Source organism: Oleiharenicola lentus, from assembly GCF_004118375.1.
Lineage (GTDB): Bacteria > Verrucomicrobiota > Verrucomicrobiia > Opitutales > Opitutaceae > Lacunisphaera > Lacunisphaera lenta.
Genome location: NZ_SDHX01000001.1, coordinates 1,893,429 through 1,948,455, shown reverse-complemented (window position 1 = coordinate 1,948,455; position 55,027 = coordinate 1,893,429). Strand labels below are relative to the sequence as shown.

59 protein-coding genes (2 of these 59 only partly in view) are annotated in these 55,027 nt (G+C 63.7%); 41 read left to right on the top strand and 18 right to left on the bottom strand.

Annotated features, from left to right (window positions below):
• On the bottom strand, positions 1-107 hold the 5' end (the start) of the coding sequence (locus ESB00_RS08190; RefSeq protein ID WP_129047217.1) for an integron integrase. 1,414 nt of this gene lie to the left of the window's left edge; the window shows 107 of its 1,521 coding nt (coding positions 1-107); the start codon lies at positions 105-107; the stop codon falls past the left edge of the window.
• 281 nt (positions 108-388) lie between these two features.
• Here ESB00_RS08190 and ESB00_RS08185 point away from each other — a divergent pair, with 281 nt between their 5' ends.
• The 7 genes from ESB00_RS08185 (at position 389) to ESB00_RS08155 (ending at position 4,315) form a co-directional block, all read left to right on the top strand.
• Positions 389-688: a hypothetical protein gene (locus ESB00_RS08185; protein ID WP_218938705.1), complete on the top strand. Its 300-nt coding sequence runs from the start codon at positions 389-391 to the stop codon at positions 686-688.
• 79 nt (positions 689-767) lie between these two features.
• On the top strand, positions 768-1,253 hold the full coding sequence (locus ESB00_RS08180; RefSeq protein WP_129047215.1) for a hypothetical protein: 486 nt from the start codon (positions 768-770) through the stop codon (positions 1,251-1,253).
• Positions 1,254-1,364: 111 nt separating this feature from the next.
• Positions 1,365-1,742, top strand: a complete 378-nt coding sequence (locus ESB00_RS08175; protein WP_129047214.1) for a hypothetical protein — start codon at positions 1,365-1,367, stop codon at positions 1,740-1,742.
• Positions 1,743-1,754: 12 nt separating this feature from the next.
• On the top strand, positions 1,755-2,288 hold the full coding sequence (locus ESB00_RS08170) for a hypothetical protein (protein ID WP_129047213.1): 534 nt from the start codon (positions 1,755-1,757) through the stop codon (positions 2,286-2,288).
• A complete protein-coding gene (locus ESB00_RS08165; RefSeq protein ID WP_129047212.1) occupies positions 2,281-2,670 on the top strand; it encodes a hypothetical protein in 390 nt (129 codons plus the stop codon). Before ESB00_RS08170 ends, ESB00_RS08165 begins: the two co-directional genes overlap by 8 nt.
• A gap of 77 nt (positions 2,671-2,747) precedes the next feature.
• Positions 2,748-3,296: a hypothetical protein gene (locus tag ESB00_RS08160; protein ID WP_129047211.1), complete on the top strand. Its 549-nt coding sequence runs from the start codon at positions 2,748-2,750 to the stop codon at positions 3,294-3,296.
• 80 nt (positions 3,297-3,376) lie between these two features.
• A complete protein-coding gene (locus tag ESB00_RS08155) occupies positions 3,377-4,315 on the top strand; it encodes a transposase (RefSeq protein WP_129047210.1) in 939 nt (312 codons plus the stop codon).
• A gap of 34 nt (positions 4,316-4,349) precedes the next feature.
• On the opposite strand, the gene ESB00_RS08150 is transcribed toward ESB00_RS08155, so the two are convergent.
• The 5 genes from ESB00_RS08150 to ESB00_RS08130 form a co-directional block, all read right to left on the bottom strand.
• On the bottom strand, positions 4,350-6,182 hold the full coding sequence (locus ESB00_RS08150) for a type II secretion system protein GspD (protein WP_129047209.1): 1,833 nt from the start codon (positions 6,180-6,182) through the stop codon (positions 4,350-4,352).
• Between the two features lie 8 nt (positions 6,183-6,190).
• On the bottom strand, positions 6,191-7,081 hold the full coding sequence (locus ESB00_RS08145; protein ID WP_129047208.1) for a hypothetical protein: 891 nt from the start codon (positions 7,079-7,081) through the stop codon (positions 6,191-6,193).
• Positions 7,081-7,887 (bottom strand): Amuc_1100 family pilus-like protein, encoded by an 807-nt coding sequence (locus ESB00_RS08140; RefSeq protein WP_129047207.1) that lies wholly within the window; start codon positions 7,885-7,887, stop codon positions 7,081-7,083. Before ESB00_RS08140 ends, ESB00_RS08145 begins: the two co-directional genes overlap by 1 nt.
• 32 nt (positions 7,888-7,919) lie before the next feature.
• On the bottom strand, positions 7,920-9,425 hold the full coding sequence (locus ESB00_RS08135; protein ID WP_129047206.1) for a type IV pilus biogenesis protein PilM: 1,506 nt from the start codon (positions 9,423-9,425) through the stop codon (positions 7,920-7,922).
• Positions 9,426-9,601: 176 nt separating this feature from the next.
• Entirely contained in the window at positions 9,602-10,627 is a 1,026-nt protein-coding gene (locus ESB00_RS08130) for a tetratricopeptide repeat protein (protein WP_129047205.1), read from the bottom strand.
• Between the two features lie 21 nt (positions 10,628-10,648).
• Between ESB00_RS08130 and ESB00_RS08125 the strand changes: the two genes are divergently transcribed.
• From ESB00_RS08125 to ESB00_RS08095, 7 genes are all read left to right on the top strand, one after another.
• On the top strand, positions 10,649-11,152 hold the full coding sequence (locus ESB00_RS08125) for an NUDIX hydrolase (protein WP_129047204.1): 504 nt from the start codon (positions 10,649-10,651) through the stop codon (positions 11,150-11,152).
• Between the two features lie 110 nt (positions 11,153-11,262).
• Complete coding sequence (gene pdhA / locus ESB00_RS08120) at positions 11,263-12,357, top strand: pyruvate dehydrogenase (acetyl-transferring) E1 component subunit alpha (protein WP_246026433.1); 1,095 nt, start codon at positions 11,263-11,265, stop codon at positions 12,355-12,357.
• A 50-nt stretch (positions 12,358-12,407) separates the two neighbouring features.
• Positions 12,408-13,385, top strand: coding sequence for an alpha-ketoacid dehydrogenase subunit beta (locus ESB00_RS08115; protein WP_129047203.1), 978 nt, complete (start codon positions 12,408-12,410; stop codon positions 13,383-13,385).
• A gap of 48 nt (positions 13,386-13,433) precedes the next feature.
• The gene (locus tag ESB00_RS08110; protein WP_129047202.1) at positions 13,434-14,747 is read left to right on the top strand and encodes a pyruvate dehydrogenase complex dihydrolipoamide acetyltransferase; all 1,314 of its coding nucleotides are present in this window, start codon (positions 13,434-13,436) and stop codon (positions 14,745-14,747) included.
• A gap of 225 nt (positions 14,748-14,972) precedes the next feature.
• The gene (locus ESB00_RS08105; RefSeq protein WP_129047201.1) at positions 14,973-15,272 is read left to right on the top strand and encodes a hypothetical protein; all 300 of its coding nucleotides are present in this window, start codon (positions 14,973-14,975) and stop codon (positions 15,270-15,272) included.
• An 89-nt stretch (positions 15,273-15,361) separates the two neighbouring features.
• Positions 15,362-15,571 carry a hypothetical protein gene (locus ESB00_RS08100; protein WP_129047200.1) on the top strand — a complete coding sequence of 70 codons (210 nt, stop codon included), beginning with the start codon at positions 15,362-15,364 and terminating at the stop codon, positions 15,569-15,571.
• 24 nt (positions 15,572-15,595) lie between these two features.
• Positions 15,596-16,120, top strand: coding sequence for a GNAT family N-acetyltransferase (locus tag ESB00_RS08095; protein WP_129047199.1), 525 nt, complete (start codon positions 15,596-15,598; stop codon positions 16,118-16,120).
• Here ESB00_RS08095 and ESB00_RS08090 read toward each other — a convergent pair.
• The gene (locus ESB00_RS08090) at positions 16,089-17,192 is read right to left on the bottom strand and encodes a nucleoside hydrolase (protein WP_129047198.1); all 1,104 of its coding nucleotides are present in this window, start codon (positions 17,190-17,192) and stop codon (positions 16,089-16,091) included. The two genes, ESB00_RS08095 and ESB00_RS08090, sit on opposite strands and share 32 nt — an antisense overlap.
• 202 nt (positions 17,193-17,394) lie before the next feature.
• On the opposite strand from ESB00_RS08090, the gene ESB00_RS08085 reads away from it, so the two are divergent.
• From ESB00_RS08085 to ESB00_RS08075, 3 genes are read left to right on the top strand one after another with little or no spacing between them, the layout of a single operon-like run.
• Complete coding sequence (locus ESB00_RS08085; protein WP_218938704.1) at positions 17,395-18,651, top strand: MFS transporter; 1,257 nt, start codon at positions 17,395-17,397, stop codon at positions 18,649-18,651.
• 11 nt (positions 18,652-18,662) lie between these two features.
• Positions 18,663-19,448, top strand: a complete 786-nt coding sequence (locus ESB00_RS08080) for a 6-phosphogluconolactonase (RefSeq protein ID WP_129047196.1) — start codon at positions 18,663-18,665, stop codon at positions 19,446-19,448.
• The gene (locus ESB00_RS08075; RefSeq protein WP_129047195.1) at positions 19,448-20,410 is read left to right on the top strand and encodes an N-acetylglucosamine-6-phosphate deacetylase; all 963 of its coding nucleotides are present in this window, start codon (positions 19,448-19,450) and stop codon (positions 20,408-20,410) included. Before ESB00_RS08080 ends, ESB00_RS08075 begins: the two co-directional genes overlap by 1 nt.
• Before the next feature lie 48 nt (positions 20,411-20,458).
• Here the strand turns inward: ESB00_RS08075 and ESB00_RS19975 are convergent, their stop codons facing one another.
• Both ESB00_RS19975 and ESB00_RS08060 read right to left on the bottom strand, forming a co-directional pair.
• The gene (locus tag ESB00_RS19975) at positions 20,459-23,830 is read right to left on the bottom strand and encodes a UTP--glucose-1-phosphate uridylyltransferase (protein WP_246026432.1); all 3,372 of its coding nucleotides are present in this window, start codon (positions 23,828-23,830) and stop codon (positions 20,459-20,461) included.
• Positions 23,827-24,117 (bottom strand): septum formation initiator family protein, encoded by a 291-nt coding sequence (locus ESB00_RS08060; RefSeq protein ID WP_129047194.1) that lies wholly within the window; start codon positions 24,115-24,117, stop codon positions 23,827-23,829. The genes ESB00_RS19975 and ESB00_RS08060 overlap by 4 nt, the downstream gene beginning before the upstream one ends.
• 145 nt (positions 24,118-24,262) lie before the next feature.
• Here ESB00_RS08060 and ESB00_RS08055 point away from each other — a divergent pair, with 145 nt between their 5' ends.
• A complete protein-coding gene (locus tag ESB00_RS08055) occupies positions 24,263-25,048 on the top strand; it encodes an ExeA family protein (RefSeq protein ID WP_246026431.1) in 786 nt (261 codons plus the stop codon).
• Between the two features lie 2 nt (positions 25,049-25,050).
• Complete coding sequence (locus ESB00_RS08050) at positions 25,051-25,848, top strand: hypothetical protein (protein ID WP_129047192.1); 798 nt, start codon at positions 25,051-25,053, stop codon at positions 25,846-25,848.
• A gap of 21 nt (positions 25,849-25,869) precedes the next feature.
• On the opposite strand, the gene ESB00_RS08045 is transcribed toward ESB00_RS08050, so the two are convergent.
• Positions 25,870-27,288 carry an exopolysaccharide biosynthesis polyprenyl glycosylphosphotransferase gene (locus ESB00_RS08045; RefSeq protein WP_129047191.1) on the bottom strand — a complete coding sequence of 473 codons (1,419 nt, stop codon included), beginning with the start codon at positions 27,286-27,288 and terminating at the stop codon, positions 25,870-25,872.
• Positions 27,289-27,420: 132 nt separating this feature from the next.
• Here ESB00_RS08045 and ESB00_RS08040 point away from each other — a divergent pair, with 132 nt between their 5' ends.
• The 8 genes from ESB00_RS08040 to ESB00_RS08005 all read left to right on the top strand — a co-directional run bounded on the left by ESB00_RS08040 (position 27,421) and on the right by ESB00_RS08005 (position 35,531).
• Positions 27,421-28,902 (top strand): efflux RND transporter periplasmic adaptor subunit, encoded by a 1,482-nt coding sequence (locus tag ESB00_RS08040; protein WP_129047190.1) that lies wholly within the window; start codon positions 27,421-27,423, stop codon positions 28,900-28,902.
• A gap of 4 nt (positions 28,903-28,906) precedes the next feature.
• Positions 28,907-29,668: an ABC transporter ATP-binding protein gene (locus ESB00_RS08035; RefSeq protein ID WP_129047189.1), complete on the top strand. Its 762-nt coding sequence runs from the start codon at positions 28,907-28,909 to the stop codon at positions 29,666-29,668.
• A gap of 1 nt (position 29,669) precedes the next feature.
• A complete protein-coding gene (locus ESB00_RS08030) occupies positions 29,670-30,878 on the top strand; it encodes an ABC transporter permease (RefSeq protein ID WP_129047188.1) in 1,209 nt (402 codons plus the stop codon).
• A 283-nt stretch (positions 30,879-31,161) separates the two neighbouring features.
• Positions 31,162-31,422, top strand: coding sequence for a hypothetical protein (locus tag ESB00_RS08025; protein WP_129047187.1), 261 nt, complete (start codon positions 31,162-31,164; stop codon positions 31,420-31,422).
• 54 nt (positions 31,423-31,476) lie between these two features.
• The gene (locus ESB00_RS08020; protein WP_129047186.1) at positions 31,477-32,844 is read left to right on the top strand and encodes a sigma-54-dependent transcriptional regulator; all 1,368 of its coding nucleotides are present in this window, start codon (positions 31,477-31,479) and stop codon (positions 32,842-32,844) included.
• A 93-nt stretch (positions 32,845-32,937) separates the two neighbouring features.
• Positions 32,938-34,290, top strand: coding sequence for a sensor histidine kinase (locus ESB00_RS08015; RefSeq protein WP_129047185.1), 1,353 nt, complete (start codon positions 32,938-32,940; stop codon positions 34,288-34,290).
• An 80-nt stretch (positions 34,291-34,370) separates the two neighbouring features.
• Positions 34,371-34,877 (top strand): energy transducer TonB, encoded by a 507-nt coding sequence (locus tag ESB00_RS08010; RefSeq protein ID WP_129047184.1) that lies wholly within the window; start codon positions 34,371-34,373, stop codon positions 34,875-34,877.
• Positions 34,878-35,036: 159 nt separating this feature from the next.
• Complete coding sequence (locus tag ESB00_RS08005) at positions 35,037-35,531, top strand: energy transducer TonB (RefSeq protein WP_164976096.1); 495 nt, start codon at positions 35,037-35,039, stop codon at positions 35,529-35,531.
• Positions 35,532-35,588: 57 nt separating this feature from the next.
• On the opposite strand, the gene ESB00_RS08000 is transcribed toward ESB00_RS08005, so the two are convergent.
• On the bottom strand, positions 35,589-36,029 hold the full coding sequence (locus tag ESB00_RS08000; RefSeq protein ID WP_164976095.1) for a VanZ family protein: 441 nt from the start codon (positions 36,027-36,029) through the stop codon (positions 35,589-35,591).
• A gap of 307 nt (positions 36,030-36,336) precedes the next feature.
• On the opposite strand from ESB00_RS08000, the gene ESB00_RS07995 reads away from it, so the two are divergent.
• The 3 genes from ESB00_RS07995 (at position 36,337) to ESB00_RS07985 (ending at position 39,960) form a co-directional block, all read left to right on the top strand.
• Positions 36,337-38,292: a TonB-dependent receptor gene (locus ESB00_RS07995; protein ID WP_164976094.1), complete on the top strand. Its 1,956-nt coding sequence runs from the start codon at positions 36,337-36,339 to the stop codon at positions 38,290-38,292.
• A 166-nt stretch (positions 38,293-38,458) separates the two neighbouring features.
• A complete protein-coding gene (locus tag ESB00_RS07990; protein ID WP_129047180.1) occupies positions 38,459-39,229 on the top strand; it encodes an AMP nucleosidase in 771 nt (256 codons plus the stop codon).
• A 38-nt stretch (positions 39,230-39,267) separates the two neighbouring features.
• Complete coding sequence (locus ESB00_RS07985) at positions 39,268-39,960, top strand: MBL fold metallo-hydrolase (protein ID WP_129047179.1); 693 nt, start codon at positions 39,268-39,270, stop codon at positions 39,958-39,960.
• Between the two features lie 86 nt (positions 39,961-40,046).
• On the opposite strand, the gene ESB00_RS07980 is transcribed toward ESB00_RS07985, so the two are convergent.
• The 3 genes from ESB00_RS07980 to ESB00_RS07970 form a co-directional block, all read right to left on the bottom strand.
• On the bottom strand, positions 40,047-40,859 hold the full coding sequence (locus ESB00_RS07980; RefSeq protein WP_129047178.1) for a VPDSG-CTERM sorting domain-containing protein: 813 nt from the start codon (positions 40,857-40,859) through the stop codon (positions 40,047-40,049).
• A 237-nt stretch (positions 40,860-41,096) separates the two neighbouring features.
• A complete protein-coding gene (locus tag ESB00_RS07975) occupies positions 41,097-41,993 on the bottom strand; it encodes a hypothetical protein (RefSeq protein ID WP_129047177.1) in 897 nt (298 codons plus the stop codon).
• Positions 41,990-42,874, bottom strand: coding sequence for an SCO family protein (locus tag ESB00_RS07970; RefSeq protein ID WP_164976093.1), 885 nt, complete (start codon positions 42,872-42,874; stop codon positions 41,990-41,992). Before ESB00_RS07970 ends, ESB00_RS07975 begins: the two co-directional genes overlap by 4 nt.
• A gap of 131 nt (positions 42,875-43,005) precedes the next feature.
• On the opposite strand from ESB00_RS07970, the gene ESB00_RS07965 reads away from it, so the two are divergent.
• The 5 genes from ESB00_RS07965 to ESB00_RS07945 all read left to right on the top strand — a co-directional run bounded on the left by ESB00_RS07965 (position 43,006) and on the right by ESB00_RS07945 (position 46,497).
• Positions 43,006-43,968 carry a COX15/CtaA family protein gene (locus ESB00_RS07965; RefSeq protein ID WP_129047175.1) on the top strand — a complete coding sequence of 321 codons (963 nt, stop codon included), beginning with the start codon at positions 43,006-43,008 and terminating at the stop codon, positions 43,966-43,968.
• Positions 43,965-44,921 carry a heme o synthase gene (gene cyoE, locus ESB00_RS07960; protein ID WP_129047174.1) on the top strand — a complete coding sequence of 319 codons (957 nt, stop codon included), beginning with the start codon at positions 43,965-43,967 and terminating at the stop codon, positions 44,919-44,921. Before ESB00_RS07965 ends, cyoE begins: the two co-directional genes overlap by 4 nt.
• Positions 44,922-44,924: 3 nt before the next feature.
• On the top strand, positions 44,925-45,365 hold the full coding sequence (locus ESB00_RS07955; protein ID WP_129047173.1) for a DUF420 domain-containing protein: 441 nt from the start codon (positions 44,925-44,927) through the stop codon (positions 45,363-45,365).
• 65 nt (positions 45,366-45,430) lie between these two features.
• Entirely contained in the window at positions 45,431-45,667 is a 237-nt protein-coding gene (locus tag ESB00_RS07950; RefSeq protein ID WP_246026430.1) for a hypothetical protein, read from the top strand.
• 92 nt (positions 45,668-45,759) lie between these two features.
• On the top strand, positions 45,760-46,497 hold the full coding sequence (locus tag ESB00_RS07945; RefSeq protein WP_218938703.1) for an ABC transporter ATP-binding protein: 738 nt from the start codon (positions 45,760-45,762) through the stop codon (positions 46,495-46,497).
• 59 nt (positions 46,498-46,556) lie between these two features.
• On the opposite strand, the gene ESB00_RS07940 is transcribed toward ESB00_RS07945, so the two are convergent.
• From ESB00_RS07940 to metK, 3 genes are all read right to left on the bottom strand, one after another.
• Positions 46,557-46,919: a cupin domain-containing protein gene (locus ESB00_RS07940; protein WP_129047170.1), complete on the bottom strand. Its 363-nt coding sequence runs from the start codon at positions 46,917-46,919 to the stop codon at positions 46,557-46,559.
• 123 nt (positions 46,920-47,042) lie between these two features.
• The gene (gene ahcY / locus ESB00_RS07935; RefSeq protein WP_129047169.1) at positions 47,043-48,473 is read right to left on the bottom strand and encodes an adenosylhomocysteinase; all 1,431 of its coding nucleotides are present in this window, start codon (positions 48,471-48,473) and stop codon (positions 47,043-47,045) included.
• Positions 48,474-48,491: 18 nt separating this feature from the next.
• Complete coding sequence (gene metK / locus ESB00_RS07930) at positions 48,492-49,667, bottom strand: methionine adenosyltransferase (protein ID WP_129047168.1); 1,176 nt, start codon at positions 49,665-49,667, stop codon at positions 48,492-48,494.
• Between the two features lie 140 nt (positions 49,668-49,807).
• Between metK and ESB00_RS07925 the strand changes: the two genes are divergently transcribed.
• The 6 genes from ESB00_RS07925 to ESB00_RS07900 all read left to right on the top strand — a co-directional run bounded on the left by ESB00_RS07925 (position 49,808) and on the right by ESB00_RS07900 (position 54,375).
• Complete coding sequence (locus ESB00_RS07925) at positions 49,808-50,959, top strand: hybrid sensor histidine kinase/response regulator (protein ID WP_129047167.1); 1,152 nt, start codon at positions 49,808-49,810, stop codon at positions 50,957-50,959.
• A complete protein-coding gene (locus tag ESB00_RS07920; protein ID WP_129047166.1) occupies positions 50,956-51,363 on the top strand; it encodes a response regulator transcription factor in 408 nt (135 codons plus the stop codon). Before ESB00_RS07925 ends, ESB00_RS07920 begins: the two co-directional genes overlap by 4 nt.
• Positions 51,360-51,548, top strand: a complete 189-nt coding sequence (locus tag ESB00_RS07915) for a hypothetical protein (RefSeq protein WP_129047165.1) — start codon at positions 51,360-51,362, stop codon at positions 51,546-51,548. The genes ESB00_RS07920 and ESB00_RS07915 overlap by 4 nt, the downstream gene beginning before the upstream one ends.
• The gene (locus ESB00_RS07910; RefSeq protein ID WP_246026429.1) at positions 51,526-53,250 is read left to right on the top strand and encodes a GspE/PulE family protein; all 1,725 of its coding nucleotides are present in this window, start codon (positions 51,526-51,528) and stop codon (positions 53,248-53,250) included. Before ESB00_RS07915 ends, ESB00_RS07910 begins: the two co-directional genes overlap by 23 nt.
• 11 nt (positions 53,251-53,261) lie before the next feature.
• Positions 53,262-53,606 carry an Hpt domain-containing protein gene (locus ESB00_RS07905; protein ID WP_164976092.1) on the top strand — a complete coding sequence of 115 codons (345 nt, stop codon included), beginning with the start codon at positions 53,262-53,264 and terminating at the stop codon, positions 53,604-53,606.
• A gap of 124 nt (positions 53,607-53,730) precedes the next feature.
• A complete protein-coding gene (locus tag ESB00_RS07900) occupies positions 53,731-54,375 on the top strand; it encodes a DUF1573 domain-containing protein (RefSeq protein WP_129047163.1) in 645 nt (214 codons plus the stop codon).
• Between the two features lie 7 nt (positions 54,376-54,382).
• Here ESB00_RS07900 and ESB00_RS07895 read toward each other — a convergent pair whose 3' ends face one another.
• Positions 54,383-55,027 carry the 3' portion of a GumC family protein gene (locus tag ESB00_RS07895; protein WP_129047162.1) on the bottom strand. 1,509 nt of this gene lie beyond the right edge of the window, so the window shows 645 of its 2,154 coding nt (coding positions 1,510-2,154); its start codon lies beyond the right edge, outside the window; the stop codon is at positions 54,383-54,385.

Sequence of the window (55,027 nt, the reverse complement as noted above, 5' to 3'; positions counted from 1 at the left end):
AGATAGCTCAGGATTTCCCGCCGAAACGCCTCCCGGAGTTCCGGGCTCAGCTCGGCGCGCGCGAGCTCCGTTTTCCATTGGGGGAAACTGACGGGCTGAAGATCCATGCGGATAGTGACAAATCGGCCCGTTGTCGGACACCCACCAAGTCTTTTCCCCAAGCGTTTTCAACGTGGAAATGACTTGCGCGGCAAAATCAGGAATTGCCCAAGAATGATTTAGGCAATTCTCTCCGGCTCATGAGCACCTGCGTGCAAAGACTCGTTTTCGAGTCCCAATAACACTGATCGGCGGAAGAATTATGGCTACTCCAGCTCCTTACGAAGATTGGCGCACAGAGCCGGTTGACCGCGCAGAAGATGCTGCGTCGAATTTCGGTTTCCATCTCATGATGCACTGCCGCGCGGAAGCCCTGAAGAAAGTGGCGTCCAGCTCCGCACCCGCGACGAAGGCTGAGCTTGATGCAGTTGTCGCTGATGCGGTCGATACAGCGCTCCACAATGTCGCGGACCTTCTGGAGGGATTTTGGATCACGCATGCCGGCGCAAAGCACCGAACTGAGTTTGCGCTCGCTGTCCGCGTGAAAGACGAAGAAGGGAAGATCATTGAGCGAATCGACGTCTCCCCATGCCTGGTCGACCTTCCCATCGGCTATTGGAGTTGGAAGGACAATTTCGAAGGATCATGAAGAAGGCCGATCCAGTCGGCACAGACAACGACCGGGCTGCGCCCGGTCGTGTCTGACCTCAAACGATCGGCAAACAAAGATGATCTCCGCGCTCCAGGGCCTTTGGCGAAAGCATGGTGCCAAAACGGAAGCAAAACCAACCGGCTCCGCCTATTTTGACGGCACCTCGGTCGTCATTGTGAAGTCACGTTGCTGGATTCAAGGTCCACTCTATATCGAAGATGAGCCGCACCGAATCTTTGCCGCATCGGAAAAGAAGCAGATACAAGATTTTCTAGTTCAGATTCTCACTTCGCCTGTGGAGATTGATCGCAACCCGAAGCCCAGCATCGATCCGGACGCACATAAGAAGATGCTGAAAGTGAGAAGCCAGAAAGAGGGGATCACACGTTACCAGCACGTTGGCCTTCGGGTTGATGACGGTGTCTTGCAGGTCACACCGTCGCAGCGCGATTTGAAGACGAAGAGCTGGTTGTATTCAGATCTTGTCCTGAAGGAGGAGAGTTGGCACGAGCCAGACCGAGCTACCGACCTGCTTTTCGAAGCATTCACCGCATGCAAATGAAACCAGAGCCGATCCAGCTCATCACAGACAACTCCGGGGAGCTGACGCTCCCCTCCGTGTCTGACTGAAGACGTTAGGCGAAGAAAGATCATGAAGGCGGGCATCAAACTCATGGCCGACTACCACTGCTGGCCGCTTTGGCACCATGGCAGCAGCAAGGTCGGCAATATCGATCCAAGGTCACTTGGTCTTTCCACAGCGCTTCAGACCCGGCTCAAGCATTGGGCCGAAGAATATGATTCGCATTTAGATCTGAGTGATCCAGCAGCCGTGAGCTGGACCCCAGAAGAAGAAACCGCATTTGATCGCGAAGGACGGAGATTGTGCACTGCGCTCGCTAACGAAGTTGGCTCAGGCTTCGACGTTTGCTTTTTCGATCAAAAGACCGCTCGCTGTATCCCAGTGCTCGAGCTCTACACTGGCTCCCAAGAGCCTAACCAAGTGGCACAGACAACTCCGGGGCTGCGCCCCTCCGTGTCTGACCTTTAACGTTCGGCAAAGATGAAGCATTCGCTTTCGCTGTTATTCATCGCTGGCTTCTTGAGCATGTCCGCTGCCGATCCCCAGATTCCGCCCCAGTTTCCCCGGGTCCGAGGCGTTTATCAGATGACCGACACTTGGTCCGTCACTCTTCCGTCGGAGTTTGCGAAGCGTATTGAAGAAGGTGACTTGGTGCTCTGGCGGAAGGGTCTGACTTGCTGGATCGTGGTCTATGACCTCAAGGATGGTGAGACTCCCAAACAGAGGCTCGATTGGTTGAAGGGTGACGCATCAAAAGATGCCGTCGAGCGTTGGGAATCGGTGGATGCCATGCCACTGCGTTATGCCTATTTACTCCACGAGAAGGAAGAAGCTGGAGAGCGCTGGGCGCTCTACACCTTCACCGTGGGTGATCGCAGTCACGTGATGATGGCGATCTACTTCGACAAGAAAGATGATCTTGCTGAAGCACGCGCGATTGGAATGAGCATCGCTCAGCAAAACTTGCCGAACCAGCCGGCACAGCCAACTCGGGGCAAAGCCCCTCGTGGCTGACCTCAAACGATCGGCGGAAGACATGAGCATCTTTTCTCGAATATTCGGATCCAAGGAAGAGCCTACAAAGCCCAGCGAGCATGCAGTGATTGTTCGCGTGCCCATCTCCGGCGCCAACGGCACAGAAGAAGAAATTCAGCGTCTTATGGACGTCGAAAGTGAGCTAGAGACTGCCATCGTTGAAGCAGGCGCGGGAGAGTTCGATGGGAATGAGTTCGGCGAAGGCGAATACGTGTATTACATGTATGGCTCCGACGCCGACCGCCTCTTCGCCTCAGTCGAGCGCCTTCTCCGCGATCATGATCTGGTGAAGAGAGGTGTCGCCGAGGTTCGCTATGGCGGACCAGGAGCTAAATCCCGCAAAGTCACTCTCAGCCCATGAAGAGGCCGATCCAGAGCACTACAGACAACTCCGGGGCTTCGCCCCTCCGTGTCTGATTGCGGACGATCGCCGGAAGAATGAAATCGCTTCGCACATTTCTCGCCGCCCTGTTTGGCATCGGCACCGCAGTTGCGCAGCAACCCCAAGCACCAGCCAAGTCGCCTGCGGAGATGATGAAGGAAATGCGGCTGCAATGGCTCACGAAGAAGCCGCCGACCGCATCGGAAGATAAGAAGGAAGAGATAGCCGCGGTTGTGATGGATTGGCCGCTGGACGAAGCGACGGTCACCGTCTTGGCTTCGTCAGGCGGTGATGCCAGCATCTATACCACTGGCACTTTCGGCATCCTGGGCGGCATCGGGCACGAGAATGTTCGGAAGGCTGCCATAGCCTTTGTCGAGTGCGCCCGAAAGCATCGGGCGTTAGCCTCCCCCACGACCGACTTTTCCTATCCTGATCGTCAGACCGTCAGGTTTTTCTTCGTCAGCATCGATGGAGTGAAGAGCGTTTCCTTCAGAGCAGCGCAGGTCGAGAAGACCGGCACCGACGCCTACGACCTCTACTCGCACGGTCAGATAGTCCTGACCGAGCTGCGTCAGATCACGCAGCAACAGCGTGGACATTGATATGAAGAAAAACGATCCAAAGGGGTCATGCTTTACCTTTTACCTCTTGACGTGAGCGAACAGGGTGATTCACTTATGGCATGGCGCGCAAGCTGCGGTTGGAATTTCCGGGGGCGATCTACCATGTGATCAACCGGGGAAATTACCGGGCGTTTGTGTTCAAGACCGAGGGTGCGCGGCAGGCGTTCGAGGCCTGCGTGTTGGAGGCCTGTGCCCGGTATGGGTGGCTGCTCCATGCCTACGTGATCATGGGCAATCACTACCATCTCGCGGTGGAAACTCCGCAGGGCAACCTGGTGGCGGGAATGCAGTGGCTGCAGTCCACCTTTGCCAACCGGTTCAACCGGCTGCGCGGCGAGCGCGGGCACCTGTTCCAAGGGCGCTACAAGGCGTTGATGGTGGAGGAGGGCGAGGGGCTGGGCCTGCTTTGCCATTATATCCATCTCAATCCCGTCCGGGCCGGGCTGACGACCCTTGCGAAGCTGCATGACTATCGGTCCTCCTCCTACTGGCATCTGACCCGGCCAAAACAGCGGCCGGAATGCCTGCAGTGCCAGACCGCACTTTCCGAGGCAGGCCAACTGGCCGACACTCCGGCCGGCTGGCGGGCCTACGCCGACTATCTGGCTTGGCAGCTGGCAGAGGGCCCGGCCGGCAAATCCAAGGCGTATGTCTCGATGAGCCGGGGCTGGGCGCTGGGAGGCAAGGAGTTCAAGCAGGCACTGCTCCAGGATCAGGCCGTGGCTGCCGAATCCCGGGCGTGGGAGAGCCATGGCGTGCAGGAGGTTCGCGAGGCCCGCTGGCAGGCCGCGCTGGACACGCTGCTGAAGGCTCTGCCCCCTGCGGAAAGAACCAACACCCGCAAATCGGCGCCATGGAAGGTGAAGGTGGCTTGGCGTTTGAAGGAAACCACCGATGTGACCAACGGTTGGCTGGCCGAGCGACTGGACATGGGCTCCGGTTTCTATGTCAGCAAACATGTGGGTCTGGCCAAGAATAAGGTAAAAGGTAAAGCATGACCCCTTTTCTTGAGGCTCCTTAAGCAAAAACCGTTCAAGGTCCGCTCCGCAGGCGGTCGGGCGCGGCCGGCGGGGCACCGGTTTTCGCGGGGAGCTCTGCGTTTTCCTCAAGGGCGCCTGCCGCCACCGCCCGACCGGTGCGCGCGCCGCCGGGGGTGACGAGGTTGGCGGTGACGAAGATCAACAGGTTTCGCTTCTGGGTGCTTTCACCCTTGGTGCGGAACAACCGGCCGATGATCGGCACGCTGCCGAGAATGGGGACCTTGTCGTTCACCTTCTTCACGTCTTCACGGGTGAGCCCGCCCATGATCAGCGTGGCGCCGTCCCAGAGCGTCACCCGCGTCGTGACTTCGCGCACAGCAAAGATCGGCTGATAAAAACCCGGCGGGACCGTGACCGTTGTGCCGCCCGAGATCGCCACGCTCGGTCCGCCGTATTCGACGAAACCCTCGAACTCCGTTACCTTGGGATTCAGGTCGAGGCTGATGCTGCGGTTGTCCTCCTCCACGGTGGGCGTCACGCGCAGCTCGACGCCGATGTTGCGCGTCGTGAACTCCTGCGGCGTGCCCGAGGTGATCGACACACCCGCCGAGCCGCCGCCCGAGATGCTGCCGGTGCCGACCTGGGACTGGATCTGCCCATAGCTCTGCGGATAGCGCATCTCCTGCGCGACGGTGATCGTGGCCTGGTTGCCCGAGAGCACGGTCAGCCGCGGCGCACTGAGCAGCTCCGTGCCGCTTTTCTGCGCGAGCGCCCGCACGATCGCATTCACGTCGAACTCCCCGATGCTGCCGGTGATGCTGGCCAGCGGCGTGGTGCCGGTCCCGAGCATCACGCCCCCGGGCAGCGAGGGCGCGGGCGTGGGCAGATTGAGGCCACCCGCCGGCTGGCCGTCGCCGGAAATCGAAATTTGCTGCGACGAGGTCGCGTTGCGAAACGCCTCGGCCAGGGACCGGGTGACGCCGCCGGCCGTCGTGTAGCGCGCTTCCGTGCCGTTCAGCGGCGCAGCCTTGGTCGCCAGGCTCCATTGCACGCCCAATTCCTCCAACGCGCCTTGCTGCACTTCCATGAACTTCGCCTCGATCTCGACCTGTCGCACGTCGCGGTATCGGGCCAGGATATTGGCGAGCCGCTGCAGGTTTCGCACCGTCTGGGTGACGATGATCTGCGAGCCGTCGAAGGCCAGCGTGCTGCCCGGCGTGCCGTCGAAGTCCACGCCGGCCAGCTGCAGGAAGGTGCGGATCGCGCGCCCCTCCGTCTCGACATCCTGCGCCGGAGCGGCGGCCGGCGAGTTGTGCAGCGCGGCCCGGCCCGTCAGGCGTAGCACGGTGGAACGGGAGACCGGGTGGAAACGCGTTTCCAGCTCCGCCACGCGCCCCGCAGGACGCAGCACCACGGCATCCGGCAGAACCTCATAGTCGCAGCCCGCCGCCCCCACGACGAAATCCAGCACGCGTTTCAGGGAAATGTCGCGCAGGGTGAGACTGATCTTGGGGTTGGCGTTGGCGGGATCCAGCAGGACGATGTTCACGCCCTTGGCGCTGCCGGTGGTTTGATCATACTCCGCGGATATCAGGCTGAGCGTCGTCGCCACGCGGCTGAGTTCCATCGCGCTGAAATTGACGCTGGGCAGCACGATGGCCTCCAGCTTTTGCTGTAGCGGAGAGCGGGAGTTGCTCCCGGCGGCCTCCTCCGACACTAACGTCCCGGGTCCCGGCAGTTGCCACGCTGCGTCCACGGCCTGGAGCAGCTGGCCGCCAGCGCGGCTGCGCTCATCCGCGCCCGGTTCCTCCGGCGGCTGGGCAGACAGCAGCACAAGGCAGCAACTGAGGAGCGACGGTATTTTCCAGCAGGGGGATGGGCTCATGGTAAAATTCAATCCTGGCGGACCGCCACCCGGGCGCTTTCCTCCCCGGCCGGAGGTGCCGGTGGCTGGGCGGATGACGACGCGAGTCGCAGCACGTGCAAGCGGGATGGCTCATCACGCGCGGAGGTGCTCAGCCACACCTCGGCCGGATCGAGGCGGATACGGGTTAAAAGATGCACCCGCGCCTCGGTGAAGAAGCGGTCCCCTTCCCCGCCCGACCAAAGGCCATGATCGCCTTCCGCCAGGCGGATCGTCGCGCGCAATTTGTCCGTCAATCGCGGGCCATGGGTATCCAGCGAAATTCTCTCCCCGGTTGCGATATCCTCCAGCCGGGCGACCGCGATCCGCTCAAGCACGGGACCGGCCTCGTTTTCGCGCACGACTACAGGCGCAAGGTCGAACGCGAGCAATCTTAGCCCCAGGCCCGGGACCGGCTCACCGACCCGTACGAGCATCGTTTCCGAGCTAACCGCATCAACGAACGCCACCGTGTAGGCGCCCGGGCTTCCCACATAACCGGTCAGTTGCAGGCGATAAGGCTCTCGCTCCACTGCCACCAGTTTCGGGCCTCCGGGCAAGTCCGCCGAAGTCGCTTCCCTCCGCTCATCGGCCAGCATGGTCTGCTCGGGCGACTGCATCGACGGCGGCGTGAACAGATCAGCCGGCCGGACTTGGCCGTTGCGACTGCCGGCAGGCGCGTCCCAGGTCGGCACCGTTGCGACCAGGCTGACGACGGCGCGCATACTCGGCAACTCCTGCATCGTGGGCCGGACCAGGGGCGACGCCAGGGAGTCCATGAGTTTAAGGCTCTCCGCCCGGCTCCAAACCAAGCCGGTCGCCAGCAGAAGCCCGGCCGCCCCGAGCAGCCACTTGTCGTAATGGATGCGCAGCGGATGCATCAGCGTTCGAGACTTGGGCCGGAGGCTACTCGGGGGAATTCCACCAGAAGGGAAAATCTCGACCCAGCACCGCTGGCCTGATCCGCCTGCGCCGGCTCCAGCTCCACGCTCCGCACCAAGGCCGGTCGCGGGGCCACGGCCAGCGCGCGCATGAACTCCCGCAGCACGGACGTTGTGCCGCTGAATTCCAGTCGGAAGGAATCGCTGTCGATCATACCCGCTTGCCGCACCAAGAGCCCGGGAGCTGGAACATGAAAGTCACCCGCTCCCTCCGTCGCCCGCGGAGCGCCCGCCGCCGCGGGGTCCTCGCGCCGGATGGCCAGGAGCTTTTCCGGCTGCGCCGCAAACAATGCGCCGAGCAGCTCCTCAGTCAGGATCTGCTGCCGGCGCACGGTCGGCAGCAAGGCGACCGCGGGCCCTTCTTTCGCATGGCGGGAGAAACCAAAAGTTTCCCCGGCACCCACTTTCACCCCCGCTGCTGCCGCCTCCCGTGCCAGTTTTTGCCAGGTATCCTGAAGTGAGAAATAGCTTTCCACCGGACGCTCCGGACCAGGGCCCGACTTCGCTTCCTCGGGGGCGATCGCAAACTCGGCCTGCAAGCTGACGAGCATCGCACGCGCCGCCTGAATTTCCCCGGCCAGTATCCGCACGTTTTCCGCGTTTACCGCCGGTATCTGCCCCGCCAAGACCGCCTGCTCCTGTTGTTTCCCTTTCAGCCGGAGCAGTGACCGTTGCGCCTGTTGTCGTGCCACCTGGAGGAGCCACAATTCCACCCCGAACCCGGCCACCACCGTGGCGATCAGCAAGCCCGGGATCAGCCGCCTGACTTGGTCGGACTTCAAAGCGGCTCCTCCGGGTTGGGCACCAGCACCAGTTGGAACGCCAGCGAATCGGTTTGGGTGGCATCAAAGCGCTCCGAGGCGACGCGGCTCAAGAACGGGGATCGTTCGATGCTCTGCAAAAGCGCCTTGGCCCGCTCCGCCCAACCGTTCCCCGCCAACGACTCCACCTGGGGCATCGGCAGCATGCGCCCGGAAATCTCCAGCTGCGGCAGTTCACCCGTCGCGCCCGCCCGCACCTCCAGCCGGTCAATCCACACTCCTTCAAGCGCACCCAGCCTTTGCTGCCAGTCAGCGAACATCCGAAGCCAGCTGGTGCGGCGCTGCCGCAGTTCCTGCCAATGGACGATCCGGCGCCTGAGCTCCGCGCATTCCGCGAGGCCACGACGCATCGCCGTCTCGTGCTGGCGCATCGGAGCGACGATCTGCTCGATCTCCGCCGACCTGGCCTCGGCCGCCCGGGTTGCCTCCCGGAATTGCAGGAACGGAACGACCGGCGCGCCCAGCAGCACCAGCGCGGCGGCCGTGAGCCAGGGTTTTCGTCCGCGCCGGCGCTGCCTGGTGCGCAGGTGGGCCGGCAGGAGATTCATCGTCGGATGCCCTTTCAACAGCCGCCCGGCGGCCGCGCCCGCCAGCTCCGGCCATGCCGCATTGGCGTCATGCGTCGGTGCGAGTCCGGTGAGCGGGGGCAAAGCCTGCACCGGCAGATTCAGCTTGGCGGCGAACAGGGATGGATCAGCCGCGTGGTGAATCCACTCCCCGGCCAACTGCATGCCAGTCGGATTACCCAGACCGCTTTGGGCCCGCAGATGAAGGACCGAGCGGGCGACCTCCTGGACCAGCTGCGTCGTGTTTGCCGCCCGGTCGTGGTCCGTCGCCATGAGCCAGCTGCGCAGGGCAAAGCCTTCGGTGTTCACCAGCAGGAGCGTGGCGGCACGGCTCTCGCCATGGAGCACAAGCTCCGGCTCCGGTTTGAAAGCATGGGCGAGCCGGCTGCGCGCGAGCAGCGCGAGCGGAAACGGAACCACCTGCTCCAGCCGGAATCCCGCGGCCGCGACCGCCTCGCACCAGGGCATCAGCGCCGCGTTGCGGACCGCGGCCAGCATCAGTTGCTGCGTGGCGCCGTCCTCGCCGGCGAGCGTGGTGTCCCACGTCACCTCGCTGAGCGAACAGGGCAGTTTTTGCGCCGCCTCAAACTCCACGAGCTTCGCCCGCTTGCGCGCATCCACCCGCGGCAGGCGCAGGTGCTTGACCAGGGTCACATGCGGCGGGAGCAGGAGGATCAGCGGCGCTTCCGCCGCTGCGCCCAGGCGCAACGAGGACAATGCCGCAACCCACTCGGCCGTCGGTGAAGCGGCATCTTCTCCACTGCTCCGCGGCAACGCCACCGAGTTAAACTGCAGGCACTCCAGCGACGTCCCCTTCCGGCGAAACACGCCGAGACTGGCACGGTCGGCGTCGCAAAAAAGGACACTCGCCTGGGGAAATGAGAAAGCGGGCAGCACGTTTGAGCTGGCCCGCTGCACCGGTTTTGATGGCTGCGCTTCCCACCGGCGTCACGAGAAAACGCCCGACTAAAACAGCCAGAATTTAGGTGGTTTGACCGATGTCGCGGCTGACCCGACCGCACGCCCTTGCACCTGCGGGCCCGCACCCGCGGTGCACCGGGAGCGCAGACCTCTCACTTGGCGGGTGCCGGCTTGGCTGCGAACTCGGGATTCGACGTCTGCAACCGCGCCAGCGCGGCGGCAGCTTGCGGCAGACCCAGCTCCGCCGCCTTTCGGTAATTTTCCTTCGCCGCCACGAGATCACGGTTCACGGCGATGCCGTGTTCGAGCATGAATCCGCGCACCATCCACGCCTCGACGCCGCGCAGTCCCGACAGCAACAGGCTCCAGCGGACGGTTTCCTCCGGCTCCTCCGGCGCCGCTCGCTTTTTCGCCTCCACCATCGCCAAGGCGAGCGCGGCCCCGAGATCCCCTTTGCGCGCTTCATTCTGCCACCAGGGCAGCGCTTGTGCGGGGTTGTCCGTCACCGCCTGGGTGACGGCCTCGATGCGGCCGAGCACAAATTTCGCCGGTTCATCCCCCAGAGCGGCGGCTTGGCGATACCAGTGCAAGGCCAGCGCCCAATCGCGCGCCACGCCCTGACCGCGGGCATAAAGCTCCGCCACCGCGCGCGCCGCGGCGGGCTGACCGGCGGTCGCGGCCTGCACATACCAGCGCAGCGCCGCCAGCGGATCTCCGGACATGCCGGGATGATCGCGGTAGAGATCGCCCAGTGTCTGCATGGCCTGGGTGTTGCCTTGGTCGGCCGCACGCAGGAGCCATTTCGCCGCGTCCTCGCGCGCCTCCGGCGTGTCGCTCGTCGCCTGCAAGCGGCCGAGCGCGGCCTGTGCCTCGACGTGACCCGTCTCAGCAGCGCGGCGAAACCACTTCTCCGCTTCGGCCTGGCTCCGGTCGAGGCCGTCGCCTTCCCGGTATTGCAGGCCGAGCAGATACTGCGCCTCGGCATCGCCCTTCTCGGCCGCGGTGCGGAGCAACTGGGTGTTGGCCCACCGCATCGGCCGGGCGCCAAACAGCGTCGGCGCGACGATCCCCAACAACAGCGCATAGAGCATCAGGCGCATGCGGTCTGACTGCCGCGCGGCTGCCGGCGCGTCAAAGCCCATTCCCGGGCGAAGATTTGTTTGCGACTGCTTTTCCATGATCCAAGTTGCGGACCTGCGATGACAACCGTCCTGCCTTACAAGATCAGCGTCCTCGTCTTCATCGAGAACCACGCCGGCGAACAGCTCCTGATGTTGCGCGCCAAGCAGCCCAACCTCGGCATCTGGTCGCCCATCGGCGGCAAGCTCGAGATGGCCACCGGCGAATCCCCGCTCCAATGCGCCGTCCGCGAGACCCACGAGGAAACGGGTCTGAGCGTGCGCGAGGAGGACCTGCATCTTTTCGCCATGATTGCGGAGAAAGCCTACCAAGGACAGACGCACTGGCTGATGTTTCTGTTCCGCTGCAAGCGCCCCATCGACCGGCTGCCGCCCGACATTTCCGAAGGCCGCTTCGGCTTCCACTCCCGCGAAGCCATCAAGCACCTGGAGATCCCCGAAACCGACGCCGCGGCGCTCTGGCCGATCTTCGACCGCTACCGTGACGGATTTGTCTCATTGCGAGCGGATTGCTCGGTTTCGCCCCTCCAAATCACCATCGAGCAGGTCGTTCCGGAGAAGTAACCTGCTGTGGCAACTGCGCCACTGCCAAAAGTTTCGCTTGTCATCGCCCGGCTTTGCCTAAAAGACGGAATCCTTCGTCCTGATATTGTTTTAAACTCAAAACATTTCCTGTGAGCAAGAAAGCCCCCTCCACCAAAAAAGCCGAAGATCCCGGCTACAACGCCCGCACGGCGCCCATCAACGCCAAGCTCGGGAACGACGAACTGATCGCGCTCTACCGCGACATGGTGCGCATCCGCCGCTTCGAGGAGTGCTGCCTGCGTTGCTACCAGAAGGGCGGCAAGATCGGCGGCTTCCTTCACCTCTACATCGGCCAGGAGTCCATCGCCGTCGGCTGCGTCTCGGTCATGGGCGACGACGATCACATCATCACCGCCTATCGCGACCATGGCCACGGCCTCGCCGTCGGCATGGGCATGAACGAGATGATGGCCGAGAACTACGGCAAATACACCGGCTGCTCCAAGGGTAAGGGCGGCTCGATGCACTACTTCGACCCCTCCCGCCGTTTCTGGGGCGGCCACGGCATCGTCGGCGGCCAGATCCCGCTCGGCACCGGCATCGCCTACGCCCTCAAATACCTGGGTCGCAAGGGCGCCTGCATGGCGTTCATGGGCGACGGCGCCGTCAACCAGGGCGCGGTCCACGAATCCTACAACCTCGCGGCGCTCTGGCAGCTGCCGGTAATCTTCATCGTCGAGAACAACGGTTACTCGATGGGCACCTCGCAGGAGCGTTCTTCCGCCGGCCCGAGCCTCGCGCAACGCGCCGAGGGTTACGGCATGAACTGGGAGATCGTCGAGAACGGTCACGATGTGCTCGAGGTCCGCGACCGCGTCGCCGCCGCCCTCAAGCTCGCCCACGAGAAGTCCCTGCCGAGCGTCCTCGAGATCCGCACCTACCGCTACCGCGGCCACTCCGTCGCCGACCCGGACAACACCTACCGCGACAAGAAGGAGATCGAGGAATACAAGGCCACCAAGGACCCGCTCATGGTGTTCCAGAACGCCCTGCTCAAGGAGAAGGTCCTCACCGAGGAGATCGTCGCCTCGATCGACGAGTCCGCCCGCGCCGAGGCCGAGACCTCCGCGCAGTTCGCCGAGGCCAGCCCCTACCCGACCGTCGAGGACATCCAGAAGGACGTCTATTGGGAGGCCGACAATCCCGCCGACCGCAAATCCCAGGGCACGCTCTTCTTCAACTGAGCTCCGCCTCCCCCAGACCCTAGATCCTAAATCCCAGACCTTTTCCAGTCATGCCTCTTCTCACCTACCGCGAAGCTCTCCGCCACGCCATGGCCGAGGAACTCGAACGCGACCCGAATGTTGTCATCATGGGCGAGGAAGTCGCCCAGTTCAACGGCGCCTACAAGGTCACCGAGGGCCTCCTCGCCAAGTTCGGCCCCAAGCGCATCGTGGACACCCCAATCTCCGAGGCCGGCTTCATCGGCATGGGCATCGGCGCCTCGATGCTCGGCCTGCGCCCCGTGATGGAGCTGATGTTCTTCAGCTTCTACTCGGTCGCCTTCGACCAGATCTTCAACAACGCCGCCAACGTCCGCTACATGTCGGGCGGCCTGATCAACTGCCCGATCGTTCTCCGCGGTCCCGCCAACGGCGGCACCAACGTCGGTGCCACGCACTCGCACACGCCCGAGTCCATCGCCGCCTACCACCCCGGCATCAAGGTCGTCGTCCCCTCCACCCCGGCCGACGCCAAGGGCCTGCTCAAGTCCGCCATCCGCGACAACGATCCCGTCATCTTCCTCGAAAACACGATCCTCTACGGCGAGACCGGCGAAGTCCCTGAGGGTGAGCACCTGGTCCCGCTCGGGTCCGCCAAGGTCATGCGCGAAGGCACGGACATTTCCATCATCGGTCACGGCCGCGCCATCCAGATGGCCCTCAAGTCCGCCGACCTCCTGAAGGAAAAGCACGGTATCAACGCCGAGGTCGTGGACCTCCGCTCCATCCGCCCGCTCGACGAGGAAACCATCCTCAACTCCGTCAAGAAGACCAATCGCTGCCTCTACGTCGAGGAAGCCAAGCCCTTCTGCTCCGTCGGCGCCATGGTGGCCTGCCTCATCCAGGAAAAGGCCTTCGACTACCTCGACGCCCCGGTCCTGCGCGTCAACTCCGTGGACGCCCCCGCCATCTACTCCCCGCCGGTCGAGAAGCTCCAGCTCCCGACCCCCGACCGCATCTACCAGGCCGCGCTCAACGTCCTGAAGTAACTTAAACTTCCAACTTAAACTTCAACCGCGCGCGTAGCGCGCTCCCCCATGGCCAACATCATCGATATGCCGAAACTCAGCGACACCATGACGGTGGGCACGCTGGTCAAGTGGCTCAAAAAGGAAGGCGATACCGTCAAGGCCGGCGACATGCTCGCCGAGGTCGAGACCGACAAGGCCACGATGGAGCTCGAGTCGTTCTTCGCCGGCACCCTCGTCAAGATCTTCGCCCCCGCCGGCTCGCAGGTCGCCATCGGCGCCGCCCTCTGCGCCGTCGGGAAAGCCGGTGAGACCGTCGAAGCCCCGGCCGCCAAAACCGCCGCACCCGCCGCTGCTCCGGCTCCGGCCGCCCCCGCGCCGGTCGCCCCGACGCCCGCCCCCGTGCCTGCCCCCGCTCCGGCACAGCCTGCTCCGGTCTCCAGCCACCCGGCTCCGGCCTCCGCTGAAGGCGACGCGCGCCTCAAGATCTCCCCGCTCGCCAAGAAGATCGCCGCCCAACAGAGCGTTGATGCCTCCCGCCTCACCGGCTCCGGCCCGGGCGGCCGCATCGTCAAAGCCGACGTCCTCGCCGCCGCCGCGAATCCCGCGCTGCTCAAGTCCACCGCGGCTCCCACTGTTGCCAAATCTTCAGGTTTCAGTCCTCAGGTTTCAGGTTTCTCCCGCGGCCCGGTGCAGGAAGAGCGCGTCGTTGCCGTGTCGAACATGCGCGCCGTCATCGCCAAGCGCATGGTCGAGTCCACGACGACCATCCCCTACATCTACCTCGACATCGAGATCGACGCCGAGCCGCTGCTCGCCATCCGTAGCCAGCTCAACACCGGCCTTGAGGCCCAGGGCGTGAAGCTCTCCGTGAACGACTTCGTGCTCAAGGCCTCCGCCGAGGCCCTGCGCCGCGTGCCGGCCGTCAACAGCTCCTGGGAAGGCACGCAGATCCGCTACCACGGCGCCGCGCATGTCGCCTTCGCCGTGGCGCTCGAGGACGGCCTCATCACGCCGGTTGTGCGCGACTGTCACCTCAAGAGCGTGTTCCAGATCAGCACCGAGGCCAAGGCGCTCGGCAAGAAGGCCAAGGACAAGAAGCTCCAGCCCGCCGACTACACCGGCGGCACCTTCTGCGTCTCCAACCTCGGCATGATGGGCATCCCGAAATTCACCGCCATCATCAACCCACCCAACTCCGCGATCCTCGCCGTCGGCACCACGGTCACCAAGCCCGTCGTGAAGAACGGCCAGATCGTCGTGGGCCAGACGCTGACCGTGACCCTGAGCGCCGACCACCGCGTCTTCGACGGCGCCGTCGCCGCCCAATACCTCGGCGCCCTCAAGGACATCCTCGAGAAGCCGGCGTTGCTCCTCGTCTAAACATGGAGGCGGGGTGCCCCCACCCCGCATTTCCCCCCAGGCGCGCCACCCGGCGCGCCTTTTTCTTTTGAGGCGGAGCGCGTTGACTTCAACGCGCTGGGCCTGCCGAAGCCGGAACAGAAATTCTGCACCGTTGCCAAGCGGATGCCATTACCCTTCCGTGTCCACCATGAAGCAGGCCACAAAAACCAATGAGGCCGAAAACACTCTTGGGCAAAGAATCTCATGAAAGCGGAAGCGAACTTCCTCCGGCATTTGAATACGCGCGGATATTTCGGCGGAGGAAGCTTTGATCCGCAGCCAGTGTTTGAAGCGGCGCGGCAGCATCTCGACATCGACGTCACCAGCGTCGAAGAGAATGAGCGTTTAACGACCGTGATCAATCGCTTGGTCGACGACGGCATTCTACGCGTCGAGTATTCCCAAGATCCGACTTTACACCCGAAAGACCAGCTGGACCACTGGCGCTTGCTGCTGACCGCGACGGGGCTCGCTGAGATCGATGGCGACGTGAAGCGCGTATGAACGAAAAGAATAGATTCAGGTTTGAGGTGCGACAGAAGTGAAACTGTCGCGGCTCATTTGAAACGATCGCCAGCAATAACCCACCCTCCATGCAACCTGCCCAACCACCTCCCTCGAGTCCAGCCAAGCCCGTCAATTGGGGAATTCTCGGCGCCATGGTGGGCGGGTTCATCGGCATCGTGGCGGACAAGTTCGCCCTCGGCCTGATATTTGGCTTCCTCATCGGACTCATGATCGGCTCCGCCAAACGGAAGACCGCCGCTTCCGACAGCACGCGTCCGCCGGGAGACGAAAAGTAGGACTAGCTGGCTGAGAAAATCGTGGTGTCTCTGTTCCTCCAGTCCACTCGCCTCATCCTCCGCGAGTTCACCCTCGCCGATGCGGCGTTCATCGTGGAGCTGCTCAACGAGCCGGCGTTCATCGAGTTCATCGGCGACAAGGGCGTGCGCGACCTCGCAGGCGCGGAGCACTACCTGCACAATGGTCCGTTGGCCAGCTATGCGAAACACGGCTTCGGTCTCTGGGCGGTGACGCTGAAGGATGGCACACCGGTCGGCATGGCCGGCCTGCTCCAGCGCGACTTCCTGCCCCATCCCGATCTCGGCTACGCCCTGCTCGCCCGTTTCCACGGACAAGGCTACGCCCACGAGGCCGCGACCGCCGTGCTGCGCTACGCCCGCGAAAAATTCGGCCTCACGACCGTGCACGCGCTCACCGCCTTCAAAAATCCCGCCTCCGTCCACCTCCTCGGCAAGCTCGGCTTCGACTTCGTAGACTTCATCCAGCAACCCGGCTACGCGGAACCGAGCCGACTGTTTATTTTGTCCCTGTCGGCCCCGGGCTCGTGAGCCGCTCGACCACCAGGCGCTCCAATCGCGGCACGTCCACGGCGAACACGACCTCGACGTCGCGCTCGCCGAGCCCCGGACCCTGCCCGGCTGGCCAGCTGAGCGTGTTGCCATAGCCGGCTCCGTCGCCGTCAGTGTCCACCCTGACGGCCAGTTTTTCTCGCCGGGTGACCAGGGACGGCTCCAGCCATACGGCGGCGGCGATTTCGTCCCATAGCGGAAAACTTTCGACCCATCTTGCCACGTAGCGCGCGATCGGGGTCTCCGCCGCGGAGACCTGCTTCATCATCTCCGGCGTGAAACGCGTCCGCGTGGACGGATCCACCGGCACCTGCAGGATCCGCCGCCACGGCGCACGAAGCACGAGGCTCGCCGCCTCGGGGTCCCAGCGAAAGTTGAACTCCAGCCGCGGTGTGTGCGCGTATTCAAGCCCGAAGCCGTCGCCCGACGGATGCGGGTTGAAGCTGCCCCCCATGAAGACGAGTTCCTTCGCCCCGGCGGCAAACCTGTCGTCCAGCCGAAGCGCCAAAGCCAGGTTGGTCATCGGCCCCATGGCCAGAATGCTGACCTCGCCGGGAAACGCGCGCACCTGGCGCACGAGGAACGCCGCCGCGGTCTCGTGCGCCGGCTTCAGCGTTGGCTCACCCTCCACCAATGGCGGCACCACCTCCGGTCCGTGCGGCGCGGGCCGGCGCACAAGCACCTCCTTGGACCAGACTTCGGTCCAGGCGCCCTTGTAGAAAAGTTTTCCGTGGCGCGCTTCCCAGCGCTTGGTCGCCTCGGCAGAATTCACGAGCGGGAACGTCGCTCCCGGCACCACGGGAATCTCTGGACGCCCGATCAGCTGCAGCATGCGGAGCGTGTGGGCGACGTTTTCCTTCTGCCAGCCGTCGCCGCTCTCGACCGTGATGCCCAGCACCTCGACGTCGGGCGACTGGAGAACCATCAGGATCGGCTGCAAGTTCGGTCCGCCCGGGCCAAACGCGTCCTGATCGATGATGACCTTGCGCCGCGGTGCCGCGGCTACGAGCAGCGGAAGCAGAAAGCCCAGAAGCCAAAGCCGGTTTCGCATCCGGCGGACACAGCAAAGAGCGTGCCTCGGACAACGGTGAATACCGCGGGCCGCGCCGCCGCGTCCGCCCCGCGATCTGCTCCCTTGGGCGGATGAAATTTCATCCGGAAAAATCGCCGGTCCGTCATTTCGTTGTCGAGGTGCCCGGCAAGTCACCCAACCTCCCTGCACCATTTCCTCGAGTCCCTCCAAAATCCGCGGGTTGCGCTGGTATATCGTGGCACTGCTCGCGCTCGCCTCCGAACTCAACTACCTCGACCGGCAGGCGCTCTCGGTGCTCGCGCAGACGATCCAGGATGAGCTGGGCTTCACGACAATCGAGTATTCCTACATCACGTCGGCCTTCCTCGCGAGTTACACCGTGATGTATCTGGTGAGCGGACGGCTCGTGGACTGGCTGGGCTCACGAAAATCGTTCTCGATCTTCGTCACCGGGTGGTCAATCGCGACGATCCTGCATTTTTTCGCCCGCAGTCCCTTCCATTTTGCCGCCTGCCGTTTCCTGCTGGGCGCGACCGAGCCGGCCAACTTTCCGGCAGGCGTGAAGGCTGTCTCCGAGTGGTTCCCGATGCGCGAACGGGCCCTCGCGGTCGGCCTCTTCAACGCCGGCACCGCCATCGGCGCGGGTCTGGCGGCTCCCGTGGTTTCCGTGATCGCGCTCACCCTCGGCTGGCGCTGGGCCTTTGTCATCACCGGCGGGCTGGGCTTCCTCTGGGTGATCGTGTGGCATTTCGCCTATCGGCTCCCGCCGGAGCACCCGCGTCTGTCGGACGAGGAAAAGACGCTGATTCTCGATGGCCGGGCGGCCGGGGCCCCACCCGTGCCGATGCTGGCGTGGTCAAAAATCCTGCGTATGCGCGCCACCTGGGCCTGCGTGTTTGCCCGCATGCTGACGGACCCGGTCACCTACCTCTTTGTCTTCTGGACACCCAAATACCTCCAGGAGGTCCAGGGCTTCGATCTGAAGGACATCGGCAAGTTCAGCTGGATTCCCTTTGTGGCGCTCGCACTCGGCAACATCGCCGGCGGCCTCGTGCCGAACCGCCTCGTGCGGCTGGGCTGGACCGTCAACCGCGCGCGCATGTCGGTCATGCTGCTGGCCTCGCTCGCCATGCCGGTCCTCTGTTTCTCGATCACGCGCGCCACCGTGCCGGCCATTGCCCTCACCTGCATCAGCCTCGCGATGTTCTGCCATGCCGCCTGGGCCAACATGACCTTGCCCGCCGAGATCCTTCCGAGCAACGCCATCGGTTCGGTGACCGGGCTCGCCGGGGCGCTCGGTGGGGTGATGGGCATCGTCACCCAGACGGCCATCGGCTGGACTGTGCAAAACCTGTCGTTCACGCCGGTTTTTGCGGTGGCCGCCTTCATGCATCTCTCCGCCCTGATCGGCGTCAAATTGCTGATCGGAAAAATCAGCCAGCGTCCGCCCGAAGCCGACGCCCCCACCTCCGCCTGAACTCTCCGCTCATGTCCCACTCCCTCATGCCCCGGACCGAGATCCATCCGACGCGCGTCGCGATGGGCACCGCCTCGGCCCGCCATTTCCTGCATCGCGTTCGCCACGTGCTGGCCACCAAGCCCCTTTGCCGGGTCATCTTCGGCTGCGCCCCTTCGCAGGATGAATTCTTCGCCGGGCTGCTCGCCGAGACCCGCGGCGACCCGGCCCTCTGGTCGCGGGTCGAGGTTTTCCACATGGACGACTACGTCGGCCTGACGGAGGACGCGCCCCAGAGTTTCCGGCACTATCTCCGCCGGCATTTGCTCGATCACGTGGCGGTGGCGAAGTTTCACCTCATCCGCGGCGAGGCGCCGTCGCCCGAGGCCGAAGCTGCCCGCTACGCCGGACTGCTCGGAGCGGCCCCCATTGACGTGATCGGCATGGGCCTGGGTGAAAACGGTCACATCGCTTTCAACGATCCGCCGGTCGCGGATTTTGCCGACTCGGTGCTAGCGAAGGTCGTCGCCATGGATGAGATCTGCCGGCAGCAGCAAGTGAACGATGGCTGTTTCCCTCGCCTTGAGGCCGTGCCCCGACTCGCCATCACGATCACCGTGCCGGTCTTCGCCCGGGCCGGCAGTCTCGTCTGCACCGTGCCCGGACCGCGCAAGGCCCAGGCTGTGCGCGGAGCCCTCACCGCTCCCGTCGGTTCCTCCTGCCCCGGAACGATCCTGCGCGTGCATCCCGACTCCGCACTTTTTCTGGATCGCGACTCGGCGACCTTGCTTGAAACCTCGGCGAAACCCGCCTCCTGATGCCGCCCCGCCGCTCCACCGCCCGGAAAACGCCGCCAAAAAGCAAGGCGGCCCGGGGCTATTTCGACCTGCAGGTGAACGGATTCGCCGGGGTTGATTTCCAACAGCCCGACCTCAGCGCCCGCCAGCTCGCGCAGGCCGTCGCCGCCCTGCACGCCCACGGCACCGACCGAATTCTACTCACGCTCATCACCGACAGCATCGCGCAGCTCTGCATCAAGCTCGCGCGGATTGAGGGTATACTCCGCCGGCACCCGACGCTGGCGCGCACCATTGTGGGTTATCATCTCGAAGGACCCTACCTCCTGCCCGAGCGCGGCTACTGCGGCGCGCACGAGCCGAAGTGGATGCATGCGCCGGACATCGCAGAGTTCGAGCAGCTCTGGGTGGCCTCCGGCGGCCGCATCCGGCTGATGACTCTCGCTCCCGAGTGGCCCGGCTCCCCCGCTTTTATCCGGCAGCTCGTGGCCCGGGGCGTCCGGATTGCGATCGGCCATTCCAACGCCAGCGCGGACGAGATTGATGCCGCGGTGACAGCGGGCCTCAGCCTGTGCACGCATCTCGGCAACGGCGTGCCGCTGCAGCTGGACCGGCACGACAACATCGTGCAGCGCCTGCTCGCCCGCGATGAACTCTACGCCGCCTTCATCCCGGACGGCATCCACCTCCCGCCCCACGTGCTCAGGAATTTCGTCCGCGCCAAACCGCCGGACAAGGTTCTGTTCACCACCGACGCGATGGCTGCTGCGGGGGCCGGGCCGGGCCGCTACCGCATCGCCCATCTGGTCACCGAGGTCGGCGCCGATGGCATCGTGCGGCAACCAGGCGAGACCCGGTATTTTGCCGGTTCGTCGCTCACCATGGACAAAGCGGCGGCAAACGTGGCTGCGATGACCGGATGGACCGCAGCCCAAGCCCGCTCCGCCTGCTCGGCGCGGATCGCGAAATACTTGGGCTGCTGAAGCGGCCGTTCGAAACGCGGGAGATTGGTGGTCTCCCGGAAAACGAAATCAACCCTCGGCACGCTTGCGGGCGTCGGCCTCGATCAGCGCTTTGAGGGCGTCGAGCGTGGCGCGGGTCTTGGCCTTGGCGGCGGGCAGGTCGGCGGCAGACGATACCGGACCGGAGGCGAAGAGGTAGAACTTCATCTTCGGCTCGGTGCCGGAGCCGCGCGCGGCAAACGAGTAGCCGTTGGCCAGCGTGACGATGTAGAGGTCCTGCGAGGGAATCTGCTCGTTGTCGGCGTCGAAGAACTTCTCACGGCCGAAGTCCTGGAAGCGCGTGACCTTCGTATCGCCAAAGGCCGTCGGCGGGCTCGCGCGATATGTATCGAGGATGCGCTTGATCTTCGCGGCGCCGCTCGCGCCCTCGTAGTAGATGTTGATCACGCCCTCGAGGAAGAAGCCGTAGCGCAGGTAGATCTCGTCGAGATATTCCGGCACAGTCAGGCCGCGCGACTTAACCCACGCGCAGACCTCGGCGAACATCAGGCAGGCGGAGTTGCCGTCCTTGTCGCGCAGCGAGTCGTTGGGCAGGTAGCCGTAGCTTTCCTCGGTGCCGAACAGATAGAACGTGCTGTGCTTCTGCAGCAGCGCGGCGCGCTCGCGGAACGGCGTGCCGTCGTAGCTGAAGCCGGGCCCCATGGCTTTGGCCAGCTTCTCCTCGTAGCCGCGCATCTTGGCCGCGATCCACTTGAAGCCGGTGAGCGTGTTGATGACCTTCACGCCGTGGCCCTTGCCGATGGCGTCCTGCAGCGGGGTCGTGACGAAGGTCTTCACGAGGCAGGCGGCCTGCGTGCCCTCCTTTGGAATCCAGCCGAGCTCCTTGTATTTGCCGATGCGGTAGTCGGCGAGCAGCGCGCCGACCTGGTTGCCGGTCAGCAGCTCCATCTTGCCGGCTTTGTTGCGCACGGCCACGCCCACGCGATCGCTGTCGGGATCGGTGGCCATCACCACGTCAATGCCCTCCTTGTCGGCCAGCGCCACGCCCAGCGCGAGCGCCTCGGCGTTCTCGGGGTTGGGCGACTTGACGGTCGGGAACCGGGCGTCGAAGGCCGATTGCTCCTTCACCTCGGTCACATGCACGCCGGCATGAATGAGCGCCGGTACGGTCGAAACGCCACCGACACCGTGGATGTTCGTATAAACGACCTTGAGGTCCGACTTGCGGAGCAGGTCCGCGTCGATCACCGCCTGCGCCGCGACGGCGAGATAGGCGTCGTCGGCCTCGCTGCCGAGGGTGGTGACGCCGGCGAGGTTCTTATCGAGGAACTGCTTGGTCTCGGCGAGCGAGACCTTGTCCACCTCGCTTACGATGCCCTTGTCGTGCGGTGGCGTGACCTGCGCGCCATCCACGAAGTAGGCCTTGAAGCCGTTGTCGTGCGGCGGATTGTGGCTCGCCGTGATGACCACGCCGGTGTGGGCCTTGAAGTGACGGACTGAAAAGCTCAGCTGTGGAGTCGAGCGCGGGCCGTTGAAGATCAGTGCCTCACCGCCGAGTTGGGTCCAGGTCGAGGCCGCCAGCTCGCAGAAGTGACGCGAGAAATGCCGCACGTCGTGGGCGATCACGAGGCGGGGCTTGGCCGCGCTGCCCTGTCCCGCGAGATAGTTCGCGACGTAGCGGTGCAGACCGATAACGGCGCGCAGGAGCGTGAAGTCGTTGAGCAGATTGCTGCCGACGTTGGCGTGTTCGGGCGAGCCCTGACCCGAGAGCGCGCCGGTCTCGGCCGCGGCGGTCTTCACGCCGATGGTGCGGCCGCGCATGCCGCCGGTGCCGAACTCGAGGTAGCGGTAAAAACGGTCGTTCAGCTCGCTCCACTCCCCGCGCGCGATGAGTTCGTGGAGGCTTTGCTCCGCCCAAGCGGGCAGGCCGGCGTCGAGCCAAGCCTTGAGATTATCGGCGGCGGTGCTGAGCAACTGGCCGTTCTTCACGGCGGCGGCGATCTGGTCGGTGGTGGTCATGGGAAGGAAGAGACCTGACGCGATGGCGGGCTTGGGGGCGAGGGCGTTCCAGCGTTGGGCGAAGGTTTCCGGATCGTAACCAAAAAGCGGCGAGATCTCCAGGGTGGCCTTGGGCAGGCCGGTGGCATCGGTCTCGACCACGGCACCGGCGGCTTGGAGCCAGCGGGCCCATTGGCGCATCTGGTCCTCGCGGCAGGTCTTGGGCGAGTCCACGCCCTCGGCATTTTTCACCGGGCTGAAATCGTCGGCGCGCGCCGTCTCGATGACGATGGAGTTCCTCGCAAAGGGCAGCGCGTCGAAGACGAACATTTCGAACTTCACGCCATTGGCCTTCTCGGGCTTCACGGCTTTGCCGGCAGCGTCGATCGTGGCGATCTTCTTGTCGGCGCGGTGGAACGGCAGCGCGACGTCCTCCCCGCCCGCGGCCATCCGGCGCGCGAACTCGCGGTCGATGACGTGGATCGCGATGCTGCCGGCCCCGTAGCGCAGCGCACCGTCGGCGTTGGTCTCCTTCTGCATGCTCATCGGCATGTCGCTGTATTCGACGACGACGATCTTGCCGTCCTGCAGGCAGAAGTGGCCGACCTTTTCCTCGGGGTAGGCCTTGATCACCATCTTGCTCGACATCTCGGAGCCGGCGGCGAGGTGGAAGCCGATGAACTCCGCGTCGATGCAACGCACGAGTGGGTTGTCCACCTGGAAGTAACTGAGCGTGTCCACGCCCTCGGCTTTCATCAGGTCGAGCGCGCCGCTGCGATGGAGCGCGCGCAGCGAACCACCGTGGCCGTCGGGACTGAGCGCGAGCGCGCCGCGGGTCTCGAGCAGGATCTTGCCGTCGTAAGCGACGGCCGGCATGCGGCCCTGGCGGAAGAAATGCACGCGGTTTTTGTCCAGGCCGAAGAACTTGTTCTCGGCGAAGAAACCCTCGGTCTGCGCGTGGTTGGCGTGACTGGTCATGATGAACCAGTGCAGCGGCTTCCCGTAGCGGAGACCGGCGGCCTTGATTTTCTCGGCGAAGACCTGGAAGAGCGACTTCTGCTTCAGCGGCGTGACGGCGAAGGTGCCCTTGGGGCCGTCGTAACCGAGGCGCGTCCCCTGCCCGCCCGCGACCGTGAAGGCCGCCACGCGGCCGGCGCGCAGCGCCTGCTCGCCGAGCGCGCGGGCCCGGGCCCACTGCGCGGCATCGCCGCCGTTGCCCGGCAGGCGCGTGACCGGCGCCGGGGCCAGGCCGGCAAGGTTGGCGCCGCCGCCGCCGGTCTTGAACACGAGCGTGCGGTTCAGGCGCTCAATCTCGGTGAGGTCCACCTCGGCCGCTTGGGCGGCGAGTTCGGCGCGTTCGTGCGCATCGAGCGAATCCCAGAAGGCAAAGACCTGCCCCTGGCCGGCGGCACGGTAGTTGTTGATCAGTTGTTCGTGGCTCATGGTTTCACTTCTTCAAAGCGGAAGACAAATTCCTCGCCCTTGGCGTAGCCCAGCTTCTGGCGGATGAGGAGCTCCACCAGCGCCGGGTCGTTGCGCAGCCGATCGAGGTAGCGCGTCTGGGCGGCCAGCTTGGCCTCGGCCTCGGCCAGCAGGCGCTGCTTCGTCGCGAGGTCGGCCTGCCGGGTCTTCAGCTCGCGCTGCATGCCCACAAAGGCGGTCACCGCCCACAGGGTGATGCCCGCGAAAAGCACGCCGAAGACTCCGTTGATAATTTTGCTGAGATTCACCCGGAATGAGGCGACCAGATAAAGGTGCGCGGCGGAGTTCAGGCAATGCTTTTCAAAGCGCGTTGACGCGCTTTGTGCGTGCTTTTTCCCGTGCGGCTCAAATACTTGCCGGACGATGTATCAAAGCTTCTACGGATTTACGGAGATGCCGTTCCACATCACTCCGGACCCGAAGTTTCTCTACCTCAGTCCCACGCACCTGGAGGCGCTCCAGCACCTGAAATATGGCGTAACCGAGAAAAAAGGCTTCATCGTGCTCATCGGCGAGGTCGGTTGTGGCAAGACCACGCTCTGCCGGAAATTCATGGGCGAGCTGGATCCCGCGCACTACGACACCGCCCTGATCCTCAACCCGCGGGTGAACGAAACCCAGATGCTGCGGGCCATCCTCACCGAGCTGGGCGAACACAACGTCGCCAAGAGCAAGCACGACCTCATCTCGCAGATGAACCAGATCCTGCTCGACCGCATCGCCAAGGGTCGCGAGATCGTGCTTATCATCGACGAGGCGCAGAACCTCTCCTTCGAGGTCTTTGAGCAGGTCCGCCTCCTCTCCAATCTCGAGACCGACAAGCAGAAACTCCTGCAGATCGTCCTCATGGGCCAGACGGAGCTGAAGGAACGTCTCGCCGCCGAGGAGTTGCGCCAGCTCCGCCAGCGCATCCTCGTCCACTACGAGCTCCGGCCCTTCACCCGCGACGAGATGAACCACTACATCCATCACCGCCTGTCCGTCTCCGGCAGCGCCGGCCGGCCGTATTTCACCAAGTGGGCCCTCCGCCACATCCACCGCACCAGCCGGGGAATTCCCCGCATCATCAACAACCTCTGTGACAAAGCCCTCCTCTCGGCGTTCATCCGCGACTCCGACGAGGTCAACTACTGGGACGCCCGTCGCGCCGTGCGCGACATGAACCGTCTCACCGCCTGACCATGAGCCTGATCAACGAAGCGCTCAAGAAAGCGCAAAAACAGCGCACCGGTGAGACTCCCTCATTGAGTGCGATGCCCACCCTCGGGGGTGAGCGTCCGGACAAGATCGCCCACCGCAGCAAATCCTCAGGCGTGGGTGAATTTCTGCTCCCCATGCTCGGCCTCGGCTTCGTGGGGCTCGCCGTCCTCGGAGTCGGCGGCTTCTTCCTCTACCGCAGCCTGAGCCGCGAGAGCGCACCCGCCGCGCAGACCACTGCGGTCAGCCCCCCCGTGGCCACCCCGCCACCGGCACCCGCGCCGACCGCCCCACAGCCCACCCCGCAACCCGCCCTGCCACCCCGGGAGCCCGTGGTGGTGGCAACCGCGCCCCAGCCTGCATCGGCCACGTCCTCTGTCAGCTCGTTCACGGTGCCCAATGTGGCGACACCGGCCCCCACCCAGCCTGAGCCTGCGCAGCCTGTCACTCCGACCGTAACCCTGCCCGCCCCGGCCCCGGTCGTGGCCGCGATCACGCCGCCTTCCGCCCCCGCACCTCAGCCGGTTCAGAGCCAATCCACCACTCCGGCCGCGCCGCCCAAGTTTGAGCCCCGCGCCATCAACCACATCGAAGCGCTGCGCGTCACCGGCATCCGCGTTTCATCCGATCCGCGCGACAGCAAGGTGCTCATGAACGACCGCGTTTATCGCCTCGGCAGCCTCATCGATGCCGAGATGGGCATTCGGCTCGTTGGCATCACCGCGGCCTCTCTCACCTTCGAAGACGATCGCGGCGCCCGTTACACGCGGCTGTTTAACTGAAGAGCGCGCCACGCCCCGGCCTCAATAGGCGGACTTTGGCGGGAAAAACACCTGCCAGAAAGTCTTCAGCGTGATCTGCACGTCCAGCCAGATGGACCAGTGGGCGATGTAGTAGAGATCGAGCCGGATTCGCTCCTGCAACTGTTCGGGTGTCCTGATTTCACCACGGAAGCCTTCGCTTTGGGCCAACCCGGTGATGCCGGGCCGCACCCAGTGTTTCGACCGGTAGGAACGAACCTGCCGCTCGAACTCTGCGTCGAGCACCGGCATGACCGGCCGCGGCCCCACGATGCTCATCTCGCCGGTCAGCACATTCCAGAACTGGGGAAACTCATCCAGGCTATGCCGCCGGAGGAAGCGCGCCAAGGGATAGACCCGGTCGTCGTCCACTGAGGCCTGCCGGCTCTCGGCGGTGGCGTCGGGCGGGGCCAGATGCATCGAACGGAATTTCAGCATGGGAAACTCCGCCCGCCCTTCACCCGAGCGGGCCCGCACATGGAACAATGGTCCCGGCGACTGGAAGCGCTGCACGAGCCACACCACCAGCATCAGCGGCGGCAACACCAGCACGACCACGGGCAGGGCCACGACGATGTCGAACGCGCGTTTCACGGCCCGGTTCAACGGTTCCTCCAGCGGCTCGTCGTGCAGGGTGAAAAAATGATGCCCGCCCTCGTCGGCCGAAACCACGGGATGCCCCAGCACTTCCTCGACCTGGTGGTGCACGAGCAACCGGCACCCCTGGGCCTGACACTGGTCCACGATGAGTCGGGCCACCGTCGGTTCGGCCGGCACCTCCAACAGGATCACCTGACCGATGGTTTTCTCCGCCAGCACCCGCGGCAGATCAGCGACCGTCCCGGTCACGGGGATCGTCGCCGGTGCAGCGGGCGCAAGGGCGTCCAAAGCCAGAAACCCGACCGGATGCACCCCGAGGTGCAGGCGCTGCTTCAGCCACTCATCGAGCATCGCCAAAGTGCGGGCGCGCCCGACGAAAAGCGTGGGGATTTGCTCACCATGGCCGTAGAGAAAACGAGCGAGGCGAACCGGCAGCCTTCGGTGCAGCCAGAAAATTCCCAGCCAGCTCCAAACCAGAAAAGAGCCGAGGAATAACCGGCTGATGCTCCGGTCCTGGGTGGCGAACATCATGGAAAACACCGCCAGCGCCACCAATCCGACCTGCTGGCTCGCCAATCCGGCCGCCTCGGTGATGGAAAGCCTGGTGAGGCGCGTGCCCACCGCGCGCAACCGGCTGCCGCCCACCAGCAATCCGATCACCAGGCACAGGAAATACTGCAGCAGGTTCACCTCCCGGCTGAGCTTCACCGCCGGCACATAGCGCATGATGAACTCCGCATAGAGCCAGAAAAACACCCCCAAACCCAACAGCAGGACGAGGCCATGAATCCGGACTAGGCCGCGATGACGATTGGCAAGCATGGGTTGGTAACCACGGCAGTGTGGCTGGCGTCTGGTGACCGGCAAGCCTCGGTTCCACAGTCTTTTCCCGAAAATCCGCCGGCCGAATAGATTGCGCGTTTCCCCGGGCTCCCTATATTTCCGTCCTCATCCATGGCCTCATCCCGCGTTCTCCTCCTCACCCTCGGCACCCTGCTCGCAGCCTCCGCCGTGGGTTACTATTTCTACCAAAAGCGCACCGAGGCCGCCGCCAAGCCACCCGTATACAACACCGCCGTCATCGCCAAAGGCAGCATCCGCCAGGCCGTCACCGCCACCGGTCAACTCGCTCCTCTGCTCGAGGTGGACGTCGGCAGCCAAATCTCCGGCCTCGTCATTAAGCTGCACGCGGATTTCAACACCCAGGTCAAAAAGGACCAGATCCTAGTCGAAATCGACCCCGCCACCTACCAGCAGCGCCTTCGCCAGGCCAAGGCCGACCTGGCCTCCACTCAGGCCAGCAACCGTCTGCAACAGCTCAACACCGAGCGCACCCGCGAACTCTTCGAGAAGAAGCTGGTCACCCAACAGGAGCTGGACCAGGCCGAGGCCCAGCTCGCCCAGTCCAACGCCCAGCTGCTGACCCGCGAGGCCGCCGTCGAAAACGCCAACGTGGACCTCGCCCGCTGCACCATCCGCTCCCCCATCGACGGCATCGTCATCGCCAAGCAGACCGAGGAGGGCAAGACCGTCGCCGCCAGCCTCAACGCCCCGGTGCTCTTCACCATCGCCAACGACCTCGCCAAGATGCAGATCACCGCCGCCGTCGCCGAGGCCGACATCGGCTCGGTGCGCGAGGGACAAGCCGTGACCTTCACGGTGGACGCTTTTCCCAACCGGTCCTTCAACGGCCGCGTCTCCCAGGTGCGCAACGCCGCCAAGACCGTTTCCAATGTCGTGACCTACGACACCATTATTGACGTGGACAACCGCGACCTCCGGCTCCGCCCCGGCATGACGGCCAATGTATCCATCATCGTCGCCAGCCGCGAAGACACGCTCCGGCTGCCCAACGCCGCCCTGCGCGTGCGCCTGCCCGAGGCAAATGGATCCACCGCCCCTGCCACACCGACGGCCGCCAGCGCTCCGGCTTCCGGCGCACCGTCCGGCCCGCCCGCCGCAACCGCCCAGGGCCCGCGCCCAGCTGGCGGCGGTGAAGGCGGCTCCGGTGGTGGAGGCGGTGGCCGCCGGGGTGGTGGCATGTTCGGACCTGATGCCACACCCGAGCAGCGCGAAAAGATGCGTGCGCTCATGACCGAGGTCGGCATCACCAATTTCCGCGAGGCCAGCCAGGAGCAGCGCGACCAGTTCCGCAAACTCGCCACCGAGCGCGGCCTCATCCAGCCGGAGGCCGCTCCGGGCGAGGTTGTCGTCAGCACCCGCACCATTTACCGCCTGCCCGGCGGCGACAAATCCGCCAAACCCGAGGCCGTGACCATCAAGGTCGGCATCACCGATGGGGTTGCTTCCGAGATCATCGAGGGCCTCAAGGAAGGCGACACCATCATCACCGGTCTGCAGGTCACCGGCCCCGGCGGCGGCGCCGCGCCCGCTCCCTCCAACAATCCCTTCGGCGGCGGCCAGCGCCGGTTCTAAGGCCATGACACCTGTCGTCCAGCTCGACGAGATCCACAAGATCTACGACTCCGGCGAGATCCCCGTGCATGCGGTGCGCGGGGTCACGCTCACCATCCAGCGCGGGGAGTTCGTTGCCGTCATGGGCGCCAGCGGCTCCGGCAAGTCCACGCTCATGAACGTGCTCGGCTGTCTCGACCGGCCGACCAAGGGCCGCTACCTGCTCGATGGCACCGATGTTTCCGGCCTCAACCGCAACCAGCTCGCCGACCTGCGCAACCAGAAACTCGGTTTCGTGTTCCAAGGGTTCAACCTGCTCGCCCGCACCACCGCCCGCGAAAACGTCGAGCTGCCGATGCTCTACGGCCAGCACCACCTCTCCTCCCGTGAAATCCACCAACGCGCGCTGAAAAGCCTGGACCTGGTAGGCCTCGCCAAGCGTGCCGACCATTTCCCCAACCAGCTCTCCGGCGGTCAGCAACAGCGCGTGGCCATCGCCCGTGCCCTCATCAACGAGCCGCAGGTGCTCCTCGCCGACGAACCCACGGGCAACCTCGACTCCAAGACCTCCGTCGAGATCATGGGCGTGTTCCAGAAACTCAACGAGCAGGGCATCACCATCGTGATGGTCACGCACGAGCTCGACATCGCCCACTACTGCAAGCGCAACCTCATCATGCGCGACGGCCGCCTCGTGAGCGATGTGCAGGTCGGGAACCGCCTCATCGCCACCCACGAAATGGCCAAGCTCCAGGCCGCCGAGGCCGAGGCCAAGCTCACCGCCTGACATGAGATTCTGGAACACCATCAAGATCGCCCTCCGCGCCCTGCGGCGCAGCGCCCTGCGCTCCGTGCTCACCGCGCTCGGCATCATCATCGGCATCGCCGCGGTCATCGCCGTGGTCAGCATCGGCAACGGGGCCAAGTCCCAGGTCGAAGCCTCCATCGCCAGCCTCGGCCAGAACATCGTCACGGTTTTCCCGGGCAACTTCACCTCCGGTGGCGTGCGCGGCGGCTGGGGCACCGCGAGTTCACTCACGGTCGAGGACGCCATTGCCATCCAGCGCGAGGTAAACGGCATCGCCGCCGTCAGTCCCGAGATGCGCGACCGCTCCCAGGTCATGGCCAACGGCCTCAACTGGAACACCCAGGTGCTCGGCGAAGATGTCACTTATCTCGGCATTCGCACTTGGAGCATCGCCGAGGGCGAGATGTTCACGGAAGCCGACGTCCACGGCGCCACCAAGGTCTGTGTGATCGGCACCTCGGTCGTGAAACAGCTTTTCCCCGACGGCGACGCCATCGGTCGCGATATCAAGATCCGCAACATCCCGGTCAAGGTCGTGGGGGTGCTCGCCTCCAAGGGATTCAATTTTTTTGGCCAGGATCAGGATGACGTCGTGATCATCCCTTACACCACCCACCTTCGTCGCTTCTCCCGCCGGCCCAATCTCAACTCCATCCTCATCCAGGCGCAGAGCCCGGATGTGATTGCACAGGTGCAGAATGATGTGACGGACCTGCTGCAGCAGCGTCGCCAGGGCCGCGAACCCGATTTCACGGTGCGCAGCCAGCAGGAACTGGCTGAGGCCGCCACGGCCAACGCCAAGACCATGACCTTTCTCCTGACGATAATCGCGGTCATCTCGCTGATCGTGGGTGGCATCGGCATCATGAACATCATGCTGGTGTCGGTAACCGAGCGAACGCGCGAGATCGGCATCCGTCTCGCCGTCGGCGCGCACGGCCGCGATGTGCTCCTGCAGTTTCTCATTGAGGCCATCATCCTCAGCCTCATGGGCGGGGCATTGGGCGTGCTCTTGGGCATCGGTGCCTCCGAAATCATATCCAACCGTAACAACTGGCCCGTGCTGCTTTCCACGGAATGGATCTTGATCGCCTTCGGCGTGAGCGCGGTCATCGGCATCACCTTCGGTTTTTTCCCCGCGTGGAAAGCCGCGCAGCTCGACCCGATCGACGCCCTGCGCTACGAGTAGGCCCGCGACGGCGCGGGGTTTGGGCAGGTGCTTATTGGGCGGCAGCCATTCCGTGTCGGCTACCAAACTAACTACGCTCACCGATTCACTCCCAACGGCGGCGGAGCCGCCGTGTCCCATTCGCGGGATTTGCCCCTCCCGGCGTCGGTGATTTCGAACCGTCACAGCCAAAAGCCTTATTTCCTCCCTGATTTGCATCCCGTTGTCCTGGCGAGCGGTTAGCCGCGCGTGTTCGCGGTTGGCACGCGCGGTGCAATTAGCGAGGGCATACAGATCAAGAACCATGAAGACAATTCACCATCTCACTTCCGCCCTCGTCGCCGCCGGCTCCACCGGTGTGGCTCTCCTGACCGTCAGCGGTCACCTTCCTTCCGAACTCGGGCTCGCCAGCCTGACCGTTGCCGGCCTCCTGGGCTTCGCGCTCTTCGACTACGCCCGACCGACAAAGTCGCTGCGCGCTCCGCTCGCACCGGTGCTCCGCCCGGCCCTGCCCGCCGCCCCAGTGTCTCGTCGCGTTGCCGCCGTCGTAGAGAAGGCCGCCTGAGTCTTTCAGGCGGGCGTCTTGACACTTGTCCCTTGTAACTTGTCACTTCCTTCAATGGCCGCCAACGACTCCGCGCCCCACCGCATCCTGATTGCGGACGACCAAGCCGACGTGCTCGAAGCGCTCCGCCTCCTCTTGAAGGCCGAGGGTTACCAGATCGAGACCGTCAAGTCACCCGCCGCGGTGATCAAGGCCGTCGAGGCCCGCGACTTCTCGCTGGCCATGATCGACCTCAACTACACGCGCGACACCACGTCGGGCCAGGAAGGCCTCGAGTTGCTGGCCAAGTTACAGGCGGTGGACCCGACCCTGCCCGTCGTGGTCATGACGGCGTGGGCCAGCGTGGAGATCGCCGTGGAAGCCATGCGCCGCGGGGCGAAGGACTTCATCACGAAACCCTGGGACAACCCGCGCCTCGTCACCATCGTCAAGACCCAGATCGAGCTCGCCAGCGCCGTGCGCGCCTACCGCCGCCTCGAGGAGGAAAACCAGATTCTGCGCGGCAAGGGCGGGCCCAATCTCATCGCCCAGTCCGCCGCGATGCGGCCCGTCCTGGAGATCATTTCGCGCGTCGGCCCTTCCGACGCCAACATCCTCATCACCGGCGAAAACGGCACCGGCAAGGGCGTCGTCGCCCAGGCCCTGCACGCCGTGTCCGTGCGCGCGGCGAAGGGTTTCATTTCCGTCAACATGGGCGGCCTGCCCGAGGGTATCTTCGAGAGCGAACTCTTCGGCCATGTCCGCGGCGCGTTCACCGACGCCAAGACCGACCGCGCCGGCCGCTTCGAGCTGGCCGACGGCGGTTCCCTCTTCCTCGACGAGATCGGCAATATCCCGCTCAGCCAGCAGGCCAAGATCCTGCGCGTCCTTGAAACCGGCGAGCTTGAGCGCGTCGGCTCCTCGCGCACCTACCGCGTGAATGTTCGCCTTATTTCCGCCACCAACTCCGACCTCCAGGCCGAGGTCGCCGCGGGCAAGTTTCGCCAGGACCTCCTCTTCCGCCTCAACACGATTCACATCCACCTGCCGCCGCTGCGCGAGCGCCGCGAGGACATCGCCCTTCTTGCCCAGCATTTCCTCAAGGGCCACGTCGAACGCTACCGCAAGGCGATCACCGGCTTCGATGACGCGGCCGTTGAGGCAATGAAGGATTACGCCTGGCCGGGCAACGTCCGCGAACTCGACCACGCCGTCGAGCGCGGCGTGCTGATGGCGCAGGGCAAGGTCGTGCGCGCCGCCGACCTCGGCCTGAACGCCGCGAACACCGCCCCGCGCCTAGAGGACATGAGTCTCGAGGAGGTCGAGGCCTTCCTCATCAAGAAGACCCTCGCCCGCTGCGACGGCAACGCCCGGAAGGCCGCCGAGGAACTCGGCCTCAGCCGCAGCGCCTTCTACCGCCGCCTCGAGCGGTATAAGCTCTGAGCGAGCCTCATCCTATAAGCCCTATGGGCCCTATAGGACGTATAGTTTTCTTTTGCGCCTTTTGCGCCTCTTTGCGGCTATTCTAATTGCCCGATGGCCCACCCCCGCAAACGCAAGATCAGCCACGAGAACCGCGTGTTCCTCTACACGCTGCTCGGCGGGCTGCCGGCCGTGATCGTGGCCATGGTGCTGCTGCTGTGGTTCGTCCCCGCGGCCGACAGCAAGATCAAGTGGACGCTCGGTCTGCTCATCTTCGGCTTTTGGCTCGGTTATGCGCTCGCCGTCCGCGAGCGCGTCGTGCGACCGCTTCAGACTATGGCCAATCTCCTCACGGCGCTCCGCGAGGGTGACTTCTCCACCCGGGCCCGCGGCGCCAACCGCGACGAACCGCTCGGCGACGTGCTCGCCGAAATCAACCTCCTCAGCGGGACGTTGCAGGAGCAACGCCTCGGCGCCCTCGAAGCCACCGCCCTCCTGCGCACCGTCATGGAGGAGATCGACGTCGCCATCTTCGCCTTCGATGCCAATGAGACGCTGCGCCTCGTCAACCGCGCCGGCCAGGAATTGCTGGCCCAGCCCGCCGAGCGCATCCTCGGCCGCCCGGCGCAGGATCTTGACATGGCCGACTGCCTGGCCGGCGAGGGCACGCGCGTGCTCAGCCGCACCTTCCCGGGCGGCAAGGGGCGCTGGGGCATGCGGCGCACCCTGTTTCGCGAAGGCGGTCTGCCGCACAGCCTCGTGGTCATTGCCGACCTCAGCCAGCCGCTGCGCGAGGAGGAATTGCGGGCCTGGCAGCGCCTCGTGCGTGTCATCGGCCACGAGCTCAACAACTCGCTCGCCCCCATCAAGTCGATCGCCGGCTCGCTCAACACGATGCTCCGCCGCCCGCAGAAGGCCGACGACTGGGAGGACGACCTGCGCGGCGGACTTGAGATCATCGAGGCGCGCGCCGAGGGATTGAACCAATTCATGCAGTCCTATGCCCGGCTCGCCAAGCTGCCCGCCCCCAACAAGCAGCCCTGCGAGATCGGTCCGCTCCTGCGGCGTGTGGTCGCATTGGAAACCCGGACCAACGTGCAACTCGATCCCGGTCCCGAGCTCACGGTCAACGTGGATACCGCGCAGCTGGAGCAAGTGATCATCAATCTCGTGAAGAACGCCGTCGAGGCCGCGCCCGAGCCGGCCCACTCCGCTCCGCCCACCTGCTGCGTGCGCGTCGGCTGGCAGAAGACGCCCGGGGCCATGGAAATCACCGTGACCGACGACGGCCCGGGCATCGCCAACCTGCAGAATCTCTTCGTCCCCTTCTTCACCACCAAGCCCAGCGGCTCCGGCATCGGCCTCGTGCTCTGCCGCCAGATCGCGGAGAACCACGGTGGCTCCCTCGCCCTCGAAAACCGCACCGACACGCACGGCTGCGTGGCGCGCTTGAGACTCCCCTTGTAGCGCCTTCGGAACCATATCCAACATGCCTGTCTAAGGATGAATCCAATGGTGCCGGGCCAGCGCCATTTAAACATCACCCCATGAAACAGCATGCCCTGCCCCTCCTCGCGTTGAGTCTTCTGCTCGGCGCCTGCTCCAGCTTCCGTTCCCCGCCCCCGGTGGCCCAACGGACCGTGCCTCCGGCCGTTCGGACCGAAAACAAGGTCACAGCATTCGGCGAGTTTCCCAGCTACGATCCCCGCGGACAGTATTTCAAACTCTACACTCAACGCAGGGAATATGAGGTCGGACTCAAGGGGAGGGCGGTGGTTGACGTGATCGTAAATGCCGACGGCACGGTCCAGGATGCTGTGATCTTTGAAAGCAGCGGCGACGACGATTACGACCAGATGGCAATCCGGCTCTACAAAAACTCCCGCTACAGCCTGCGCCTCTCACCCGGTGATCCGGCGCCCTACGTGGTCCGGAAGGAATTCGTGACCCGCAGGGTTGTCCACACCGAGGGCAGCCGGTTCCTAAGCGACGCGAACAAGGACACCACCCCGAGGCCGATGGGCGAGGGCGCGAAGCACTGGACCGACAAATAGGCTGAGGCAATGACGCCCAGTGCCCCTCCGGCTGCGGTTTAATTTGTTTCTAAGGATTCCGGCTTCCCGCCGTGTAACAGCAGCAAACCGTCAGGCGGGCATGAGCCTGACTTCTCCGGTTCAACCATTAACATGCCAGTCCGGCACCGCACACACCCCATGAAGAATCTCACCATAGTCCTGCTCGCGATCTTTGTTATGCAGAGCGGCTGTTCCAGCTTCAAACCGCCGCAACCGCTGTCCTCCGCTTCCGAGGAGCCGGTTCGCGTTGCCAACCGTGTCTCCATTTGGGGTGAGTTTCCCAGCTACGAAACCACGGGGCACTACTTTCGGCTGGATAACCGTCGGCACCGAATGAAGGGCCTGAACGGCCGTGCCGTCGTAGATGTGCTCGTCAATGCCGACGGCACGATCCGCAATGCGGCTCTCTTTGAGTCCAGCGGCTCCCCCGAGGTGGATGCACTCGCCCTCCGGCTCTACAGAAAGTCCCGCTACAGCCTGCGCCTCGCCCCCGGTCATCCTGCTCCCCATGTCGTCCGGCAGGAGTTCACTGTCCGCGATCACGAACGCGAACCGCGCCTGCGCCTCGAAGCCACCAACTACGGCGCGCTGGGACCCAACGTCACGCCGCCCGCTTTCCCGGAAAGCAAGTGATGGCGGCCGATCTCGTGCTGCCCACCGGTTGGTCGGTTCCGTGAAACTCGGACTCCTTCAAGATATCTGCCCGGCCAATTTCGCCTCGGACGGATTGCTCTTGGGTGAGACCCGTTTTTTCCAAACGGGCGTCTCCATGAGGCGGCGATACCACGCCCAACGCAGGTAAAGCACCACGGCCACTGCGGCCCCTGCCGTATCCGCAGCCCAGTCGGCGAGGTCAAAGCTGCGGTAAAAGTTCAGGGTTTGCCGGAACTCGTCGCCCAAACCGTAGAGCGAAGCCAGCGGCAAGGCCCACCACAACCCCAGCAGCGGCCAACGGACCAGCGAAGGATGCCGGATGATCGCCGTGGCCAGTGCCCCGTAGGCCGCAAAATGGCCGACCTTGTCGGGCTGAAACCAGCCTGCCTCCGGCACCGCCGCCGGATAGCCCGAGCAAATCGTGATCGTCGCCGCCAAAACGACGGGCCAGACGGTCTCGCGACGGACAGCGGGCATGGGCATAGGCGGCAGAACTTGAGCCAATTCCCCAGCTCCGTCGCGAAAAAAGTGCGCTACCTAAAGACATAATCTCCCCAGTCCAGCACCCCCTGGCGAATGTTCGTAATACGAACATTCGCCGGAATACATCCGGGATTCTTTACGAGGTGGTTAAGGGGAATGAGCAAGATTGCCGCTATTTGGCTGTCAGCCATGGGCGAGAAGCTGAGGCTTGCGCTTTTGCCGGCGAAGACTCCCATTCGGCGGTTCTGACATGAAGAGCCAGTCCTTCCGAGTCCTCCCCCTAGTTCCACTCATCGCCGCCTTGTCCGCCGGTCTCCTCGCCGAGGAGGTGCAAAAACTGCCCGACATGCAGGTCGCTCGCCCCGTGACCAAGGATGTTTTGGTTACACTCACCGACGTGCCGTCCGGACTGGACGGCGACGCCGGGCTGGTGGACCTCGCGCGCCGCACGGCCGGCTTCACGGTCAGCGACGCCGGGGCCCGCGGCTTCGGCACGATCACGACCCTGCGCGGCCTGGGCAACACGCCGTTCTTCGGCGACTCGTCGGCCCCGGTCTATCTCGACGACATTCCGCTGGCCACCGCCGCCACTTTCCCGACCGGACTCTTTGACTTCACCTCCGTCGCCGTCCACCGCGGTCCGCAGGCCAACACGCTCTTCGGCCGCGCAGCCGATGCGGGCGTGATCCAGTTCACCTCCGCCCGCCCGCAGAGCGGGACCCAGTCGCGAGCGAGCGTCACCGCCGGTGACCATGGGCTGTTCGCCGCCAGCGCCACGCTGCTGAGCGCACCCACGGCCGACACGGACGTGACCGCCGGCTTCGGCTACAGCCAGCGCGACGGCTACATCCGCAACACCACGCTCAACCAGACCGTGGACGACCGCGAATCACTGTCCGCCCGCGTGAAGTTCACGCATCGTCCGGTTGCGGGCACCGAGGTCTCGCTCCACCTGCTCGGCTCACGCACCCGCGACGGCGCCCAAGCCCTCGTGCCCCTCGGCGGTCCGTTCTTCGCGGTGCAACGCGGCCAGGAAGGCCGGGCTGACACTGACTTCGCCGCGGCCGCCCTCGGCTTCAGCCGCGACCTCGCAACCGGCACGCTCAGCTCGACCACGAGTTATAGCAACTGGGAGCTGTCCCCCTACTCCAACCGGCTCGTGGTTTTTGGCGGATTCGATTTCGACTCGGTCATGACCCAGACGCAGCGCACTTTTGCCGAGGAACTGCGCTTCGTGGCCGCGAACTGGTCGGCCGGCACCTTCTGGTCCACCGCACGCACCCGCGGGTCCACCGACCGCATCTTCAGCGGTTTCCCGATTGAGCGGTCCTCCTTCACCACCGACGCCGATACGCTTGCCGTTTTCGGTCGCGGCGATTTTACCGTGGCGGAAGGCTGGACCCTCCAGCCCGGCCTGCGGGCCGAACGCGCGGAGAAAGACTTCGAGCGCATCGAAACCATCCCCGGCTCCACGATCATCCGACGCGGAGAAGACTGGTCCGCTCTACTGCCCAGCCTCGCCGCCACCCGCAAGCTGGACGAGACCACCGACCTGACGCTCTCGCTCGGGCGCGGCTTCAAGGCCGGCGGCTTTTCGGCCTTTACCGGACGCGCCGATCTTGCCGCCTTCGGCCCGCAGCGCGCCTGGACCGCCGAGGCCGCCTACCGCACGACGGACAAGGAGAACAACGTCAGCTACACGGCTCGCGCCTACGCCTCGCGCGTCACGGGCTACCAGATCGAACGCTCATTCGCCGTGCCCAATTCTTTCACCGACGAATACCTCGTGGTGAACGCCGACGAGACGCGCGTGCTTGGCTTCGAGCTGGAGTCCGTTTGGAAACCCGGTGCCGACTGGACCGTGCAGTTGGCCGCTTCGGTCAGCCGCGCCGAGCTGCGCGACTTCACCGACCCGTTCACCGGCACCAGCTACTCTGGCAACCAGGCCCCCTATGCCCCTACCGGCAACGGCGCGTTGCGGGTGGATTACCGGCCGGGAACCGGCTTTTTCGCGGGCGCGGGCGTATCTTGGACCGGCACAACCTACTACGACGAACAGGAGTCGGCCATGTTCGCGCAGCGGAGCTACACGCTCATCGAGGCCGAAGCCGGTTATGCGTTCGCCCGAGGCGAGGTGCGTATTTTTGGCCGGAACCTCGGCGATGAAGAATATTACAGTGCCATCACGCCTGGCGTCGGCCACGCCACGCCCGGCGCCCCGCTCAGCTGGGGCGTGGAGCTGAGCGTGGGGTGGTAGGCATCAAGGTGGAGCCCGCGGTCCGCGCGGACCTGCGGACGTTGCGGAGGCCGGCCCTCCGGGCCCCTGCGCAAATCGCAGGTTCCAACCAGACAGCCCCTCCAGTTTGAATTAGCCTCGCCAACCTCGGTGGTGGGGCTAATTTTTTGCGGGCAAAACGACTCGCATGGAGACCAAGCAACAAATCGTCGCGAACTGGCTGCCGCGCTACACGGGTGTGCCGCTCAAGCAGTTCGGCCGCTACATCCTGCTCACCAACTTCGACCGGTACGTCGAGCTCTTCGCCAACTGGCACCGCGTGCCGGTCCACGGCCGGCACAAGCCGATGCTTAGCGCCACCGCCGGCAACATCACGATCATCAATTTCGGCATGGGCAGCGCCACCGCTGCCACGGTCATGGACCTGCTCAGCGCGATCAACCCCAAGGCCGTGCTCTTCCTCGGCAAGTGCGGCGGCGTGAAGCACCGCGCCAAGATCGGTGACCTGATCCTGCCCATCGCGGCCATCCGCGGCGACGGCACGAGCAACGACTACTTCCCGCCCGAGGTGCCCGCGTTGCCGGCCTTTGCGCTCCAAAAAGCCATCTCCACCACCATCCGCGACCACAAACGCGACTACTGGACCGGCACGATCTACACCACCAACCGCCGGGTCTGGGAACACGACAAGACCTTCAAGGCCTACCTGAAGAAGATCCGTGCCATGGCCGTGGACATGGAAACAGCCACGATCTTCGTGACAGGTTTTGCCAACGAAACGCCGACCGGCGCGCTCCTGCTGGTGTCCGACGAACCGATGACGCCCGAGGGCGTGAAGACAACTGCCAGCGACAAGAAGGTGGACGACGAGCACGTCATCGCCCACCTGCGCATCGGCCTCGATTCCCTGAAGCAGCTCATCAACAAGGGCGTCACGGTAAAGCACCTGAAGTTTTGATTGGTCTCGGATCGCATTCGATCCAGCCGATTCCAGCCATGCTGATCCGCATCAAAGGCGCGATTTCCAACTGTTACCTGCTGCTCGGAGAGCGACCGGTGCTGGTGGACACAGGCGCTCCGGGTGACCTGAAGCGCATCCTCGCCGCCTTGAAGGCGGTCAGTCTCAAACCCGAAGACCTAGCCCTTATCCTGCTCACCCACGGACACAGCAACCATGCCGGCTGCGCGGCGGAACTGCGGCGGCGGAGTGGAGCCCAGGTTGCCCTGCATATCGGCGACTGCCCGCTTGTGCGGCAGGGTCGCAATGGAATTCTGGCGGCGCAGGACACGCTCGGCCGGGTGCTGCGACCTTTTGTGGACGAGCAATTCGAAGCCTTTGAGCCCGACCTTATTTTCCGCGAGGGTATCTCGCTGGAAACCTATGGCGTGAAGGGCAAGGTTTTGGCCACTCCGGGCCACACCCCCGGCTCGATCTCCGTGGTGCTAGCTTCAGGCGAAGCCATTATTGGCGACCTGCTGCGCGGAAGCGTCGTGTGGCCGAACAAGTCGCGGCCACACTGGTTTTGCAACGACGCCGAGTCCAACGGCCGGAGCATCGTGCGTCTGGCCCGTGAGGGGTTGCTACGCTGCCACCCGGGGGTCTACGGCAGCTTTCCCGGCACCGAACTCGGTCGCTACCTCAGCACCGACGGTGGGCAGGTGCTGGCGCTCTCCGGGGAACCGGTGTAACGGGGCCGAATTCAAGCAAACCGAGTTAACAAAAAAGACAGGAGTCACCGGGGACTCCTGTCTGCAAATTCAGCGGATCCTGTATTTCAGCGGATCAGCTTGCGGCGAGCGCCCACGAGGGCGAGAAGGCCGACCCCAATCATGAGGCTGGTCGAACCGGAGTCCGGGACATGCGCCTGACCCATCAGGTTGTCGTTACCGCATTCCATCGTGTAGTGGAACATGGCGTCCTGTCCGGCGAAATAGGCCAGGTCAACGGACAGGGCATAATGCTTGTCGTTGGTGCCCGTCGACCAGCTGGTGGTATTGGAGCTGTCACCCAAGAATCCGGTGAAGGCATTCGTCAGGTTCGGCGTATAACTCATCGCCAAGCCTTGGTAGCCGTTCACCGCAGTGCCACCACTTTGGTAGGTCCAAGGATTGGAGGAAGCCACGTCCGTGCCACGGTTCACCAAACTCTGCGCGGTAAGGGCGATGACGTTGTAGGTCATCGTCGTGAAATTGAGATCCAGCACATAATCCCAGCCAAAGGAATTGGCGACGGTGCCGTTTTTGCCTGAAGAACCGTTCGCAGACTGGCCATACTTGGCATCACCGTTGATATCGACGAATATGTCACCAGAGCGATAGACCTTGTTGTTCGCGAGCACGCCGTTCTTGAAATCGTAGCCACCCACGAGGGTGAGGGTCTGGCCGTGTAGGAACATACCTTCAAGATCCCAAGCCTGGCTCGTGATCGTGTTGGGGTTGGTCTCCGTCTCCTGATCCTCACGGTTGGAATACCAACCCGAGCCGGAGTAATTCTTGTCGGAGATCGTGATGTTGGTGCCGTAGGGATTGGCAAAAGCAACCGCTGCAGTGGCGAGAATCAGGAAAGCGTGGGTAAGACTATTCTTCATGTAAATATAGGTATCTACCCTTATTGCAGAATTTCTGCCATTTCATGAACGGTCTTATGCTACTATCTTTAATAGCTTATTATATGATACTTAGGATACATATTTTTAAGGATGCTACAACTCTAATGCTTATCGCAAGTAAGTATCCGTAAGGAAGTCTGACGTTTTACCCAATAGATTTACAACCCTAAGCGCCAAAGTAACTACCCTGCACCCATCTTGGCGGCGGATCTGATCTCAGGGCAGGACATCGACCCAGAAGGGTGCGAAAACCTCCCGACCATCTAAATCCACCTGCGCCCAGATCACATATCGCCCGGGCTGCGGAATTGTGACCTTAAAATTTAGTTCAGGGCGGAGCAAATCGGGTGGCTGAGCCAAGTCTGCCTCGGCCGGATGCAGATGGGCAAAACCGGAGCGAGATTCGTCAAACGCCACCAGGTGCGCATAGGCTCCCATGACGGGGCGGAGCGGCACAGGCACCTTCTTCGCGCCCTGACTCTCGATGCGGAACTTTAAATCGGCGGGTTTGCCAGCGTTGAGCACAGCCGGCAGCTCCAGTTCAAAGAGGAAACCAAGATCCTGCCAGGTCGTGTTGCCCGCGTTGATGACCGTGGCCACCGTACCGGGCACCGTGAAATCTGCCGCAGCGTAGAGCCCGCGCTGGGTCGCAGCCGGTGTGAAGTCGGCAAACACGCGATACTCGCCAGCCCGGGACGGCGTGAGACTGAACTTCCATTCACCCGGCTTGCGGCCGGGCTCCGGATGCAGGTGCTGGTAGTCGGAGAGCGTCGGGTCCACAACGAGCAGGTGGAGCTTGCGCGTGTGCGCGACGATAAGATCGGCCGGGCCGATGGGCTTGCCGCTGGCGGTGCGCAGCGTGAGCGTAAACTCCACCGGTTCATGCCGCACCGGCGGGCGCTCACTCTTGAGCGTCATGACCACAGGCGAACGCGCCGACACGACCGGGATGAACTGCGGATTGGCCGGATCGCAGAACTCGATGGCGCCCTTCCCTTCCAACCGGAAGTCCATGTGGTTAACATTCGAACCCACCGGCAGCAGCCGCACGCCCAAGTAGAGCGCAACCGCCACGGCGGTGATGAGGATGATCTGTCGCCGCTTGCTGCTCATGTCCTTTTCAGTCGTTTGACGAAATCGTCAATCTGCCAGGAACTCCCGTCCGCGCGATAGATGATGCGGCCGGTTTCATCGATCAGCACGGTGGCCAACGTGTGCTTGATAGTGGCACCCTCGAATTCACGGATCACGCCGAGTTGCGTGAGCAGATGGCGCACAGCCGTGTCGGGGCCGGTGAGAAATGACCAATTGGCCAGATCAAGACCGCGGGCCTCGGCGTAGTCCCGCAGCACCCCGGGCGTGTCGTATTCCGGATCGAGCGAAACCGACACGAGCTCGAAGTCCTTGGCGCCGGCCTCGCGCGCGGCCTGTTGGAGCTGGGCCATCTTGAGCGTGGCCGCCGGACACATTGTGGCGATGGGACAGCGTGTGAAGATGAAGTTCAGGACCACGCGTTTGCCGCGAAAGCGGTTGGCCGCAACCGTGCGGCCCTCCTGGTCAAGGAGCGTGAACCCCGGCAAATTCTCACCAATCTCCCGATAGGCCTCCTTGCCGCGAATGGCCGTATCCTGCGCGAGCGCCTTGGCCGCCGCGTCGAGCGTCGAGACCGTCACGGTGTCATCGGGCCAGATTTTCTCGAGAAAGTAGTCGCCGTTGCGCTCGACCAGTTCGGCCCGGATGCGCTGGCCCGGCTTGGCGTTGGCCACATCGGCCTTGGTCACCTTGAACTCCATGGTCATGGCCGGCATGTAGCCTTTGATCTCGTCGTGGGTCACGATGAGCACCTGCCGTTCGCCATCAGCCTGCAGAATCTCTCCCTTGAGCGGATGCCGGATCTCGGCGGGGGCGACGGGCGTGGCGTTGGTGTTGGCTGATCCTGACGCGGAGTCCGGTCGCTTTCCGCACCCAGCCGCGACCATTAGCAGGCAAAACATGACAACGGCGGCGCACGAATACCTTGGCAGCATACCCCCAACCCATTTGCCAAGCCGGAGAATTGTCAAAAGGTTTGCGCCCTTCCGGCCCGGGCTATGACCTGCCGGATTCCACGTCATCACCCCTCCTGATGTCCCGCACTTACGCCTACAAGCCCGCCCTTGCCTGGTTCGCCGCTATCGGCAGCGCATGGGTTTTCGTGCTCGTCGCGCTGGGAGCCCTTACCACCACCATCGGCGCGGGCATGGCGTTTCCCGACTGGCCCCTCTCCAACGGGTCGGTCAATCCGCCGGGCTGGCTCACCGAAATCGATAAATTTGCCGAGCACTCGCATCGGCTTTCGGGGGTCGTGATGGGGCTGGTGACCATCGGCCTTGCGGTCTGGCTGCACCTCCGGGAGGAACGGCGCTGGCTGCGCCAGCTCGGCTGGTGGGCCTTGGGCATTGTGATTTTCCAGGGACTGATCGGCGGCAAGCGGGTGCTGCTCGATTCCATCGGGGTGCCCGGCTTTGACATGACCCTAGGCCAGATGCTTCGTCTGCCCCACGGCATGCTCGCGCAGGTTTATGTGTGCGTGCTCTTCGCCATCGTGGCGGGACTTTCGCGCCCGTGGGTGACCGACACCATCGGTCAGGCTTCGCGTCGCGTCCGCCTGCTGGGCGGACTCTGCCTGTTTCTGCTGTTCCTCCAACTCGCCGTGGCCGTGACCATGCGGCACAACTACGCCGGCATGGTGATCCCAACATTCCCACTCTCAACCCCGGACGGCCACCTGCTGCCGGCCTACTGGGATTATCGCGTTGTGCTCCAGATGGCGCACCGGCTGATGGCGGTGTTCATCGGGGTGGCGATTGCGGTTTACGGCCACTACCTCTGGCGGGACAAAGGTCTGCATGTGCTGGTGCGCGCCGCCAGCTTCGTGCTTCTCGCACTCGTGGCCGTGCAAATTTTTCTCGGTGCCAAGATCATCTGGACCGGCCGGAGCGTGACCATGACCACGGGTCACGTGGTTTTCGGCGCCCTGACCCTGGCCACGACTTTTGCCGTGGTGTTCATCACGCAGCGCAGCATGATTGAGCGCCCAGTCCGATGACCCGCACCATAGACCAGATTCCGGAAGCCGCTAACACCACCCTGCCGCGCGCAACCTGGCGACACTATCTTGAGCTGACCAAGCCACGGTTGAGCTTCATGTCGGTGATCACGGCGATGGTCGGCTATCTGGCGGCGGTGCCGTATTCCTACTGGGACCTACAACGGACACTCCTGGTCGTGATCGGGACGGCCCTGTGCGCCGGTGGTGTCGCGGCGCTGAACATGTGGATGGAGGGCGATACCGACGCCAAGATGCAACGCACCGCCGGCCGGCCGATTCCAACCGGAGTCATTCAGCCCGGCTCCGCCTTCGTGGTCGGCTGGCTCCTGTGCATCGCGGGACTGATGCTGCTCTTCAAGCTCGTCAATGGCACCTCCGCCCTGATCGCGCTGGGCACGATCGTGGCCTACCTTGCCATTTACACGCCGGCCAAGCGCTGGTCGCGCTGGAACACCGAGCTCGGCGCCATCAGCGGCGCGCTTCCGCCGCTCATCGGTTGGGCCGCCGCCGGTCGCTCCAACCCCGGGCTTGGCTGGTCCCTGTTCGCCATCATGTTCGCCTGGCAAATGCCGCACTTCTTCGCCCTCGCGTGGACCTACCGCCGCGATTACGCCGCTGCCGGGATGCCGATGCGTTCTGTCGTGGACCCCAGTGGCAACGGTCTCGCCCGCTGGACCTTCTTCTGGACCGTGCTGCTGACGGCCGCCAGCCTGCTGCCTACCCTGTTGGGCTACTGCTCGTGGTATTACTTCGCCGCCACCGCGTTGCTGGACCTGTGGTTTTTGCGCTCGGCGTTTGTTTTTCTGGATCCAACCCGGCGTGATACCGAGGCACGTCGGCTTTTCCGCATCTCGATCACTTACCTGCCCCTGCTGCTCGCTTTGCTCGTCGCCGATCGCATGGTCTTCAAATTGTCGGGACACTACCTGCCCGTCTTTAACCAGCCCTGATTCATGACCGTCCAAGACATCCCCACCCTCAACGCGGCGCTAAACGCAACTGCCACTGTGTTGATCCTGGCCGGCTTCGTTCTGATCAAGCAGGGTAAGCGCGAAGCGCACCGCGCGGCGATGCTCTCGGCCGGCGCGGTGTCGGCGGTTTTCCTGGTTGGCTACGTTGCCCACAAGATTCTCGTCAAGGGAGTGCACACGCCATTTGGCGGCGAAAGCCCGGCCATCCGCGCCATCTACTACACGATGCTCTTCACCCATATCGTGCTCGCCATCGCAATCGCCTGGCTTGTGCCCAAGACCTTCGCCATGGCGCTCAAGGGCGATTTCGAACGCCATAAACGCTGGGCCAAAGTCACCTTTCCCATCTGGCTCTACGTTTCGGTGACGGGTGTGTTGGTTTATTTCTTCCTTTATCAGTGGTGGCCCGCCTCTCCGGCCTGAGCGTCTGGCGCCAGCACTTGAATCTTGTCTCCCGGGGTTCCCACCCTCCTCTTTAGGCCATGGGCATGGAATTCGGTTGGTGGGAAAAAGACGACGAAGGAAAAAAATGGCAGATCAACGTCCGCTTTCACGGCGGCAACGTCGTGTTCAGCCGCAAGCACGGCCACCACACCTCCTGGGAGGACATTGAGGGCACCGACGACCAGTGGGATCGCCTCCTCAGCGAAGCGGAGCGTCGCCTCCCGCGCCGGCTGATGAGCACGAAGGAGTTCAACGACCTGAAGTCCAAGCGCCCGCAGTAATCATCTTGGCCATGGCAGCGGCATCTGGGCGTCGTTCCGCACCTCTGATTCTTGATTTCAGGAGCCTCACGGTTCCCCGCGGTGATCGTTTCGTGCTGCGTGATTTTTCCCTCCAGATTCGACGCGGGGAACATGTGGCGTTGCTCGGCCCCAACGGATCGGGCAAGTCCACCCTGATCAAGGCGATCACCCGCGAGATCTACCCGGTGGACCGGCCGGGTCTGCGTTTCGAACTGCTGGGCCGGGCCGACTGGGACATCAACGACCTGCGCGGCCACTTCGGCATCGTGGCCCTCGACCAGCTTCACAACCTTTCCCACGAGGTCACGCTGCGCCAGGTGACCGCCCGCGAACTCGTGCTGTCCGGCTATTTCAACAGCCTCGGCCTCTGGCCGCACCACCGCGTGAAGCCGGCGCATGAGCGCCACGCCCGCGGGATCCTGCGCTTTCTCGAGATCAGCCATCTCGCCCACCGGCCCGTCTCAGAAATGTCCTCCGGCGAGCAGCGTCGCGCCATGATCGGCCGCGCCCTTGTGCATGATCCCGAAGCGCTGGTGCTCGACGAACCGACCAACAGCCTCGATCCGGGCGCGGTGCGCGAATTCCGGGACCTTCTGCGCAAGCTCGCCCGCGCCGGCCGCACCCTGCTGCTCGTGACGCATCACATCGCCGACGTCATCCCCGAGATCGAGCGCGTGATCCTGATGCAGGACGGCCGTATTGTCGGTGACGGCTCGAAGGCGCAGATGCTGACTTCAGGCCGGCTGTCGCGGCTGTTTGGCGCGAGGTTGAAAGTGGTAAAGACTCGCCGTAATTACGACGTGGTCTAGGCGCACGGACGTTACTTCAGTGAGGCCGGCCAGACGGCCGGTCAAAGTCCGGCCGTCCCTCATGCATCCCGATGCACTGTCGTCGGAGAGAAAGCGGGAAGGCACACGGCGATATATTCCGCACCGTCGGGATGGGGCGTGCTGTATTGAACCCATTCACCCTTCGAGGTGTGCACGGCCTGACCGGCCTTGACGGTCAGCGTAGCGGACTTGGTCCTCACCTGAAGCTCGCCGCGTATCACGACGGTGTATTCATCGAACTCCGGAGTCTGGCCGGGCTCGACCCAACCGCCAGGGCTTTTCATGCGGGCGATGCTGGTGCTGGTGGTGCCGCTGTTCACGCGACCGAAATATTCCTCAATGAGCTTGGGCTTGTTGCCGGCAGCTTCGATGACGGTGGGTTTGGGAATGAGGGTGGCCATGGGAAATGTTGCAGACGGTTCGAAAGCTGGAGGGCACATCTCGTGATGTGCCGCGGCCCAGCTTGAGCTGGGCCCTCCAAACAAAAAAACGCCGCGAATTGCTTCGCGGCGTTTGAGATGAAGTTAATAGCGGTAGTGCTCGGGCTTGTAGGGGCCCTCGACGGGGACGCCGAGGTATTCGGCCTGAGCCTTCGAGAGGACGGTCAGCTTGGCGCCGATCTTCTCGAGGTGCAGGCGGGCGACCTCCTCGTCGAGGTGCTTGGGCAGGCGATAAACGCCGACCTTGTAAGTGTCCTTGTTCTTCCACAGGTCCAGCTGCGCGAGCGTCTGGTTGGTGAAGGAGTTGGACATCACGAACGACGGGTGGCCGGTGGCGCAACCGAGGTTCACGAGGCGGCCCTCGGCGAGCATGTAGATGCTGTTCCCCTTGGGGAAGGTATACATGTCGTATTGCGGCTTGATGTTGGTGCGCTTGGCATCCGAGGCGTTCAGGCGGTCCACCTGGATCTCATTGTCGAAGTGGCCGATGTTGCAGACGATGGCCTGGTCCTTCATCGCGCGCATGTGCTCAAGCGTGATGATGTCCTTGTTGCCGGTCGTGGTGACGTAGATGTCGGCCGTGCCGAGGGTGGACTCGATCGTGTTGACCTCGAAGCCCTCCATTGCGGCCTGCAGGGCGTTGATGGGGTCGATCTCGGTGACGATGACGCGGGCACCGAAGCCCTTGAGCGAAAACGCGGAGCCCTTGCCCACGTCGCCATAGCCGCACACGCAGGCGACCTTGCCGGCGATCATGACGTCGGTGGCGCGCTTGAGGCCGTCGGCGAGGGACTCGCGGCAGCCGTAGAGATTGTCGAACTTCGACTTCGTGACCGAGTCGTTGACGTTGATGGCGGGGACGCGGAGCTTGCCCTTCTCCATCATCTGATAGAGGCGGTGCACGCCGGTGGTGGTCTCCTCCGAAACGCCGCGCCACTCCTTTACCATCGTGGTCCACTTGAGCGGGTCCTCCTTGTGGACCTTTTTAAGCAGGTTCTTGATGACCTGCTCCTCGTGGGAGCCGGAAGAGGTGTTGACCCAGTCGCTGCCCTCTTCGAGTTCGCAGCCCTTGTGGATAAGGAGCGTCACGTCGCCGCCGTCGTCCACGACGAGTTGCGGGCCCTTGCCGCCGGGGAAGGTCACGGCCTGCAGGGTGAGGTCCCAGTATTCCTCGAGCGTCTCGCCCTTCCAGGCGAAGACCGGAGTGCCGGCAGCGGCGATGGCCGCAGCGGCATGATCCTGGGTCGAGAAGATGTTGCACGAGGCCCAACGGACGTCGGCGCCGAGCTCTTTAAGGGTCTCGATGAGGACGGCGGTCTGGATCGTCATGTGCAGCGAGCCGGTGATGCGCACGTTTTTGAGGGGCTTGCCCGGGCCGAATTTTTTGCGGACAGAGACCAGACCGGGCATCTCGTGCTCGGCGACGGCGATTTCCTTGCGGCCCCAGTCGGCGAGCCCGATGTCCTTAACTTTGTATTCCTTCGCGACTGTAGCGCTGGTGGTGGCGGTGGCCATGGTGATGAGCGTTGAGGATTAGTGCTTGATGGCGGCGCGAAGAGCGGCGGCCTTGTTGGTGGTTTCCCACGGGAGACCGGCCTTGCCAAAGTGACCGTAGTTGGTCGTCTGGCGGTAGATCGGACGGAGGAGGTTGAGCTGCGCCACGATGTCGGCGGGCTTGAAGCTGAAGACCTGCTGGACAGCGGCCGTGATCTGCTCGTCAGAGATGCCAAGCTTGGCAGTGCCAAAGGTCTCAACGCGCACGGATACCGGCTGCGGGTGGCCGATGGCGTAGGCGAACTGGATCTCAGCGTGCGTGGCGAGGCCGGCGGCGACAATGTTCTTGGCGACCCAACGGCCCATGTAGGCGGCGGAGCGGTCCACCTTCGACGGATCCTTGCCCGAGAAGGCGCCGCCGCCGTGGCGGCCCCAGCCACCGTAGGTGTCCACGATGATCTTGCGGCCGGTCAGACCGGTGTCGCCCTGCGGGCCACCAATGACGAAGCGACCAGTCGGGTTGATGAGGTATTCCGTGTTCTTGTTCAGCATGCGGGCCGGAATCACCTTCTTGATGACGTTCTCGATGAGATAAGACTCGATCTCGGCGTGCTCGACGTCGGCCGCGTGCTGGGTCGAGATGACGACATTCACCACCTCGACGGGTGTGTCGTTTTCATAACGGATCGAGACCTGGGACTTCGCGTCGGGGCGGAGCCACTTCACCTTGCCGCTCTTGCGGATCTCGGTGAGCTTCCGGCCGAGGCGATGCGCGAACATGATGGGGGTCGGCATGAGTTCGGGCGTCTCATTGCACGCGTAACCGAACATGATGCCTTGGTCGCCGGCGCCCTGCTCGGCGGTCTTCTTTCCCTTGGCCTTCTTGGCGTCCACACCCTGGGCGATGTCGGGCGACTGGCCGGTGAGGTAGTTGTTGATGAAAATCTTGTCGGCGTGGAAGACGTCGTCGTCGTTCACGTAGCCAATCTCACGCACGGCACTGCGGATGATGGATTCGAAATCGACCTTCGCCTTGGTCGTGATCTCGCCGGCCACGACGGCGACATTGGACTTCACCAAAGTCTCGCAGGCGACGCGGCTGTGCTTGTCCTGCGCGAGGCAGGCGTCGAGCACGCTGTCGGAAATGAGGTCGGCAACTTTGTCCGGGTGGCCTTCGCCCACGGACTCGGAGGAGAAAACAAAGGAATTAGCCATGACGCAAAGAACGGCACAACTCGCCGGCGAGCAAGTAAAATATCATCGCATCAGGATTTCATGATATATCTTAGGGCGGCGCCAAATAACCCTAAGGAAGAATCTGGTGCGTGCCGTATAACTGGCTGCGCATTACGACAATGAACCCATCCCCAGAGACGCCCAAGCCTGAGCTGGCTGGTCGCCGAGTCCTCATCGTAGATGACGACCGGCTGAATGTGCGTATTTTGACAGGTATCCTCAAGACAGAGGGTTACGAACTTCGCTCCGTGCACTCCGGCGAGGAGGCATTGGTCGCTTACGACGAGTTCAAACCTGATCTCGTCCTCCTCGATGTGATGATGCCCGGGATCAATGGCTTTGAAACCTGCCGCACCCTCAAAACCAAACACGGCGAGCTGCTCGCGCCGGTGATTTTCATTACCGCCAAGTCCGAATCCGACGACGTCGTCGAGGGCCTGGCCGCCGGCGGCGTGGATTACCTACCCAAGCCGTTCAAGGCCCGCGAGGCACTCGCGCGCCTGCGCACGCACCTGCAAAACCGACTGCTCAACGAGCAGCAGCGCCAGTTGGTGGCCCAGCTCAGTGCGGCCAACGCTTCCAAAAACAAGCTGCTCGGCATCGTGGCTCACGACCTCCGCAATCCCCTCGCCTCCATCCGCGGGTTGGCCGACTTCCTCGCCGACGGCACCGTCGGTGAGATCAGCGCGGAGCAGCTGGACTTGGTTAAGACCATTCAGGAAACCAGCCAGTCCATGCTCACCATGGTTAACGAGCTGCTCGACATCTCCGTGATCGAGTCCGGCGAGCTGAAGATCCATCCCGAGATCCGCCCCATTGCCGAACTGCTCAACAAATCCGTTTACCTGAACAACATCAACGCCGCCAAAAAGGGTTCCCGCATCGAGCTGGAAGGCATCGACGCCGAGACCGAGCTCCACATCGATGGCGACAAGATCAAGCAGGTCATCGACAACCTGCTCAGCAACGCGATTAAGTTCTCGCCGCCCAACTCGGTCATCCATGTGAACGTCGAGCACCACGAGCAGGGCTGCTCGGTGTTGGTGCGCGATCAGGGCCCCGGTATCCCGGAGAGCGAGCGCCACAAGCTGTTCAAGGATTTCAGCCAAACCTCCGTGAAGCCAACCGCCGGCGAGAAGAGCACCGGATTGGGCCTCGCGATCTGCAAGCGGATCATGGAGTCCCACGGCGGCAGCATCTCGGCCGAAAACGCCCCGGCTGGCGGCAGCATTTTCCGCATCACGTTCCCCCGTCCCCTTCTCGCCGCATGAGCTACCCCCAAAGCATCCTTCTGACCGACGACGAGGCGCACATTCGGAAGTTTATCAGCCTTGTGCTGCGCAAATACGACAACCCGCGCATCCTTGAAGCCAGTGATGGCGCCCAAGCGGTGGCACTCTACCAGGAACATCGGCCAGACATGGTGCTGATGGATGTCAACATGCCCAACATGGACGGCCTGCAGGCGCTCGGGCAAATCCGGCAGCACGATCCCGACGCCATCGTGGTCATGCTCACCTCCCTCACCAACCGCCAAACCGTCGAGGAATGCGTGCGCCTGGGCGCCACGGACTATATTCGCAAGGACACGCCCCGCGAGGAGCTGAGCGCCCGGTTTGAGGAAATCATCGCCGATTGTTTCGGCCCCGGCAACACGGAGGCCGCCGCCCCATGAGCGAGACGAACCAGACCGATGCGTTTCAGCTAAACGGCGTGCGCTATTCGCTCCCGCAATTGCTGCGCGAGGTAAAACTCGAGCGCGAGGCCCCGGCCTTCGCCATGGAAAAACTGGACCAGGTCGAGATCGGCAAGCTGTTCTCCAAAAAACGTCCCCGTCGTGCTCTCAAAGCCGAAAAATAACGCCTTTCTCGAGCTGGTCGGTCAGCTGCCTTACCTCGGCATGGCGGAAAAAATGCTGCTGGACGTGCTCGGCCAGCAGCATGGCCACGGCACGCTCGAGCAACTGCAAGCGATGGTTGAGCAAAAGCTGCTGCCCAAGGACGAGGCCTGCCGTCTCTGGTCCAACTCCATCAAGATCGCCTACGTGGACGTCCTCGCTTCCACGATCACCGAGGAGGCTGTGGAAAAAATTCCGGTCGAGATTGCCAAGAAAGTCACCGCCATCGGCCTTTACATGATCGACGGTGTGTTGACCGTGGCGATGACCGCCCCCGAGGACACCAGCCTCGTCAATCGTCTCCAGCAGATCGCCCAAGTGCCGGTCAGCCCGGTGTTCTGTCTGCCCAATGAGATTCAGGACGCCATTTCCATCCAATACAGCACCGAGAAGACCCTCGTGGACAGTCTGGGCGAATTGGAACGGTCCAACCTGTTCCGTCAGGCGGAAAAGAATCCGACCACGGCCAGCCTGGATGCCATCGCGGAGTCCGAATCGCTTGTGAAGGTGCTGGACGAGCTGATCTACTACGCCCTGCGCGAACGGGCTACGGACGTCCATATCGAGCCGCTGGAATTCCAGTCCCGCATCCGGTTCCGCGTGGATGGCAAGCTCCGCGAGGTGATCACTTTCACGCGCAAACTCCATCAGGCCCTCGTCACCCGCCTGAAAATCCTCTGCAACCTCAACATTGCCGAGTCGCGCTTCCCGCAGGACGGCCGCTTCTCGCTCACCATCGGCACCAGCAAGGCCAACTTCCGCTTCTCCAGCACCCCCTCCTCGCACGGCGAGAAAGTGGTCATACGTGTTCTCGCCGCCACGGGGAAAAAATCGATGGTGACGCTCGAGAGCATGCTGATCTCGCAGCCCATCCTTAACCCGCTCAAGCGCCTCGCCCAGAATCCCAGCGGCATCCTCTTCGTGACTGGACCAACCGGCAGCGGCAAGACCACCACGCTCTACGCCACGCTCAACGACATCAACGACCCCTCCATCAACATCGCCACGATCGAGGATCCGGTCGAAATTCAGCTCGACGGCATCACCCAAAGTCAGGTCAACGGCCACATCGACCTGAAATTCTCCACCTTGCTGCGCTCCTTCCTGCGCCAGGATCCGGACGTCATTCTCATCGGTGAAATTCGCGACCTGGAAACCGCCAAGATCGCCACCGAGGCGGCGCTCACCGGCCACCTCGTGCTGGCCACGCTGCACACCAGCACAGCTCCGCAGGCCATCACCCGCCTGATGGAAATCGGGGTCGAGCCCTACATGGTCGCGCCCTCCGTCATCGGCGTGCTGGCCCAGCGCCTCGCCGCCCGCATTTGCGAACGCTGCAAGGAGGCTTACTATCCCTCCCGTGACGTCCTGCTCCGCTACTTCGAGGAAGAGGGTCTCGCCGAGGTTCCGTTCTATCGCGGCAAGGGCTGCACCCATTGCCGTGGCACCGGCTACAAGGGCCGGATCGCCTTCCACGAACTGGTGCTCGTATCCGAGGAAGTCCGCCAGCTGATCGCGGAGGGCAAAAGCACCCAGGAAATCACCCGTGCCGCCGCTCGCGTCGGCTACAAGCCGCTCCGTTACGACGGTCTGCGCAAAGTGCTCCTCGGGCTCACCACGATTGACGAGATCGAGCAAAACACCTCCTTCGAATGGGCCTCCTGACCCCAAACGCCATGAACGCCACCGTTGATCCCGATGCCATTGCCGCCCTTCGTGACCTCAATCCCGAAGACCCGGCGTTTCTCCGCGAACTGATTGATGTGTTCCTTGAGGATGTGCCGCAACGCTTCGCCGAACTGGACAAGGCGCTCGCCGCGCAGGATGCGCCTTTGCTCCAGCGCGCCGCGCACACGATCAAGGGTAGCTGCAGCAATTTCGGCGCAACGAGCTTGGCTCAGGTTGCATTGGAAATGGAGAAGCAGGGCAAAGCCGCTGCCTTCGCCGAAGCCGCAGCCACCTACCCTTCGCTCAAGGCCGAGTTCGCCCAAGTGGCCGAGGCGCTCAAACAGCTGCGTTAAGCAGCCGTGGCCAGAGGCCGCTTCAGGCTACTGATCGCACGGATAGGCAACCGGGATAGCCCCACACGGCATATTTCTGGTGATTGCAGCCGCTGCGAAACGGCGTTTGCATCGGCGTTCACCCATGAAGTCGCTCGCCGCCGTCCTCATCCTTCTGTCCGTCGCCGCGCCCGCCGTCGCACTCGAATGGAAAACCCAGCACCTCTCGCTCAATCCTGCGCCGCTGCAGAAGAACGCCGAGGCGTATTTCGAGTTCACCAACACCTCCGGGAAACCCGTCACGATCCTCGGGGTGGATTCGAGCTGCGACTGCCTGGAGGCCACTCCCAGCGCCAAGGTGATCGCGCCCGGAGCAAGCGGCCGGATCAATGCCAGGTTTTCCCTCGCCGACCGCTACGGTCAGCTCCGGCGCACCATCCTGGTCACGACCGATGAATCCGCCACGCCGGTCGCTTTGACGGTGCAGCTCAATGTCCCGGAAGCCGCGGAGCTCACGCCCCGCAGCCTGGAATGGAAAGTCGCGGCTGAGAGCGTCGAGCAAATCGTGGAGATTGTCGTCGCCCCGGAGGTGAGCCTCATCCTCACGGAGGTGAAAAGCACCAGTGATGCATTCGCGACCAGACTGGAGACCATCAGGCCAGGAAAGCATTACCGGCTGCACGTTTCACCGCGCTCCACCCACAACGCCGCCAGCGCGGCATTCCGCCTCCATGGCCGAGGCGCCGACGGTCAGGCCATCGTCTTCAGCGCCTTCGGCAACGTGCGGTAAGGCCGGTTCAGCGCCGACGGGGTTTCTCGTCGAGATCAAGCCGCTCGGCTCCTCGTTCAGCCGCCTTGCCCGCGACCGCCGGCTTCTCGTGTGAATAATAGGAGTAGTTGTTGGTGTAGTAACCGTAGTCTTCACCCGATCCCGTGGGGACCTGGTTGAGGACCACGCCGATCACCGGCACCTTCACCTGCTGGTCGATGATCTGCTTGGCCCGCTGCACCATGCTCTCGGGATTTCTCCGATGCTGGATGAGCAGCACGATGCCGTCGGCCAGGCTCCCCAGCACCGAAGCGTCGCTCACGCCGATGATCGGCGGTGAATCGAACAGCACCTTGTCGTAACGGCTGCGGCAATGGGCCACGAGTTCGCGCAGCTTGTTCGCGTAAAGCAGGCCCAGCGTGATATTGTTGGCGAGCGCGCCGGCGGGAATGAAATCAATCAGGCCGGATTTGTCGCGCTGCACGGCCGCCTCCCAGCCGACCTTGTTGAGCACAATGTCGGTCAGACCGGGCTCGCGCGGCAGGGTCGCGAGCTTGTGCTGAGTGGGCCGGCGCACGTCGGAGTCGATGAGCAGAACCTTTTCCCCCGCGGCCGCCATGCACAGCGCAAGCTGCCGCAGCGTGGTGGACTTGCCTTCACCAGGTCCCGACGA

What these genes read in the sequence shown, in the direction of transcription:
- ESB00_RS08185 (WP_218938705.1), top strand. Translation starts at nt 389, where the DNA reads ATGATGCACTGCCGCGCGGAAGCCCTGAAGAAAGTGGCGTCCAGCTCC.
- ESB00_RS08180 (WP_129047215.1), top strand. Translation starts at nt 768, where the DNA reads ATGATCTCCGCGCTCCAGGGCCTTTGGCGAAAGCATGGTGCCAAAACG.
- ESB00_RS08175 (WP_129047214.1), top strand. Translation starts at nt 1,365, where the DNA reads ATGGCCGACTACCACTGCTGGCCGCTTTGGCACCATGGCAGCAGCAAG.
- ESB00_RS08170 (WP_129047213.1), top strand. Translation starts at nt 1,755, where the DNA reads ATGAAGCATTCGCTTTCGCTGTTATTCATCGCTGGCTTCTTGAGCATG.
- ESB00_RS08160 (WP_129047211.1), top strand. Translation starts at nt 2,748, where the DNA reads ATGAAATCGCTTCGCACATTTCTCGCCGCCCTGTTTGGCATCGGCACC.
- ESB00_RS08155 (WP_129047210.1), top strand. Translation starts at nt 3,377, where the DNA reads ATGGCGCGCAAGCTGCGGTTGGAATTTCCGGGGGCGATCTACCATGTG.
- ESB00_RS08150 (WP_129047209.1), bottom strand. Translation starts at nt 6,182, where the DNA reads ATGAGCCCATCCCCCTGCTGGAAAATACCGTCGCTCCTCAGTTGCTGC.
- ESB00_RS08145 (WP_129047208.1), bottom strand. Translation starts at nt 7,081, where the DNA reads ATGCATCCGCTGCGCATCCATTACGACAAGTGGCTGCTCGGGGCGGCC.
- ESB00_RS08130 (WP_129047205.1), bottom strand. Translation starts at nt 10,627, where the DNA reads ATGGAAAAGCAGTCGCAAACAAATCTTCGCCCGGGAATGGGCTTTGAC.
- ESB00_RS08125 (WP_129047204.1), top strand. Translation starts at nt 10,649, where the DNA reads ATGACAACCGTCCTGCCTTACAAGATCAGCGTCCTCGTCTTCATCGAG.
- ESB00_RS08115 (WP_129047203.1), top strand. Translation starts at nt 12,408, where the DNA reads ATGCCTCTTCTCACCTACCGCGAAGCTCTCCGCCACGCCATGGCCGAG.
- ESB00_RS08110 (WP_129047202.1), top strand. Translation starts at nt 13,434, where the DNA reads ATGGCCAACATCATCGATATGCCGAAACTCAGCGACACCATGACGGTG.
- ESB00_RS08105 (WP_129047201.1), top strand. Translation starts at nt 14,973, where the DNA reads ATGAAAGCGGAAGCGAACTTCCTCCGGCATTTGAATACGCGCGGATAT.
- ESB00_RS08100 (WP_129047200.1), top strand. Translation starts at nt 15,362, where the DNA reads ATGCAACCTGCCCAACCACCTCCCTCGAGTCCAGCCAAGCCCGTCAAT.
- ESB00_RS08090 (WP_129047198.1), bottom strand. Translation starts at nt 17,192, where the DNA reads ATGCGAAACCGGCTTTGGCTTCTGGGCTTTCTGCTTCCGCTGCTCGTA.
- ESB00_RS08080 (WP_129047196.1), top strand. Translation starts at nt 18,663, where the DNA reads ATGTCCCACTCCCTCATGCCCCGGACCGAGATCCATCCGACGCGCGTC.
- ESB00_RS08075 (WP_129047195.1), top strand. Translation starts at nt 19,448, where the DNA reads ATGCCGCCCCGCCGCTCCACCGCCCGGAAAACGCCGCCAAAAAGCAAG.
- ESB00_RS19975 (WP_246026432.1), bottom strand. Translation starts at nt 23,830, where the DNA reads ATGAGCCACGAACAACTGATCAACAACTACCGTGCCGCCGGCCAGGGG.
- ESB00_RS08055 (WP_246026431.1), top strand. Translation starts at nt 24,263, where the DNA reads ATGCCGTTCCACATCACTCCGGACCCGAAGTTTCTCTACCTCAGTCCC.
- ESB00_RS08050 (WP_129047192.1), top strand. Translation starts at nt 25,051, where the DNA reads ATGAGCCTGATCAACGAAGCGCTCAAGAAAGCGCAAAAACAGCGCACC.
- ESB00_RS08045 (WP_129047191.1), bottom strand. Translation starts at nt 27,288, where the DNA reads ATGCTTGCCAATCGTCATCGCGGCCTAGTCCGGATTCATGGCCTCGTC.
- ESB00_RS08040 (WP_129047190.1), top strand. Translation starts at nt 27,421, where the DNA reads ATGGCCTCATCCCGCGTTCTCCTCCTCACCCTCGGCACCCTGCTCGCA.
- ESB00_RS08035 (WP_129047189.1), top strand. Translation starts at nt 28,907, where the DNA reads ATGACACCTGTCGTCCAGCTCGACGAGATCCACAAGATCTACGACTCC.
- ESB00_RS08030 (WP_129047188.1), top strand. Translation starts at nt 29,670, where the DNA reads ATGAGATTCTGGAACACCATCAAGATCGCCCTCCGCGCCCTGCGGCGC.
- ESB00_RS08025 (WP_129047187.1), top strand. Translation starts at nt 31,162, where the DNA reads ATGAAGACAATTCACCATCTCACTTCCGCCCTCGTCGCCGCCGGCTCC.
- ESB00_RS08020 (WP_129047186.1), top strand. Translation starts at nt 31,477, where the DNA reads ATGGCCGCCAACGACTCCGCGCCCCACCGCATCCTGATTGCGGACGAC.
- ESB00_RS08015 (WP_129047185.1), top strand. Translation starts at nt 32,938, where the DNA reads ATGGCCCACCCCCGCAAACGCAAGATCAGCCACGAGAACCGCGTGTTC.
- ESB00_RS08010 (WP_129047184.1), top strand. Translation starts at nt 34,371, where the DNA reads ATGAAACAGCATGCCCTGCCCCTCCTCGCGTTGAGTCTTCTGCTCGGC.
- ESB00_RS08005 (WP_164976096.1), top strand. Translation starts at nt 35,037, where the DNA reads ATGAAGAATCTCACCATAGTCCTGCTCGCGATCTTTGTTATGCAGAGC.
- ESB00_RS08000 (WP_164976095.1), bottom strand. Translation starts at nt 36,029, where the DNA reads ATGCCCGCTGTCCGTCGCGAGACCGTCTGGCCCGTCGTTTTGGCGGCG.
- ESB00_RS07990 (WP_129047180.1), top strand. Translation starts at nt 38,459, where the DNA reads ATGGAGACCAAGCAACAAATCGTCGCGAACTGGCTGCCGCGCTACACG.
- ESB00_RS07985 (WP_129047179.1), top strand. Translation starts at nt 39,268, where the DNA reads ATGCTGATCCGCATCAAAGGCGCGATTTCCAACTGTTACCTGCTGCTC.
- ESB00_RS07980 (WP_129047178.1), bottom strand. Translation starts at nt 40,859, where the DNA reads ATGAAGAATAGTCTTACCCACGCTTTCCTGATTCTCGCCACTGCAGCG.
- ESB00_RS07975 (WP_129047177.1), bottom strand. Translation starts at nt 41,993, where the DNA reads ATGAGCAGCAAGCGGCGACAGATCATCCTCATCACCGCCGTGGCGGTT.
- ESB00_RS07970 (WP_164976093.1), bottom strand. Translation starts at nt 42,874, where the DNA reads ATGTTTTGCCTGCTAATGGTCGCGGCTGGGTGCGGAAAGCGACCGGAC.
- ESB00_RS07965 (WP_129047175.1), top strand. Translation starts at nt 43,006, where the DNA reads ATGTCCCGCACTTACGCCTACAAGCCCGCCCTTGCCTGGTTCGCCGCT.
- cyoE (WP_129047174.1), top strand. Translation starts at nt 43,965, where the DNA reads ATGACCCGCACCATAGACCAGATTCCGGAAGCCGCTAACACCACCCTG.
- ESB00_RS07955 (WP_129047173.1), top strand. Translation starts at nt 44,925, where the DNA reads ATGACCGTCCAAGACATCCCCACCCTCAACGCGGCGCTAAACGCAACT.
- ESB00_RS07950 (WP_246026430.1), top strand. Translation starts at nt 45,431, where the DNA reads ATGGAATTCGGTTGGTGGGAAAAAGACGACGAAGGAAAAAAATGGCAG.
- ESB00_RS07940 (WP_129047170.1), bottom strand. Translation starts at nt 46,919, where the DNA reads ATGGCCACCCTCATTCCCAAACCCACCGTCATCGAAGCTGCCGGCAAC.
- ahcY (WP_129047169.1), bottom strand. Translation starts at nt 48,473, where the DNA reads ATGGCCACCGCCACCACCAGCGCTACAGTCGCGAAGGAATACAAAGTT.
- metK (WP_129047168.1), bottom strand. Translation starts at nt 49,667, where the DNA reads ATGGCTAATTCCTTTGTTTTCTCCTCCGAGTCCGTGGGCGAAGGCCAC.
- ESB00_RS07925 (WP_129047167.1), top strand. Translation starts at nt 49,808, where the DNA reads ATGAACCCATCCCCAGAGACGCCCAAGCCTGAGCTGGCTGGTCGCCGA.
- ESB00_RS07920 (WP_129047166.1), top strand. Translation starts at nt 50,956, where the DNA reads ATGAGCTACCCCCAAAGCATCCTTCTGACCGACGACGAGGCGCACATT.
- ESB00_RS07915 (WP_129047165.1), top strand. Translation starts at nt 51,360, where the DNA reads ATGAGCGAGACGAACCAGACCGATGCGTTTCAGCTAAACGGCGTGCGC.
- ESB00_RS07905 (WP_164976092.1), top strand. Translation starts at nt 53,262, where the DNA reads ATGAACGCCACCGTTGATCCCGATGCCATTGCCGCCCTTCGTGACCTC.
- ESB00_RS07900 (WP_129047163.1), top strand. Translation starts at nt 53,731, where the DNA reads ATGAAGTCGCTCGCCGCCGTCCTCATCCTTCTGTCCGTCGCCGCGCCC.